The 56,231-nt window shown below is 73.3% G+C and carries 52 protein-coding genes (1 of these 52 running past the window's edge); 33 read left to right on the top strand and 19 right to left on the bottom strand.

The annotated features are described in order from the left end of the window. Positions 1-1,474, bottom strand: the 5' portion of a protein-coding gene (locus ACFYT9_RS31090) for a phosphatidylglycerol lysyltransferase domain-containing protein (protein ID WP_387273105.1). The gene continues 377 nt to the left of window position 1, outside the view; 1,474 of the gene's 1,851 nt are visible here — the first part of the coding sequence; its start codon is at positions 1,472-1,474; its stop codon lies beyond the left edge, outside the window. A 160-nt stretch (positions 1,475-1,634) separates the two neighbouring features. Here ACFYT9_RS31090 and ACFYT9_RS31085 point away from each other — a divergent pair, with 160 nt between their 5' ends. After that, on the top strand, positions 1,635-2,747 hold the full coding sequence (locus ACFYT9_RS31085) for an alpha/beta hydrolase (protein ID WP_387273107.1): 1,113 nt from the start codon (positions 1,635-1,637) through the stop codon (positions 2,745-2,747). Positions 2,748-2,870: 123 nt separating this feature from the next. Here the strand turns inward: ACFYT9_RS31085 and ACFYT9_RS31080 are convergent, their stop codons facing one another. Further along, positions 2,871-3,890 carry an ABC transporter ATP-binding protein gene (locus ACFYT9_RS31080; protein WP_387273109.1) on the bottom strand — a complete coding sequence of 340 codons (1,020 nt, stop codon included), beginning with the start codon at positions 3,888-3,890 and terminating at the stop codon, positions 2,871-2,873. A gap of 161 nt (positions 3,891-4,051) precedes the next feature. Here ACFYT9_RS31080 and ACFYT9_RS31075 point away from each other — a divergent pair, with 161 nt between their 5' ends. From ACFYT9_RS31075 to ACFYT9_RS31055, 5 genes are all read left to right on the top strand, one after another. After that, positions 4,052-4,738, top strand: a complete 687-nt coding sequence (locus ACFYT9_RS31075; RefSeq protein WP_389169090.1) for an ABC transporter permease — start codon at positions 4,052-4,054, stop codon at positions 4,736-4,738. Between the two features lies 1 nt (position 4,739). Then, entirely contained in the window at positions 4,740-5,408 is a 669-nt protein-coding gene (locus ACFYT9_RS31070) for an ABC transporter permease (protein WP_376602292.1), read from the top strand. A gap of 36 nt (positions 5,409-5,444) precedes the next feature. Then, positions 5,445-6,419, top strand: a complete 975-nt coding sequence (locus ACFYT9_RS31065) for an ABC transporter substrate-binding protein (protein WP_389169089.1) — start codon at positions 5,445-5,447, stop codon at positions 6,417-6,419. 130 nt (positions 6,420-6,549) lie between these two features. Then, entirely contained in the window at positions 6,550-7,749 is a 1,200-nt protein-coding gene (locus ACFYT9_RS31060; protein WP_389169087.1) for a hypothetical protein, read from the top strand. Beyond that, positions 7,746-8,246 (top strand): GNAT family N-acetyltransferase, encoded by a 501-nt coding sequence (locus tag ACFYT9_RS31055; protein WP_389169085.1) that lies wholly within the window; start codon positions 7,746-7,748, stop codon positions 8,244-8,246. Before ACFYT9_RS31060 ends, ACFYT9_RS31055 begins: the two co-directional genes overlap by 4 nt. Positions 8,247-8,259: 13 nt before the next feature. On the opposite strand, the gene ACFYT9_RS31050 is transcribed toward ACFYT9_RS31055, so the two are convergent. After that, a complete protein-coding gene (locus ACFYT9_RS31050; RefSeq protein WP_376602296.1) occupies positions 8,260-9,402 on the bottom strand; it encodes an NADH-quinone oxidoreductase subunit D in 1,143 nt (380 codons plus the stop codon). Positions 9,403-9,736: 334 nt separating this feature from the next. Next, positions 9,737-10,738 carry an SAM-dependent methyltransferase gene (locus ACFYT9_RS31045; protein WP_389169083.1) on the bottom strand — a complete coding sequence of 334 codons (1,002 nt, stop codon included), beginning with the start codon at positions 10,736-10,738 and terminating at the stop codon, positions 9,737-9,739. A gap of 96 nt (positions 10,739-10,834) precedes the next feature. On the opposite strand from ACFYT9_RS31045, the gene ACFYT9_RS31040 reads away from it, so the two are divergent. Then, on the top strand, positions 10,835-12,037 hold the full coding sequence (locus ACFYT9_RS31040) for a sensor histidine kinase (protein ID WP_376602298.1): 1,203 nt from the start codon (positions 10,835-10,837) through the stop codon (positions 12,035-12,037). A 37-nt stretch (positions 12,038-12,074) separates the two neighbouring features. Then, positions 12,075-12,752, top strand: a complete 678-nt coding sequence (locus ACFYT9_RS31035) for a response regulator (protein ID WP_376602299.1) — start codon at positions 12,075-12,077, stop codon at positions 12,750-12,752. Between the two features lie 77 nt (positions 12,753-12,829). On the opposite strand, the gene ACFYT9_RS31030 is transcribed toward ACFYT9_RS31035, so the two are convergent. Continuing rightward, a complete protein-coding gene (locus ACFYT9_RS31030; protein WP_387273123.1) occupies positions 12,830-13,930 on the bottom strand; it encodes a DUF5937 family protein in 1,101 nt (366 codons plus the stop codon). Between the two features lie 92 nt (positions 13,931-14,022). Between ACFYT9_RS31030 and ACFYT9_RS31025 the strand changes: the two genes are divergently transcribed. Further along, the gene (locus tag ACFYT9_RS31025; protein WP_389169081.1) at positions 14,023-14,262 is read left to right on the top strand and encodes a hypothetical protein; all 240 of its coding nucleotides are present in this window, start codon (positions 14,023-14,025) and stop codon (positions 14,260-14,262) included. Here the strand turns inward: ACFYT9_RS31025 and ACFYT9_RS31020 are convergent. Beyond that, positions 14,186-15,478 (bottom strand): threonine aldolase family protein, encoded by a 1,293-nt coding sequence (locus ACFYT9_RS31020; RefSeq protein WP_389169080.1) that lies wholly within the window; start codon positions 15,476-15,478, stop codon positions 14,186-14,188. The genes ACFYT9_RS31025 and ACFYT9_RS31020 overlap by 77 nt on opposite strands. Before the next feature lie 136 nt (positions 15,479-15,614). Between ACFYT9_RS31020 and ACFYT9_RS31015 the strand changes: the two genes are divergently transcribed. The 10 genes from ACFYT9_RS31015 to ACFYT9_RS30970 all read left to right on the top strand — a co-directional run bounded on the left by ACFYT9_RS31015 (position 15,615) and on the right by ACFYT9_RS30970 (position 23,708). Further along, complete coding sequence (locus ACFYT9_RS31015) at positions 15,615-16,574, top strand: Rossmann-like and DUF2520 domain-containing protein (RefSeq protein WP_376602041.1); 960 nt, start codon at positions 15,615-15,617, stop codon at positions 16,572-16,574. After that, entirely contained in the window at positions 16,571-17,635 is a 1,065-nt protein-coding gene (gene panC / locus ACFYT9_RS31010; RefSeq protein WP_389169078.1) for a pantoate--beta-alanine ligase, read from the top strand. The genes ACFYT9_RS31015 and panC overlap by 4 nt, the downstream gene beginning before the upstream one ends. Beyond that, on the top strand, positions 17,632-19,323 hold the full coding sequence (locus tag ACFYT9_RS31005; protein ID WP_376602039.1) for an L-aspartate oxidase: 1,692 nt from the start codon (positions 17,632-17,634) through the stop codon (positions 19,321-19,323). Before panC ends, ACFYT9_RS31005 begins: the two co-directional genes overlap by 4 nt. Next, complete coding sequence (gene nadC, locus ACFYT9_RS31000; protein WP_376602038.1) at positions 19,320-20,333, top strand: carboxylating nicotinate-nucleotide diphosphorylase; 1,014 nt, start codon at positions 19,320-19,322, stop codon at positions 20,331-20,333. The genes ACFYT9_RS31005 and nadC overlap by 4 nt, the downstream gene beginning before the upstream one ends. Next, positions 20,333-21,139 (top strand): type III pantothenate kinase, encoded by an 807-nt coding sequence (locus ACFYT9_RS30995; RefSeq protein WP_360602356.1) that lies wholly within the window; start codon positions 20,333-20,335, stop codon positions 21,137-21,139. The genes nadC and ACFYT9_RS30995 overlap by 1 nt, the downstream gene beginning before the upstream one ends. A 165-nt stretch (positions 21,140-21,304) precedes the next feature. Further along, the gene (locus tag ACFYT9_RS30990; RefSeq protein WP_389169166.1) at positions 21,305-21,877 is read left to right on the top strand and encodes a hypothetical protein; all 573 of its coding nucleotides are present in this window, start codon (positions 21,305-21,307) and stop codon (positions 21,875-21,877) included. A 14-nt stretch (positions 21,878-21,891) separates the two neighbouring features. Then, positions 21,892-22,068 (top strand): hypothetical protein, encoded by a 177-nt coding sequence (locus ACFYT9_RS30985; RefSeq protein WP_387279564.1) that lies wholly within the window; start codon positions 21,892-21,894, stop codon positions 22,066-22,068. 123 nt (positions 22,069-22,191) lie between these two features. Continuing rightward, positions 22,192-22,602 (top strand): BlaI/MecI/CopY family transcriptional regulator, encoded by a 411-nt coding sequence (locus tag ACFYT9_RS30980; RefSeq protein WP_387279562.1) that lies wholly within the window; start codon positions 22,192-22,194, stop codon positions 22,600-22,602. 15 nt (positions 22,603-22,617) lie between these two features. Continuing rightward, the gene (locus ACFYT9_RS30975) at positions 22,618-23,127 is read left to right on the top strand and encodes an amino-acid N-acetyltransferase (RefSeq protein WP_387279561.1); all 510 of its coding nucleotides are present in this window, start codon (positions 22,618-22,620) and stop codon (positions 23,125-23,127) included. Positions 23,128-23,372: 245 nt separating this feature from the next. Then, positions 23,373-23,708, top strand: coding sequence for an Lsr2 family protein (locus ACFYT9_RS30970; protein WP_387279559.1), 336 nt, complete (start codon positions 23,373-23,375; stop codon positions 23,706-23,708). Here the strand turns inward: ACFYT9_RS30970 and ACFYT9_RS30965 are convergent. Next, a complete protein-coding gene (locus ACFYT9_RS30965; protein WP_389169074.1) occupies positions 23,687-24,283 on the bottom strand; it encodes an SCO3374 family protein in 597 nt (198 codons plus the stop codon). The two genes, ACFYT9_RS30970 and ACFYT9_RS30965, sit on opposite strands and share 22 nt — an antisense overlap. A gap of 473 nt (positions 24,284-24,756) precedes the next feature. Between ACFYT9_RS30965 and ACFYT9_RS30960 the strand changes: the two genes are divergently transcribed. Beyond that, complete coding sequence (locus tag ACFYT9_RS30960) at positions 24,757-27,276, top strand: ATP-dependent Clp protease ATP-binding subunit (protein ID WP_360318299.1); 2,520 nt, start codon at positions 24,757-24,759, stop codon at positions 27,274-27,276. A gap of 714 nt (positions 27,277-27,990) precedes the next feature. Continuing rightward, complete coding sequence (locus ACFYT9_RS30955) at positions 27,991-28,710, top strand: M23 family metallopeptidase (protein WP_389169072.1); 720 nt, start codon at positions 27,991-27,993, stop codon at positions 28,708-28,710. Positions 28,711-28,718: 8 nt separating this feature from the next. On the opposite strand, the gene ACFYT9_RS30950 is transcribed toward ACFYT9_RS30955, so the two are convergent. Beyond that, on the bottom strand, positions 28,719-29,276 hold the full coding sequence (locus tag ACFYT9_RS30950; protein WP_376605122.1) for a TetR/AcrR family transcriptional regulator: 558 nt from the start codon (positions 29,274-29,276) through the stop codon (positions 28,719-28,721). A 104-nt stretch (positions 29,277-29,380) separates the two neighbouring features. Here ACFYT9_RS30950 and ACFYT9_RS30945 point away from each other — a divergent pair, with 104 nt between their 5' ends. Beyond that, positions 29,381-31,042, top strand: a complete 1,662-nt coding sequence (locus tag ACFYT9_RS30945; protein WP_387279552.1) for an MDR family MFS transporter — start codon at positions 29,381-29,383, stop codon at positions 31,040-31,042. Positions 31,043-31,113: 71 nt separating this feature from the next. On the opposite strand, the gene cseC is transcribed toward ACFYT9_RS30945, so the two are convergent. The 6 genes from cseC to ACFYT9_RS30915 form a co-directional block, all read right to left on the bottom strand. After that, entirely contained in the window at positions 31,114-32,430 is a 1,317-nt protein-coding gene (cseC, locus tag ACFYT9_RS30940; RefSeq protein ID WP_376598691.1) for a two-component system sensor histidine kinase CseC, read from the bottom strand. Positions 32,431-32,433: 3 nt separating this feature from the next. Then, a complete protein-coding gene (gene cseB, locus ACFYT9_RS30935) occupies positions 32,434-33,141 on the bottom strand; it encodes a two-component system response regulator CseB (RefSeq protein ID WP_376598689.1) in 708 nt (235 codons plus the stop codon). Positions 33,142-33,263: 122 nt separating this feature from the next. Then, the gene (locus tag ACFYT9_RS30930) at positions 33,264-33,929 is read right to left on the bottom strand and encodes a hypothetical protein (RefSeq protein ID WP_389169069.1); all 666 of its coding nucleotides are present in this window, start codon (positions 33,927-33,929) and stop codon (positions 33,264-33,266) included. A gap of 212 nt (positions 33,930-34,141) precedes the next feature. After that, positions 34,142-34,738 (bottom strand): SigE family RNA polymerase sigma factor, encoded by a 597-nt coding sequence (locus ACFYT9_RS30925; RefSeq protein ID WP_376598686.1) that lies wholly within the window; start codon positions 34,736-34,738, stop codon positions 34,142-34,144. Between the two features lie 285 nt (positions 34,739-35,023). Then, entirely contained in the window at positions 35,024-36,019 is a 996-nt protein-coding gene (locus ACFYT9_RS30920; protein ID WP_389169067.1) for an A/G-specific adenine glycosylase, read from the bottom strand. A 33-nt stretch (positions 36,020-36,052) separates the two neighbouring features. Then, positions 36,053-36,730, bottom strand: coding sequence for a phosphatase PAP2 family protein (locus tag ACFYT9_RS30915; protein WP_387279451.1), 678 nt, complete (start codon positions 36,728-36,730; stop codon positions 36,053-36,055). 215 nt (positions 36,731-36,945) lie between these two features. Here ACFYT9_RS30915 and ACFYT9_RS30910 point away from each other — a divergent pair, with 215 nt between their 5' ends. After that, positions 36,946-37,836: a hypothetical protein gene (locus tag ACFYT9_RS30910; protein ID WP_389169065.1), complete on the top strand. Its 891-nt coding sequence runs from the start codon at positions 36,946-36,948 to the stop codon at positions 37,834-37,836. A 162-nt stretch (positions 37,837-37,998) separates the two neighbouring features. Here the strand turns inward: ACFYT9_RS30910 and disA are convergent, their stop codons facing one another. Both disA and radA read right to left on the bottom strand, forming a co-directional pair. Next, positions 37,999-39,123, bottom strand: coding sequence for a DNA integrity scanning diadenylate cyclase DisA (gene disA, locus ACFYT9_RS30905; protein ID WP_376598680.1), 1,125 nt, complete (start codon positions 39,121-39,123; stop codon positions 37,999-38,001). A 445-nt stretch (positions 39,124-39,568) separates the two neighbouring features. Continuing rightward, entirely contained in the window at positions 39,569-40,975 is a 1,407-nt protein-coding gene (radA, locus tag ACFYT9_RS30900) for a DNA repair protein RadA (RefSeq protein WP_376598678.1), read from the bottom strand. A gap of 217 nt (positions 40,976-41,192) precedes the next feature. On the opposite strand from radA, the gene ACFYT9_RS30895 reads away from it, so the two are divergent. Further along, positions 41,193-42,974: a hypothetical protein gene (locus ACFYT9_RS30895; RefSeq protein WP_389169063.1), complete on the top strand. Its 1,782-nt coding sequence runs from the start codon at positions 41,193-41,195 to the stop codon at positions 42,972-42,974. Between the two features lie 37 nt (positions 42,975-43,011). Here the strand turns inward: ACFYT9_RS30895 and ACFYT9_RS30890 are convergent, their stop codons facing one another. Beyond that, positions 43,012-43,938 (bottom strand): hypothetical protein, encoded by a 927-nt coding sequence (locus ACFYT9_RS30890; RefSeq protein WP_376598675.1) that lies wholly within the window; start codon positions 43,936-43,938, stop codon positions 43,012-43,014. A gap of 41 nt (positions 43,939-43,979) precedes the next feature. Here ACFYT9_RS30890 and ACFYT9_RS30885 point away from each other — a divergent pair, with 41 nt between their 5' ends. From ACFYT9_RS30885 to ilvD, 4 genes are all read left to right on the top strand, one after another. Continuing rightward, entirely contained in the window at positions 43,980-44,924 is a 945-nt protein-coding gene (locus tag ACFYT9_RS30885; RefSeq protein ID WP_376598673.1) for a Ppx/GppA family phosphatase, read from the top strand. Between the two features lie 296 nt (positions 44,925-45,220). Continuing rightward, positions 45,221-46,045, top strand: a complete 825-nt coding sequence (locus ACFYT9_RS30880; RefSeq protein ID WP_389169061.1) for a sugar phosphate isomerase/epimerase family protein — start codon at positions 45,221-45,223, stop codon at positions 46,043-46,045. Continuing rightward, positions 46,042-46,656 (top strand): TetR family transcriptional regulator, encoded by a 615-nt coding sequence (locus tag ACFYT9_RS30875; RefSeq protein WP_389169059.1) that lies wholly within the window; start codon positions 46,042-46,044, stop codon positions 46,654-46,656. Before ACFYT9_RS30880 ends, ACFYT9_RS30875 begins: the two co-directional genes overlap by 4 nt. A gap of 337 nt (positions 46,657-46,993) precedes the next feature. After that, positions 46,994-48,847 carry a dihydroxy-acid dehydratase gene (gene ilvD / locus ACFYT9_RS30870; RefSeq protein WP_387279441.1) on the top strand — a complete coding sequence of 618 codons (1,854 nt, stop codon included), beginning with the start codon at positions 46,994-46,996 and terminating at the stop codon, positions 48,845-48,847. A 112-nt stretch (positions 48,848-48,959) separates the two neighbouring features. Here the strand turns inward: ilvD and ACFYT9_RS30865 are convergent, their stop codons facing one another. Beyond that, on the bottom strand, positions 48,960-51,191 hold the full coding sequence (locus ACFYT9_RS30865; protein WP_389169057.1) for a PQQ-binding-like beta-propeller repeat protein: 2,232 nt from the start codon (positions 51,189-51,191) through the stop codon (positions 48,960-48,962). Positions 51,192-51,331: 140 nt separating this feature from the next. On the opposite strand from ACFYT9_RS30865, the gene ACFYT9_RS30860 reads away from it, so the two are divergent. The 5 genes from ACFYT9_RS30860 to proC all read left to right on the top strand — a co-directional run bounded on the left by ACFYT9_RS30860 (position 51,332) and on the right by proC (position 54,757). Next, a complete protein-coding gene (locus tag ACFYT9_RS30860; RefSeq protein ID WP_376602991.1) occupies positions 51,332-51,586 on the top strand; it encodes an SH3 domain-containing protein in 255 nt (84 codons plus the stop codon). Positions 51,587-51,635: 49 nt separating this feature from the next. Further along, a complete protein-coding gene (locus ACFYT9_RS30855) occupies positions 51,636-52,142 on the top strand; it encodes a hypothetical protein (protein ID WP_389169055.1) in 507 nt (168 codons plus the stop codon). Between the two features lie 161 nt (positions 52,143-52,303). Beyond that, positions 52,304-53,125, top strand: coding sequence for an ABC transporter ATP-binding protein (locus ACFYT9_RS30850; protein ID WP_389169053.1), 822 nt, complete (start codon positions 52,304-52,306; stop codon positions 53,123-53,125). Beyond that, the gene (locus ACFYT9_RS30845; protein WP_387280433.1) at positions 53,122-53,859 is read left to right on the top strand and encodes an ABC transporter permease; all 738 of its coding nucleotides are present in this window, start codon (positions 53,122-53,124) and stop codon (positions 53,857-53,859) included. Before ACFYT9_RS30850 ends, ACFYT9_RS30845 begins: the two co-directional genes overlap by 4 nt. 88 nt (positions 53,860-53,947) lie before the next feature. After that, entirely contained in the window at positions 53,948-54,757 is an 810-nt protein-coding gene (gene proC, locus ACFYT9_RS30840) for a pyrroline-5-carboxylate reductase (RefSeq protein WP_389169051.1), read from the top strand. A gap of 3 nt (positions 54,758-54,760) precedes the next feature. Here proC and trpS read toward each other — a convergent pair whose 3' ends face one another. Continuing rightward, the gene (gene trpS, locus ACFYT9_RS30835; RefSeq protein WP_389169050.1) at positions 54,761-55,759 is read right to left on the bottom strand and encodes a tryptophan--tRNA ligase; all 999 of its coding nucleotides are present in this window, start codon (positions 55,757-55,759) and stop codon (positions 54,761-54,763) included. Positions 55,760-56,231: the final 472 nt, after the last annotated feature.

The following is a 56,231-nucleotide window of genomic DNA, read 5'->3' as shown; positions in this document are numbered from 1 at the left end:
CGGCCTGGAGGGCGGCGACGATGAGGAGTTCGTTCATGCCGGGGTCGGCGGAGCGGTCGCGGCGCATGAGCTCCAGGGACATGCCGTCGGGGCCCCAGGGCACGAAGTGGATCATGGCTTTGAGGTCGCCGTAGGGGGAGGCGCCGCCGGGGTCGTCCGGGTCGGTGAGGTGGGCGGTCGCTATGACGGCGTCGCCGTCGCCGGGGGCGCCGATGCGGCCGAGGGCCATGGAGAAGCCGCGTTCGGTGTCGGTGCCGCGCCAGTCGGCGGCGGCCCGGCGGACGAGTTCGAGTTCGGCGTCGTCGAGGTCGCGGACCCGGCGCACGCGCGTGGTGTAGCCGTTGCGCTCGATCCGCTTGACCATCTGGCGGACGTTGCGCATGGAGCGCCCGGAGAGGGAGAAGGCGTCGACGTCGATGACGGCCTCGTCCCCGAGTTCGAGGGCGTCGAGGCCGGTCTCGCGGGTCCAGACCTGGCCGCCGGTCTCGGAGCAGCCCATGACGGCGGGGGTCCAGGAGTGGGCGCGGGCCTCGTCCATGAAGCGTTCGATGGCGCCGGGCCAGGCTTCGACGTCGCCGATGGGGTCGCCGCTGGCGAGCATGACGCCGGAGACGACGCGGTAGCAGACGGCGGCCTTGCCGCTGGGGGAGAAGACGACGCCCTTGTCGTGGCGGAGGGCGAAGTGGCCGAGGGAGTCGCGGCCGCCGTGGCGTTCGAGGAGGGCGCGGAGGCGGGTCTCGTCGTCGGCGGTGAGGCGGGCGGCGGGGTGTTCGGGGCGGAGCGCGAGGTAGAGCGTGGTGAGGGCGGTGAGCATGCCGAGGGCGCCCAGGGAGTAGCCGACGGTCCAGTCGACGCCGCGGGTGTAGGCGACGGGGCCTTCGACGCCGAAGAGTCCGAGGAGGACGTGTTCGAGCCGGTCGGTGAGGCTGGGGTCGCCGACGACGCGGCGGGGGTGGGCGCTGACGACGACGAGGCCGAGGGCGAGCGAGCCGGCGCCCATGACGACGAAGTTGGCGAGGGCGCGCCAGCGGCTGCGGGGGTCGGGGAGGGCGGCGAACTGGTCGCGGTGGCGCAGCAGCAGGGCGAGGAGGGCGAGCGAGAGCAGCGAGCCGAGGATCGAGTGGCGCCAGACGAACTGGGCGGCGGCGCCGAGGGGGAGGAGCAGGACGACGGCCCGCCAGGCGCGGCGCTTGTGGCGCTTGAGGCCGTGGGCGAGGAGGAGCAGGAGGACGCCGGCGCTGAGCGAGACGGCGGCGGAGAGCGGGCCGAGGGTGCCGGGGAGGACCTCCGCGAGGGCGTGGACCCGGCTGGCGCGGAAGCGGGGGAAGACCCCGGCCGCGATGTCGAGGAGTCCGATGAGGGTGCAGGCCGTACCGACGAGGGCGGGGACCTTCTCGGGGGCCGGGCCGCTGAGAATTCGGCGGACCCGAGCCGGAACCGATGATGTTTTGTCCCCATCTACCGTGACAGACATCGCTTCCCGCGCTCCCCGTGCGTTCGTGGTCGTTTTCGGCCCCGTTCGGGGCTCCCCTTAGGACGGGGCTGTACGCGGGCGGGTTCATCCGGTCACAGGAAATTCTCAGGAAGTCGTCGGGACGTCCGGGAAGTCGTACGCAGGAAGGTTCGGACGTCTCATGGGTCTCACCAGCGGCAATGCCCTCGTCACGGCGGTGGCGGTGGCCGTCGCGCTCTTCTCGGTCACGGTGGTGCTGTGGCCCCGGCTGGCCCGGCGGGGGTGGCGGCCGGTCTTCGCCAGGGTGGGGCTGCTGCTGGCGACGCAGCTGGCGCTGTTCGCGGCGGTGGGGCTCGCGGCGAACCGTTCCTTCCTCTTCTACGGTTCCTGGGCGGACCTGTTCGGCCAGGAGCAGGAGATGGGGGTGGTCGTCGACCACGGCGCCGGCTCCGAGGACGTGCGGGTGGTGGGGACGCGGGCCCTGGACGTGCCGGGTGGAGCGCGGCCGTCCGTCGGCGGGCAGATCCAGGAGGTGGTGGTCCGCGGGGACCGGTCGGGGATCACCTCGCCGGCCTTCGTCTACCTGCCGCCGGAGTACTTCCAGGAGCGGTACGCGAAGCAGTCGTTCCCGGCGGCGGTGGTGCTGACGGGGTATCCGGGCACCGCGGAGAACCTGATCAAGGGGCTGAATTACCCGCGGACGGCGTACCTCCAGGCGAAGGAGGGGCGGATGCAGCCGATGGTCCTGGTGATGCTGCGGCCGACCGTGGCGCCGCCGCGGGACACCGAGTGCGTGGACGTGCCGGGCGGTCCGCGCACGGAGACCTTCTTCGCCGAGGATCTGCCGAGGGCCGTGTCGGGGTCGTACCGGGTGGGGACGAAGCCGCGGAACTGGGGGTTCATGGGGAACTCGACGGGTGGGTACTGCGCGCTGAAGATCGCGCTGAACCATCCGGACCGGTTCGTGGCGGGGGCGGGCTTCTCCGCGTACTACAAGGCGGCGGAGGACGTGACGACGGGTGACCTCTTCCACGGCGACCAGGCGCTGCGGCAGCGGGCCGACCTGCTGTGGAGCCTGGACCACCGGCCGCAGCCGAAGTCGTCGTTCCTGGTGACGACGTCGAAGTCCGGCGAGGGCAACCGGAAGGGGACCGAGGAGTTCGTCCGGAAGGTGAAGAGCCCGGCGCGGGTCTCCTCGATCACGCTGGAGAGCGGCGGGCACAACTTCACCACCTGGAACCGGGAGATCCCGCCCGGCCTGGTGTGGATGAGCGGGAAGCTCCGGGCGGACTAGGCGACGTCTTCCGGGCAGGCCGGGCTGCCGGGCAGGCCTGGCGGGGAGGTCTGCCCCGGCCTGACCTGCGGCCCGGTCGGGTCGGTCGGCCCTGGTCAGTCCGGTCGGGTCGGTCGGCCCCGGTCAGCCCGCGCGGCGCAGGGCCCGGTGCACCCCGGCGGGGGTGAGGGTGCCGAGCGGCCGGCCGTCGGCGCCGGTGACGGTGAGATGCCCGGAGTCGTCCTGGAGGAGCAGCGCGAGCGCGTCCTTGAGGGTTCCGCCGAGGGGTACGGAGCGGGGTGCGTGGCCCGCTTCGGCACGCGCGCGCGTGGCGGGCGTCCCGTCGGGGCCGGCGGGCGTGGCGGGCGTCCCGTCGGAGCCGGCGGGCAGCGGGTCCAGGTCTTCCGCCGTGACGGGGGTGACCGCCAGCCGCTTGAGGGCGCGGTCGCCTCCGACGAAGTCGGCCACGTACGGGGTGGCGGGGGAGGCGAGCACGGTGGCCGGGGTGTCGAACTGCTCGATGCGGCCCTGCCCGTAGACGGCCATGCGGTCGCCCATCCGGACGGCCTCCTCGATGTCGTGGGTGACGAGGAGGACAGTCTTGCGGACGGTGGCCTGGAGGGCGAGGAACTCGTTCTGGAGCCGTTCGCGGACGACCGGGTCGACGGCGCCGAAGGGCTCGTCCATGAGGAGGACCGGCGGGTCGGCGGCGAGCGCGCGGGCCACGCCGACGCGCTGACGCTGGCCGCCGGAGAGCTGCGCGGGGTAGCGGGGGCCGTGCACGGCGGGGTCGAGGCCGACGAGTTCGAGGAGTTCGGCGGCACGCGCGCGTGCCGCCGCCTTCTTCCAGCCGAGCAGGGCGGGGACGGTGGCGGTGTTGTCGAGGACCGTGCGGTGCGGGAAGAGCCCGACCTGCTGGATGACGTAGCCGATCTTGCGGCGCAGGGCGACCGGGTCCACCCCGGCGATGTCCCGGCCGTCGACGAGGACGCGCCCCGCGGTCGGCTCGACCAGCCGGTTCACCATCATCATCGTGGTCGTCTTGCCGCAGCCCGAGGGGCCGACGAGCGTGACGAGCTCGCCCTCGGCGACCTCGAAGGAGAGGTCGTCGACCGCCGTGGTGCCGTCCGGATAGCGCTTGGTCACCTGTTCGAACCGGATCATGTGCCCATTCTGGCCCCTCGTCATCGGGCATGTGTGAAGGCGGTGTTGCGGCGACGTGGCGGATCGGCGGCACGGGCTCCGGATCGGCCGGATTGTCGGTGGCGGCGGTTAGGGTCGTCCAGACACACGTTCTAGTGACGGCGACCTGGGGGGAGGTCCGGATGAGCTCGTCGAACTGCCTGGTCGCCAACGACTGGATCTGCGCGGAGTATCTGCGCACCCGTCGCGAGGAGCTGACCGACGCCCTGGTCCAGCACATCGGCATCACCGCCGCCTCGGTGGTGATCGCCCTGCTGGTCGCCGTGCCGCTGGCCCTCCTCGTGCGGGCCCGGCCCCGGCTGGCCACTCCGGTCCTCGGGCTGACCACCCTGCTCTACACGGTGCCGTCGCTCGCCATGTTCTCGCTGCTGCTCCCCGTCTTCGGGCTCTCCTCCGCGCTCGTCGTCACCGGCCTGGTGCTGTACGCGCTGACGATCCTGGTGCGCAACACCCTGGCCGGCCTCGAAGCCGTCCCGGCGGAGACCCGGGAGGCCGCCCGCGGACTCGGCTTCGGCCCCTGGCGGCTGCTCTGGCAGGTCGAACTGCCCCTCGCGCTGCCGGTCCTGATGGCCGGTGTCCGGATGGCCACCGTCTCCACGATCGCGCTCACCACCATCGGCTCGGTCGTCGGCCGCGGCGGCCTCGGCAATCTCATCGAGGACGCCCTGCCGACCTTCTTCAAGGCGCAGGTGCTTGCCGCCTCCGTGCTGTGCGTGCTGCTCGCCGTCGTCGCCGACCTGCTCCTCCTGGGTGCCCAGCGGCTGCTCACGCCCTGGTCCCGGGACCGAAGCGCGCTGGGAGGCGGGTGAGGTGGGGATCGTGACGGACGCGTGGGCCTGGCTCACCACCGGTGCGCACTGGAGCGGCGAGGAGGGCATCGCCGCGCGCCTCGCCGAGCACGCGTACGTGAGCGTGCTGGCGCTGCTGATCGCCGGCGCGGTCGCGCTGCCGCTCGGGCTCTGGCTCGGCCACGTCGGCCGCGGCGGCGCGCTGGCGGTCAACGTGTCGAACGTGGGGCGGGCGGTCCCGGTCTTCGCCGTCCTCGCCCTCTTCATGGTCTCCCCGCTGCGGAACGCGGGCTATGTGCCGACCGTCTCGGCCCTGGTCCTCTTCGCGATCCCGCCGCTGCTGACCAACGCCTACGTGGGCGTGCGCGAGGTGGACCGGGCGGCGGTCCGCGCGGCCCGGGGCATGGGCATGACGGGCGGCCAGGTCTTCCGCCGGGTCGAGCTGCCGCTGGCCGCCCCGGTCGTGATGACCGGGGTCCGCTCCGCCGCCGTGCAGGTGGTCGCCACGGCGACCATCGCCGCCATGGTCGGCCAGGGCGGGCTCGGCCGGATCATCACGGCCGGCTTCGCGCTCTACGACACCGCCCAGGTGGTCGCGGGCGCCGTCCTGGTGGCCCTGCTCGCGCTCGTGGTCGAGGGCCTGCTGATCGGCCTGGACCGGCTCCTCGTCCCCCGGCCGCCCCGGACTTGACGTATCAGGACACCGAGAGAGCGAAGGACTGAATCCGTGAACAGGATCTCGCGCGCCACCGGCGCGCTGCTGGGTGCCGCCGCGCTGGCCGTCTCGCTCGCCGCGTGCGGCGGCGACAGCCTGGAGCAGGGCAAGGAGAAGTCGTCCGGGGGCTCCGGCGGCGACAAGGGCTCGCTGGTCGTCGGCGCGGCCGCCTTCACCGAGTCGAAGGTGCTCGCCGAGCTGTACGCGCAGCTGCTGCGCGACGAGGGGTACGCGGTCTCGATCACCACCGTGAAGAACCGGGAGCTGTACGAGCCCGCCCTGGAGAAGGGCGAGATCGACGTCGTACCGGAATACGCGGCGACGCTCGCGGAATTCCTCAACGCGAAGGTCAACGGTCCGAAGGCGCCCGAGGAGAAGCCGGTCGCCTCCGGTGACGCGAAGGCCACCGTGGACGCGCTGCGGAAGCTCGCGGAACCGCGCGGGCTGAAGGTCCTGGACGCCGGGGAGGCCGTCGACCAGAACGCCTTCGCGGTGTCGAAGGAATTCGCCGAGAAGAACAAGCTGAAGACCCTTTCCGATCTCGGTGCGGCGAAGCTGAAGGTGAAGATCGCGGCGGGCGACGAATGCGCGGTCCGCCCCTTCTGCGCCCCCGGTCTGAAGAAGACCTACGGCATCGACGTGACGGGCGTCGACCCGAAGGGCGTCGGCACCCCGCAGGCCAAGCAGGCCGTCAAGGACGGCGTGGACCAGCTGGTCCTGACCACCACCACGGACGCCACCGTGGACAGCTTCGGCCTGGTCTTCCTGGAGGACGACAAGCAGCTGCAGAACGCCGACAACGTGCTGCCGGTGGTGAACGCGAAGGAGGCCGGGGCTCCCGAGGTGACCGCCGCGCTCGACAAGATCACCAAGGTGCTCACCACAGCGGATCTCGCCGAACTCAACCGCAAGGTCGACGCCGAGCGGGCGAAGCCCGAGGACGTGGCCGCCGCCTATCTGAAGGAGAAGGAGCTGGTCGGCAAGTAGGCGCCGAAGAGGGGATGTCGGCCCGAAGCGGAAGCGGAACGCTCCCTCTCCGATTCCGTCGGCGAGAAGTGGCCAAGAGATTACCGGGCCGACCCCCCACACCACGCCTACGCACGGTAAATTTCAGGCCATGCCACGTGGACGCCACCGCCATTCCCCGCCTCTGCACAAGCTGATGCCGCCCTCCGCGGTCGCCGGCGCCGCGGCCGTGTGCGCCGCGGCGGCCTGGATCCCCGGGGAACTCGTGGTCGTGCGGCTGCTGGCCGTCGCGGCGGCGGCCGCCGCCGTCACCGGTGCCGTCCTCATGCGCGGCTGGGACCGCAGCGCCGGCCGCCAGGTCGCCGAGCTGACCCGCGCCCGCACCGCCGACCAGTGGAAGGCCGACGAGCGCCTCGCCGAACTGGAAGCGGATCTGGAGGAGTCCCGCGCCCTGCGCATCCGCCTCGACGCCAAGCTCCGCGCCAAGCGCGTCGAACTGGCCGGACTGCGCGGCGAGCACGCCGACCTGCTGCGCCGCTACGCGACCGCCGAGACCGAGCGCGCCAGCGCCCTGGAGGGCCGCCGCGTCCTGGCCCAGGCGAGCGCCGAGGCCCCCAAGGAGCTGCCCGCCGGAGGCTCCACGCCGACCCCGGAGGCGTACCGCCGCGCCGCCCAGGCCCTGCGCGACCTGTCCCGCAACGCCGCGGCGCAGCAGGCCCGCCGCACCGCCGAGGCGGCCCGCGCCCGCGACCTCGCCGAGCGCGCCGCCGAGACGGACGAGCCGCGCGGCCGGCACGCCGCCGAGCAGCACACCCGCCCGGCCGCCCAGGACGACCGGGCCGCCGAGGTCACGGAGGACGCCCCGGCGGGACCGGCCGCCCTCGCCCCCGCGGCCACCGCGAAGGCGCTGCCCCCGGCGGCCCCGGCCCAGGACCGCACCCCGGCCGTCCCGGCGGCCAGCGCGATCGTCCCGTACGCGGCCCGCCGGCCCGTCCAGCGCACCGAGGGCGGCTTCGACTTCTTCGGTACGCAGAAGGCGGCGGCGATCGAGGCCGTCCAGGACACCGACCTCGCCGACGTGGTGGGTGAGGAGGTCCTGGAGGAGGCCCGCGCGGCCGCCGGCCTCCCGGACCGCGGCCCCGCCCTCACCCCGGTCCCGGCCGCGGCCGCCACCGGGCGGCGCGAGGAGCCCGCGGTCGCGGAGCCCGGCACCGAGCAGCCGGCCGGCGACGAGCCGGTCGTCGTCCGGCCCTCCGCCACCGGTCCGATCGGCCAGGTCATCGACCTGACCGCACACGACGAGACCGAGCAGCTCGACCTCGCCGAACTGCGCGGCGCCGTCAACCAGTGACCCACCGCCCCGGCCTCCTCCTCCCGGAGGAGGCCCCGGCCCGCCGCGACGAGCTGATCGCCCTGTGCGCCCAGGCGTTCGCCGGAGCCCCCTGGCACGAACCGCCGCTCGGCGCCGTCCGGACCGTGGACCGGCTCTGCGACTCCGCCGCCCGGCGCCCCGACTTCCGGGCGGTGACGGCCCTCGGCCCCGACGGCGAACTCCTCGGCCTCGCCGCGGGCTGGACCGACACCGCCCTCTCCGGAGCGGAACCCGCCTTCGAGCTCGCCGAACTCCTCGTCGCCCCCGCCCACCAGGGCCGCGGCATCGGCCGTGCCCTCCACGACGCCCTGCTGGCCGTCGCCGGGGCGGGCCCCGCGCTCCTCATGACCCTCGACGTCCCGGAGCTGACGGAGCGGTACGCGCGCTGGGGCTGGACGGTCGTCGACCGCCGCCGCCCCGAGCGCGAGGAACGCGACTACGTGGTGATGCGCCTGGCCCGGTCGGACCGGGCCTGAACGGCCCCGGCCGTCACTTGTCGATGTCGCCGACGACGAAGAAGAACGACCCCAGGATCGCGACCATGTCCGCGACCAGCGTCCCCGGCAGCAGCTCCACCAGCGCCTGGATGTTGTTGTACGAGGCCGAGCGCAGCTTCAGCCGGTACGGGGTCTTCTCGCCCTTCGACACCAGGTAGTAGCCGTTGAGCCCGAGCGGGTTCTCCGTCCAGGTGTACGTGTGCCCCTCCGGCGCCTTCAGGACCTTCGGCAGCCGCTGGTTGACCGGCCCGCCCGGCAGCCCGGCCAGCCGGTCCAGGCAGGCGTCCGCCAGCTCCAGGGAGTTGTGCGTCTGCTCCAGCAGGCACTCGAAGCGGGCCAGGCAGTCGCCCTCCTCACGGACCACCACCCGCAGGGTGTCCTGGAGCTCCCCGTAGGCCAGGTACGGCTCGTCCCGCCGCAGGTCGAAGTCGACGCCCGAGGCCCGGGCGATCGGCCCCGACACCCCGAAGGCGTGCACCGTCTCCGGGGCCAGCACGCCGACCCCGCGGGTGCGGGCGCGGAAGATCTCGTTGCCGAGGACCAGCCGGTCGTACACGTCCATCCGCGACCGCACGTCCGCGACCGCCTGCCGGGCCCGGCCGAGCCAGCCCGCCGGCAGGTCCTCCTTGAGGCCGCCGACCCGGTTGAACATGTAGTGCATCCGGCCGCCGGAGACCTCCTCCATCACCGTCTGGAGCTCCTCGCGCTCCCGGAAGGCGTGGAAGACCGGCGTGATCCCGCCCAGCTCCAGCGGGTACGAGCCCAGGAACATCAGGTGGTTGAGCACCCGGTTCAGCTCCGCGAGGAGCGTGCGCAGCCACACCGCCCGCTCCGGCACCTCCATGCCGAGCATCCGCTCGACGCCCATCACCACACCGAGCTCGTTGGAGAAGGCGGACAGCCAGTCGTGCCGGTTCGCCAGCATGACGATCTGGCGGTAGTCACGCGCCTCGAAGAGCTTCTCGGCGCCCCGGTGCATATAGCCCACGACCGGCTCCGCGTGCCGGATCACCTCGCCGTCGAGCACGAGCCGCAGCCGGAGCACGCCGTGCGTGGAGGGGTGCTGCGGGCCGATGTTCAGCACCATGTCGGTGCTCTCCGCCGCGCCGCCGATGCCGACCGTGGTCTCCGTCATGCCGGACAGTATCCCCCGCCGGGCACCCCTCCCACGGGCCAGGCCCCGGCCTGTGGACAACCAGCCCGCACGCCTTCGGCCTGTGGACGACCGGCCCCACGCCTCCCGCCAGTGGACGACCGGCCCCCACGCCGCCCGCCTGTGGACGACCGGCCCGCACGACCTCGGCCGGCGGACGACCGGCCCCCACGGCCCCCGCCCGTCCACAGACCGGCCAGCACGCCCCCGCCCGTCCACAGACCGGCCAGCACGCCCCCGGCCTGTGGACGACACCCGACCTCACCGCCACCGGCCACAGCCCCCCCGGCCGGCCACGGAGCCGGCGCTGAAGCCCTCAGACCCGCTGGCTCAGCCACAGGAAGTCGCCCAGGCCGCCGCGCGCGGTCAGCTCCGCCGCCTCCCCTGCGGCGGAGAGCGCCCGCACGTACGCCACCGGGTCGGTCGAGGCCAGCTCCAGCGGCGGCCGGCCGCCGGAGACCCCGAGCCGGCGCAGCGCCTCCCGCTGGGTCGTCAGTTCCGCCGCCACGCGCGCGTGGACCGCCGCCGCGCACGCGTCCATGGCCACATGGGCGGTGAGGTCGCCGCTGCCGTCCGGGACCGGCGCGACCTCGCGGCCCGCCCGGAAGCCGGTCAGCGTCCCGAAGGGCGGCCGGGAGCCCCGTACGTGCCCGTAGTCCACCGCCACCGCCGCGCCCGCCGCCAGCGAACCGACCGCCGCCGCCCACGCCTCGTCCCGGGGCCGGCCGATCTCGGCCCGCTCGCCGGGACCGGACAGCGGCCACCACCGGGTCAGCCACTCCGCGTCCGGGCCCTCGACCGGGGCGCCCAGCCGCTCCGTACCGTCGCCGCGCACCTCCACGTACCGGACCGTGCCGTCCTCGGCCGCCTCGGCGACGTCCACCGGCACGTTGTCCAGCCACTCGTTCGCGAAGAGGAGCCCGCGCACCCCCTCCGGCGGCCGCCCGGTCCACTCCACCCGGGGGTCGAGCCCGTCGGGACGGGCCGCCCGCTCCACCGCGTACGCCCGTACCCGCAGCCCCGCCGGGACCGCCGCCAGCACCCCGGTCACCAGCTCGCCCCGGCCCGCGCCCATGTCCACCAGGGCGATCTCGTCGGTGGCCAGGTCCTCCGCCGTGGCGACGAGCAGCCGGGCGACCGCCGCCGCGAAGAGCGGCGAGGCGTGCACCGAGGTGCGGAAGTGGCCCGCGGGGCCCTCCGGGCGAAGGAAGAAACCCCCGGGTCCGTACAGCGCCCGCTCCGCGGCTTCCCGCCAGCCCCGCCACTCCCGCCCGTCGCCCGCCGGCGGTTCCGTCCCGTCCGTCACGTCATCCGTCACGGGCCCCAGTCTCCACCCCCGGTCGTACGGGTCCCGCCGCAAGGATCGACCGCACGGTTGATCCCCCGCCCGCACCCGTTCCCTACTCTGGGTTACGTGCAGCGCCTCTACGACTTCATCCGCAGCCACCCGACGGGCGTCGACGTCTTCTGGGCCGTCGTCCTCCTCGGGATGTCCGTGCTGTGGATCGGGTCGGTGTCCCCGCCCGTCGGCCACCCCGTCGCCTCCGGGGCGGTCGCCGTGCTCTACTCCCTGGTCGTCGCCCTGCGGCGGCGGGCGCCGGAGCGGATGCTGGTGCTCACCGTCGCCCTCGGCCTCGTCCAGCTGGTCCTCGACATCGACCCCTTCGTGGCGAACTTCGCCATGCTCGTCATGATCTTCACCGTCGCCGCCCACGACGGCCCCCGGTGGGCCTCCCGGCTCGCCCTCGCCGGCGGGATCGCCGCCGCCCCGGTCTCCCAGCTGAGATGGCCGCTGGAGGGCGACGTCTCGGTGCCGGGACAGGTCTTCTTCACGGTGATCATGGCCGTGCCGTTCGCCCTCGCCTGGGTCCTCGGCGACTCGCTCCGCACCCGCCGCGCCTACTTCGCCCAGCTGGAGGAGAAGGCCGCCCGGCTGGAGCGGGAGCGGGAGGCGCAGGCCAAGGTCGCGGTCGCCGCCGAGCGGGCCCGGATCGCCCGCGAGCTCCACGACGTCGTCGCGCACAACGTCTCGGTGATGGTGGTGCAGGCCGACGGCGCCGCCTACGTCATGGACTCCTCCCCGGAGACCGCCAAGCAGGCCCTGGAGACCATCTCCACCACCGGCCGGCAGGCGCTCGCCGAGATGCGCCGGCTGCTCGGCATCCTGCGCACCGGTGAGCACAAGGAGGCCGGGGAGTACGTGCCCCAGCCCGACGTGGAGCAGATCGAGGAGCTGGTCGAGCAGGTCAGGGGCGCCGGTCTCACGGTCGACCTCACCGTCGAGGGCACCCCGCGCGAGCTGCCCACCGGCGTCGGCCTGACCGCCTACCGGATCGTCCAGGAAGCCCTCACCAACACCCGCAAGCACGGCGGCCCCGAGGCCGGCGCCCGTGTCCGGCTCGTCTACTTCGACGACGGCCTCGGCCTGCTCGTCGAGGACGACGGCCGGGGAGCCCCCCAGGAGATGTACGAGGACGGCGGCGCCGACGGGCGCGGCCACGGCCTCATCGGCATGCGGGAGCGGGTCGGCATGGTGGGCGGCACCCTGGACGCGGGACCCCGCCCGGGCGGCGGTTTCCGGATCAGCGCGCTGCTTCCGCTCAAGCCAGCACACTGAGAACCCGAGCTTCGTCCCCACTCACCGAAGGAACCGCATGTCCATCCGCGTGATGCTCGTCGACGACCAGGTGCTCCTCCGCACCGGTTTCCGCATGGTGCTGGCCGCCCAGCCGGACATGGAGGTCGTGGCGGAGGCGGGCGACGGGGCGGAGGCCCTGGAGGTGCTGCGGGCCACCCGGGTCGACGTGGTCCTCATGGACGTGCGGATGCCGCGCCTCGACGGCGTGGAGGCGACCCGCAGGATCTGCGCCGAGCCCGACGCCCCGAAGGTGCTCATCCTGACCACCTTCGACCTGGACGAGTACGCGTTCTCCGGCCTGAAGGCGGGCGCGAGCGGCTTCATGCTGAAGGACGTGCCGCCGGCCGAACTGCTCGGGGCGATCCGCTCCGTGCACAGCGGCGACGCCGTCGTCGCCCCCTCGACCACCCGCCGCCTCCTGGACCGCTTCTCCCCGATGCTGCCGGCCTCCGGCCGCGAGCCCGAGCACCGCGAGGTGGAGAAGCTGACCGACCGCGAGCGCGAGGTCATGCTCCTGGTCGCCCAGGGTCTCTCCAACGGCGAGATCGCCGCCCGTCTGGTCCTCTCCGAGGCGACGGTCAAGACCCACGTGGGCCGCATCCTCACCAAGCTGGGCCTCCGCGACCGCGTCCAGGTCGTCGTCCTCGCGTACGAGACGGGCCTGGTCCGCGCGGGCGGCGGCGCCAAGGGCTGACGGCCGGGCCGCCGCGGCGCCCGCCGCGGGAGTCGCCGCGGCCCGGTGCGGGAACGGCTTCGGGAGCTCCCCCCGGCTCAGCGCAGCACCGACTCCAGGAAGTCGCTGCCCAGGCGGGCGACGACCGAGAAGTCGAGCTGGTGGAGGACGTAACGGCCCCGGCGGCGGGTGGTGAGGAGCCCGGCCTTCCGGAGCACCGCCAGATGCCGGGAGACCTCCGGCGCGGTGATTCCGTACGTGTCGGCCAGCTCGCTCGTCGAGTACGGGCCGCGCGCCAGGCTGCGGCACATCCGCATCCGCACCGGGTGGGCGAGCGCGTCGAGGCGGAGCCGCACCGTCTCGACCGACTCCAGGCCGCCGACCTCGCGGCTCGCCGCCGGGTACATGATCACCGGCTGCCAGCCCGGCGCGTACAGCGCCATCAGATGCGGCCGGCCGAAGACGCTCGGCACCAGCGTCACGGCTCCGGCCCGGGCGTCCGCCCGGGCCTCCATCAGCTTGTCGACCACGATCCGGGCGCTCTCGCCGTCCTCCTCCAGGCTCAGCGCCGGCGAGGCGTCCGCGAGGGCCTCGGCAAGACCCTTGCGGCGCATCAGCTCCGTCTTGTGGCGGGCGTCGGCGGCCAGCTGCACCCGGATCCGCCGCCATGCCTCGGCGAAGAACGCCTCGTCGCAGTCCTCCAGCAGACGCCGGATCCACGCGCGCGTGGCGGTCGGCGCGGCGAGCATCCGCTCCACGAACGCCGCCTGCAGCGGACCGCGCGCGGCGGCCAGGTCCAGCGCCCGGCGCGCGGACCGCTCGTCGACCAGCGGCGACGGGATGCCGCCGCGGGCGTAGAGCGGGCTGCACGAGATCTCCAGGGCGGCGCCGACGAACTTCTCGTCGTCCAGCCGGTCCAGGTCGTCGAGCTCCTCGGCCAGCGTCTCCCGGGGCTGCGCGGGCAGCAGGAAGTCCGAGCGGGTCGACCGCCACATGAAGTCGGCCTCCAGGAGCCGGTCGGCGAGGCCGGGCTCCAGGGCGGCGGTGGTCGCCGTCGCCCACGCGTGGTGGCCGGGGTGGTGGCCCGGCTCCGCCAGGACGTGGACGGCGTTGCCGAGCTCGGCCAGCGGAGAGGGGCAGAAGACGATCCGCTCGGGCGGCACTCCGGTGATGTCGATGGTCACGCTCACGCCCCCCATCCTGCGGGACGCACCGGGCGGTCCGTCGCTCCGATTGACGAGGGCCGTCAATCGGAGCGCGCGGCGGCGGCCGGCGGACCCAGGGTGAGCCCATGGACGCGCTGCAACAGCACCTCTTCGACAGCTACCGGGCCGCGCGGCGGGGCGAGCCCGCGCCGCCCGCGCCCGGCACCCACGACCTGGCCGTGCTGCGCGAGCTGCGCGACCACCGCCGCTTCGCGCGCGTGGTGGCCGGCCGACCGGCCACCGGCCGGCTCACCGCGGCCCTGCGCCGGCTGGTGCGGGGCCGCGGTCGGCGACGAGCGCCAGGAAGTCCCGTACGGCCGTCCTGACGTCCTCCGCCGTCCACTCCAGCCCGTCCGAGGCCACCGTCACCTCGGTGACGGCGGTGCCCGGCGGGCCGGCCGCGCCCGGGGTGAACCACCGGCGGAAGAGACAGGTCCCGGTCCGCTCGGTCTGGGCGAGGGCGGCCGCCGTGAGGACGTCCGGCTCGTACGGGAGCCACACCTGGAACTGGTGGGTGTGCGGCACCTCCGGGTGGATCCGGAACCAGCCCGGGCCGCCCGGCGCCGCGAGCTCCTCGCGCAGGACGTCGGCCACCACGCGCGCGTGGGCCACGTACGACGGCAGCCGCGGCAGCTCGGTGTCCAGGCCGCGCAGCGCCGCGAGCGCCACCGGGTACTGCTGGAAGACCCGGCCCCCGTACCGGTGGAGCCAGACCCGCGCCTCCGCCACCAGGTCCTCCGGTCCGGCGAGCGCCGCCCCGGACATCCCTTCGAGGGACTTGTAGAAGGAGACGTACACGCTGTCCGCGAGCCCGGCGATCTCCGCGAGCGGACGGCCGAAACGCGTCGGGCACTCCCACAGCCGGGCACCGTCGAAGTGGACCACCGCGTCCCGCTCCCGGGCCGCGTCGACCGTCGCGGTCAGCTCCTCCCAGGTCGGCAGCACGAAGCCCGCGTCCCGCAGCGGCAGCTCCAGCATCAGCGTCCCGAAGGGCTCCGGGTGGTCCCGCACCTCCTCGGCCGTCGGCAGCCGGGGCGCGTCCGTCGGGTGCACCGTCCGCAGCCCCGACACCGCCGCCAGGGCCCCGCCCTCGTGGACCTCGGGGTGGGCCAGCGGGTGGAGCGCGACGACCGGGCTCCCGGTCCGCCCGGCCCAGCACCGCAGCGCCACCTGCTGGGCCATCGTGCCGGTCGGGAAGAAGACGGCCGCGGGCATGCCCAGCTCCGCCGCGATCCGCTCCTCCAGGACCTCCACCAGCCCGTCGCCGTACACGTCGAGGGCCGCGTCGGCGAGCCCCGCGGCGTCCGCCCAGTCGGCCAGCGCGCGCAGCCGGCCGCCGACCGTGCCCTCCACGGAGGGGCGCCACAGCGAACGCGCGGCCCCGCCCCACACCTGGGCCCGGTACCGCCGCGCCGCACCCTCGTCGGGCGCCTCCCCGACGGCATCGCCCGCCGTCCCGCCGGCGGCTTCGCCCCTCGTCTCCACGGCGGTCCCGCCGGTCACCTCACCGGGCGTCTCCGGTGGCAGCTCATCCACATCCATGGGCAGATCATCACACCGTCGCCCACGCCCCCGCTCACGACTTTCGGGCGACCGGGGGAGGGACGAAACGCTGGCGTAGCATGACCAGAAATCGTCCGGTACCCGCCGAGGACTGGAACGGAAGGCCGTACCCACCGTGAACGCACCAGCAGCGCCAGAGCCCAGGGCCGAGGACCGACCCGCCCGGCTCACCGTAGGAGTCGTCGGCGCCGGCCGCGTCGGCCCCGCCCTCGCCGCCTCCCTCCAGCTCGCCGGGCACCGCCCGGTCGCCGTCTCCGCGGTCTCCGACGCCTCCCGGCGCCGGGCCGCCGAGCTGCTGCCGGACGTGCCCGTGGTGGAGCCCGCGCGCGTGCTCGCCCTCGCCGACCTCGTCCTGCTCACCGTCCCGGACGACGCCCTGCCGGGCCTCGTCGAGGGACTCGCGGGCACCGGCGCCGTCCGGCCCGGGCAGCTGATCGTCCACACCTCCGGGCGGTACGGCGCCCGCGTCCTGGACCCGGCCCGCCGCGCGGGCGCCCTCCCGCTCGCCCTGCACCCGGCGATGACCTTCACCGGCACCGCCGTCGACGTGCAGCGGCTGGCCGGCTGCTCCTTCGGGGTGACCGCGCCGGAGGAGCTGCGGCTCGCCGCCGAGGCGCTGGTCATCGAGATGGGCGGGGAGCCCGAGTGGATCGCCGAGGAGGCCCGGCCGCTGTACCACGCGGCCCTCGCCCTCGGCGCGAACCACCTGGTCACCCTGGTGGCCCAGTCGATGGAGCTGCTCCGCACGGCCGGCGTCGCCGCCCCCGACCGGATGCTCGGCCCCCTCCTCGGCGCCGCCCTCGACAACGCGCTGCGGTCCGGCGACGCCGCCCTGACCGGCCCCGTCGCCCGCGGCGACGCCGGCACGGTCGCCGCGCACGTGGCCGAACTCCGCAAGCACGCGCCCGGCACCGTCTCCGGCTACCTCGCGATGGCCCGTACGACGGCCGACCGGGCGCTGGCGCACGGCCTGCTCAAGCCGGAGCTGGCCCAGGACCTGCTGGGCGTCCTCGCCGCCGACCCGGCCCCCGACACGACGGGCCCCGCCGACGGGCCGCGAGGAGACGACCGATGAGCCTGTTCGACCGGAACGGCCCCGGACGCCGCGGGCCGGCGGAGCTGGTCCCCACGGTCGACGACCTGGAGTACGTGCGCGCCCACTTCGGCAAGCCGGGGCGCAACGCCGTCGTCATGACCATGGGCGCCCTCCACGAGGGCCACGCCACCCTGATCCGGGCCGCCCGCGAACGCGTCGGCAAGGACGGCTTCGTCGTCGTCACCGTCTTCGTCAACCCGCTCCAGTTCGGCGCGGGCGAGGACCTCGACCGCTACCCGCGCACCCTCGACGCCGACCTGGAGCTGGCCTCCGCCAACGGCGCGAATGCCGTCTTCGCCCCCTCCGCGGACGAGGTCTACCCGGGCGGGCAGCCCCAGGTCCGGATCACCGCGGGCCCCATGGGCGACCTCCTGGAGGGCGCCTCCCGGCCCGGACACTTCGACGGCGTCCTCACCGTCGTCGCCAAGCTGCTCCACCTCACCCAGCCCGACCTGGCCTTCTTCGGGGAGAAGGACGCCCAGCAGCTGGCCGTCATCCGCCGCATGGCGCGCGACCTGAACTTCCCGGTCGAGATCGTCGGCGTGCCGACCGTCCGCGAGACCGACGGCCTCGCCCTGTCGAGCCGCAACCGCTACCTGTCGGCCCGTGAACGGCAGACCGCCCTCGCCCTGTCCCGGGCCCTGTTCGCCGCCCGCGACCGGCTCGCCGCCCAGGAGGCCCTGCACGCGCGTGCCGCCGCCCTGCCCGGCGCCCAGGGGCGGGCCGAGACCCGCGCGGAGGCGCTCTCCCGGCTCGGCGAGGCCCGGGCCGCCGCCGACGCGCACGCGGTCGCGCAGGCATCCGACGGCGGCGGCGCCGAGGCCGTACGGGCCGCCGCGCGGACGGTCCTGGACGTGGCCGCCAAGGCCGAGCCGCCACTGGTCCTCGACTACCTGGCCCTGATCGACCCGGCCGACTTCACCGAGGTCGAGGACACCCACCGGGGCGACGCGATCCTCGCGCTCGCCGCGCGCGTGGGCACCACCCGACTCATCGACAACATCCCGCTGACCTTCGGAGCCCAGGGAGCCGCCACGTGACCGGAATACGGCTGCACGCCCCCGAGCCGGGCTGGGCCATCGACGCCGACGTCGTCGTGGTCGGCTCCGGCGTCGCCGGACTGACGGCCGCCCTGCGCTGCACGGCCGCCGGGCTCCGTACCGTCGTCGTCACCAAGGCCAACCTGGACGACGGCTCGACCCGCTGGGCCCAGGGCGGCATCGCCGCCGCGCTCGGCGAGGGCGACACCCCCGGCCAGCACCTGGACGACACCCTCGTCGCCGGCGCCGGGCTCTGCGACGAGCCGGCCGTCCGCCTCCTCGTCACCGAGGGCCCGGACGCCGTCCGCCGGCTGATGGCCACCGGCGCCGACTTCGACCGCACCGACGACGGCGAGATCGCCCTCACCCGCGAGGGCGGCCACCACCGCCGCCGGATCGCCCACGCGGGCGGCGACGCCACCGGCGCGGAGATCTCCCGCGCCCTGGTCGAGGCCATCCGCGCGCAGGGGGTCCGCACCATCGAGCACGCGCTCGTCCTCGACCTCCTCAAGGACGACGAGGGCCGCACCGCCGGCGTCACCCTCCACGTCATGGGCGAGGGCCAGCACGACGGCGTCGGCGCTGTCCGCGCCCCCGCCGTGGTCCTGGCCACCGGCGGCATGGGGCAGGTCTACTCGGCCACCACCAACCCGTCCGTCTCCACCGGCGACGGTGTCGCCCTCGCGCTGCGGGCCGGCGCCGAGGTCTCCGACCTGGAGTTCGTCCAGTTCCACCCGACCGTGCTCTTCCTCGGCGCCGGCGCCGAGGGCCAGCAGCCGCTGGTCTCCGAGGCGGTACGAGGCGAGGGCGCCCACCTGGTCGACGCCGACGGCGTCCGCTTCATGCTCGGGCAGCACGAGCTGGCCGAGCTGGCGCCCCGGGACATCGTCGCCAAGGCGATCACCCGCCGCATGCAGGAGCAGGGCGCCGAGCACATGTACCTCGACGCCCGGCACTTCGGCGCCGAGATGTGGGAGCAGCGCTTCCCGACGATCCTGGCCGCCTGCCGGGCGCACGGCATCGACCCGGTCACCGACCCGATCCCGGTCGCCCCGGCCGCCCACTACGCCTCCGGCGGCATCCGCACCGACCTGCTCGGCCGCACCACCGTCCCCGGCCTGTACGCGTGCGGGGAGGTCGCCTGCACGGGCGTGCACGGCGCCAACCGGCTCGCCTCGAACTCGCTCCTGGAGGGCCTGGTCTTCGCCGAGCGGATCGCCGAGGACATCGCCGAGCACGGCCCGCACCGCGAGGGCGTGGTCCGGACCGAGCCCGCCGCGACGGTGCTGACGCTGCTCGCCCCCGAGGTCCGCCGGGAGATCCAGCGGATCATGACCCGGGACGCGGGCGTGCTGCGCTCGGCCGCCTCCCTGACCGCCGCCGCCGACGCCCTGGAAGCGCTCCGGCAGGACGCCGAGGAGGAGCGCAAGGCCGCCGAGCCGGGCGTCGACTCCTGGGAGACCACCAACCTGCTCTGCGTGGCCCGGGTCCTCGCCGCCGCCGCCCTGGCGCGCGAGGAGACCCGTGGCTGCCACTGGCGCGAGGACCGCCCGGACCGGGACGACGAGCGGTGGCGCCGCCATCTGGTCGTCCGCCTCACGCCCGACCGCCGCCCGGTGGTGCGCACCACCGCGACCGCGGACTTTCCGCCCGTAACCCCCGAAGCCCCCAGGGAGCCGCAGCCGTGAGCACGCCCGAGGAAGCCCGTCCCGAGCCCGTGGACGTCCCTCTCATCCAGATCAGCTCGTACGAGGAGACCGGCGGCTGCGGCGACGGCTGCGGCTGCGGCGGCGAGGAGGAGTACGAGTGCGGGCTCGACCCCGCGCTCGCCCAGCTGCTCGCCGACGCCGGCCTCGACCCCGTCCAGGTCGAGGACATCGCCCACCTGGCGATCGCCGAGGACCTCGACGGCGGCGTGGACGTGACGACCGTCGCGACCGTCCCCGAGGACGCCGTGGCGACCGCCGACTTCGTGGCCCGGGAGGCCGGCGTCGTCGCCGGTCTGCGGGTGGCCGAGGCGGTCCTGTCGATCGTCTGCACCGAGGAGTTCGAGGTCGAGCGGCACCGCGAGGACGGCGAGCGCGTCGAGCCCGGCGACCTGCTGCTGAGCGTCACCGCCCGCACCCGCGACCTGCTGACCGGCGAGCGCAGCGCGCTGAACATCCTGTGCCGCCTCTCCGGCATCGCCACCGCCACGCGCGCGTGGGCGGACGCCCTGGAGGGCACGAAGGCCAAGGTCCGCGACACCCGCAAGACGACGCCGGGCCTGCGCGCCCTGGAGAAGTACGCCGTCCGCTGCGGCGGCGGCGTCAACCACCGGATGTCGCTCTCGGACGCGGCCCTGGTGAAGGACAACCACGTGGTCGCGGCCGGCGGCGTCGCCGAGGCGTTCAAGGCCGTGCGGGAGGCGTTCCCGGAGGTGCCGATCGAGGTCGAGGTCGACACCATGCACCAGGTCCGCGAGGTGCTGGACGCGGGCGCCGACCTGATCCTGCTGGACAACTTCACCCCGGACGAGACCGAGGAGGCCGTGGCCCTGGTCGGCGGCCGCGCGGTCCTGGAGTCCTCCGGCCGGCTGACCCTGGAGAACGCCGCCGCCTACGCGTCGACCGGCGTCGACTACCTGGCGGTCGGCGGCCTCACGCACTCCTCCCCGATCCTCGACATCGGCCTGGACCTGCGCGAGGTGCGCGGCTGATGCTGCTCACCATCGACGTCGGCAACACGCACACGGTCCTCGGGCTCTTCGACGGCGAGGAGATCGTCGAGCACTGGCGGATCTCCACGGATCCCAGCCGGACCGCCGACGAGATGGCGGTCCTGCTCCAGGGCCTGATGGGGATGCACCCGCTGCTCGGCGCGGAGCTGAGCGACGGCATCGAGGGGATCGCGATCTGCGCGACGGTCCCCTCGGTGCTGCACGAGCTGCGCGAGGTGACCCGCCGCTACTACGGCGACGTGCCGGCGGTCCTCGTGGAGCCCGGTGTGAAGACGGGCGTCCCGATCCTCACCGACAACCCGAAGGAGGTCGGCGCGGACCGCATCATCAACGCGGTCGCCGCCGTCGAGCTCTACGGCGGCCCGGCGATCGTGGTCGACTTCGGCACGGCGACCACGTACGACGCGGTCACCGCGCGCGGGGAGTACGCGGGCGGCGCGATCGCCCCCGGCATCGAGATCTCGGTCGAGGCGCTCGGCGTGAAGGGCGCGATGCTCCGCAAGATCGAGCTGGTCCGGCCGCGCGGGGTGATCGGCAAGAACACCGTCGAGGCGATGCAGTCCGGCATCGTCTTCGGTTACGCGGGCCAGGTGGACGGCGTCGTCGCCCGGATGAAGCGCGAGCTGGTCGGCCCGAAGGGCGACCCCTCGGCCGTCACGGTGATCGCCACCGGAGGTCTGGCGCCGATGGTCCTGCGGGACTCGGCGGAGATCGACCGGCACGAACCGTGGCTGACGCTGATCGGCCTGCGTCTGGTCTACGAGCGGAACGTCTCCCGCATGTGACCGCGCGGGCGCACGCCCCCCGTGAGCCGCCCCACGCGCGCGTGGGGCGGGAACCCGCAGGTGGAGGGGGTCCGGCGCCGACGCGCCGGATGATCGCTAAGAGAAAATTGTCCGATTAGCGCGTATCGTCGGCCCATGCCCACGCCATACGGATCCCGCGGCGGCATGGCGTTCAGCGCGGACGAGCTGCGTGTGCTCCGACGCGCCCTCGCCAACGCCCTCCACCCCGCCCCCCTTCCGGACGAGGACGTCCGGAACGCCCTCCGCCTGGCGCGTTCCGTGGACGAGGCCGTGCGCGAGGCCGGCCGGCTGCGCGCCTTCCTCCTCGACGACCTCGCCCGCTACCGCGAGGCCCTCCCCGGCTCCCTCGCCGGCTATCTGGACCTCCTGGGGGACGCCCTGGCCGACGGGTACGACCCGCAGGCCGACGACCTCGCCGCCCTGCGCACGCTGCGCGACCACCCGGCCGCGGACCGCCTGCTCACCCGCTGCCAGATCCTCGCCGAGCGTTCCGTACGGGCGCGCCTCGCCCGCGTCTCGCAGGCCACCGCGAGCGCCCCCGCCGCCTCCCGGGCCCGGCTGCTCGCCCTCCCCGGCGGCCGCGCGGCCGAGGAGCCCCGGCCCAAGCCGCCCACCCCTGCTCCCGCCGAGCGCCCGGTGCCCAAGCCCTCCGAGGTCTTCCCGCCGCGCCGCCGGCCCGTGCCGCCGCCCCCGCCCGAGGAGCGGGTCGCGGGCTAGCTACTCTGGTCGCCATGGACTACGTATCCGCGCTTTTGCCCCCCGTCGTGATGGCTGCGTTCTTCATCGCCCTCATCGTCGTGATCGTCAAGTCCCAGGGCGGCCCGAACAAGGCCAAGGAGGACGCGGCGGTCGACGCCGCGCTCGCCCGCGCGGAGGCCGCCCGCCAGCCGGACGCCTCCGACGCGTAGTACCCGGGGAACCCCACAGGGGCGTCCGACCGAAACACGGTCGAGCGCCCCTTTTGTCTTGTTCTGGACGCGCTTCATGGTCCAATAACCGCTATTCCCGTTACCTCCCACTACTGTGAGCCTGTGCCCCGCCCCTTGGGAGAACTCGAAGACGCCGTCATGACGCGCATCTGGCAATGGAACCGCCCGGTGACCGTCCGGGAAGTCCTGGAAGACCTCCAGCAGGAACGCTCCATCGCCTACACCACCGTCATGACCGTCCTGGACAATCTCCATCAGAAGGGCTGGGTGCGCAGGGAAGTCGAAGGCCGCGCCTATCGATATACGGCGGTCTCCACCCGCGCCGCCTACTCGGCCGCACTGATGAACGAAGCCTGGGCGCAGAGCGACAACCCCGCGGCCGCCCTGGTCGCCTTCTTCGGGATGATGTCCCCGGAACAGCGGGAGGCTCTGAACGACGCCATCCGCATCGTCCAGCGGGACAACCCGATGGCTCCGCCCGTGGAGGGCGGGGGAGAACCGACGGCTTCGTAGCGGTACCGTCCCCCCATGTCGAAAGCCGTCACCGTTCGCCGCGCCCGCACCTCCGACGTCGCCGCCGTGCGACGCCTGGTCGATCCCTACGCGCGCCGCGGCATCCTCCTCGACAAGGCCACGGTGACGCTTTACGAGGACATCCAGGAGTTCTGGGTCGCGGAACGCGACGAGGACGCCGAGGTCGTCGGAGTCGGCGCTCTGCACGTCATGTGGGAAGACCTCGCGGAAGTCCGCACACTCGCCGTCGATCCCGGGTTCAAGGGCGCCGGCGTCGGACATCTGCTGCTCAACCAGTTGTTGCAGACCGCACGCTGGCTCGGTGTGCGCAGGGTTTTCTGCCTCACCTTCGAAGTCGAGTTCTTCGCGAAGCACGGCTTCGTCGAGATCGGTGAGACCCCGGTCGACGGAGATGTCTACAGCGAGCTCCTCCGTTCCTATGACGAGGGTGTCGCCGAGTTCCTCGGTCTCGAACGAGTGAAGCCGAACACCTTGGGCAACAGCCGGATGCTTCTGCACCTGTGACCGGAAGCCCGGCGGAACCCGACGGGAAGCCGGACTGAACGCCGGACGGAACCCGGCCGGAACGCCGGACTGAACACCGGGTGGAAGCCGGACGGAAGCCGGACTGAACGCCGGGCGGAACCCTATGTCCGAATCGCGCACGTTTCCCGCGTTGCCGGGGTTCTGAACCTCTGCCAGGGGTTTGTGTTTTTCCGGGAAAAGCGGTTTCCTTTCCGCGTACTGCATTTTCGATGAAAGGAAATCCGGTGGCACAGAAGGTTCAGGTCCTTCTTGTCGACGACCTCGACGGTGTCGAGGCGGACGAGACCGTGACGTTCGCGCTGGACGGCAAGACTTACGAGATCGACCTCACCACCGCCAACGCGGAAAAGCTCCGTGGCCTGCTCGAGCCGTACACCACGAACGGGCGTCGCACCGGTGGACGCACCGCCGCGGGCCGCGGCAAGGGGCGCCCCGCCGCCTCCGGCAGCCAGGACACGGCGAAGATCCGCGCCTGGGCCAAGGAGAACGGCTACGAGGTCAACGACCGCGGCCGCGTCCCGGCGCACGTCAAGACGGCCTACGAGGACGCGAACCGCTGAGGCGTCCCCCGCAGGGCCGCGGGTCCGCCGGCCCGGGCGCTCAGCAGCCGCAGCCGGTGGCACTCCACCGCGGCCGCGGCGACCAGGCGCGTCAGACACGGGGCCCCCGCACGGCCCCACGGCCCGGACCTCGTCGCCGGCAGCGAGGACTCCACCTCGCGCCCCGGCCCGGGAGCCCGCAGCCACACGGCGGCGCCCGGCGCGCCGGAGCCCCCCCGCCCCGGAGGCGGGGGAGCGGTCATCCGGCCGTCGGCGCCCAGCGCCACGAGATCCAGCGAGATCCCGCCCCACTCCAGCCACTCCAGCAGGCCGGGAAGCTCCTCGGCGCTCCCCGCGGCCACCAGGAGCCGCATCCGGCGCCCCAGTAGCGCCACCGGCCCCGTCGCGGCGCCCACCCGGCGCAGCACCGCGCGGCCGGCCGTCGCGGGCAGCTCCAGGACGTCGAAGCGGAGCCCCGTCACCAGCTGCACCGGCGGGCCCGGCACCGTCGCCCAGCCGAGCTCCCGCTCGTACCAGAGCGAGAGCGCCCGTCCGCCGTCGAGCGGCGAGCGGGGAAGCGGGACGGTGAGGGCCATGCCCGGGGAACTCCCGGGAAGCCGGGGAGGTTACGGCCCCGGGCGCCACAGGTGACGTAACGTTCCGGTCCGGGGACCCGAGGTGTCCGGTAATGAGACGTACGAGTGCATTCGACGGCGCCACCTTGTTCGCTGGTAGCGGAGGGACCCCGGGTGCGCCGCATGGAGTGTCGGACCCTACGGGTAAGACATTCCTAGTGGAGAGGGGTGACTCCGCGGGTCGGGCCGTCTCACGTTCGCCATCGGCGTACTCAAGGCGTGGGTAACTGCTTGGCCTGCGGGAACATCGTCTCGCACCATCGAGTTGGAGCATTTGTCGGCTGTTCGGCAGTGGGCTACCCCAAGGACAAGGGGGTGATCCGGACGGATGTCGGCAGTTGGAATGAGCGGTCCCCGCTTGCGGGACTAAGCTGCGGAAGGACAGGGAGGGGATCGACCCCTAACTGACTGACCGCTCTGAGGAGCGATTAACGATGTTCGAGAGGTTCACCGACCGCGCGCGGCGGGTTGTCGTCCTGGCTCAGGAAGAAGCCCGGATGCTCAACCACAACTACATCGGCACCGAGCACATCCTTCTGGGCCTTATCCACGAGGGTGAGGGTGTCGCCGCTAAGGCCCTGGAGAGCCTCGGGATTTCGCTCGAGGCGGTCCGCCAGCAGGTGGAGGAGATCATCGGTCAGGGCCAGCAGGCCCCGTCCGGCCACATCCCCTTCACCCCTCGTGCCAAGAAGGTCCTGGAGCTCTCGCTCCGCGAGGCCCTCCAGCTCGGCCACAACTACATCGGCACCGAGCACATCCTGCTCGGCCTGATCCGCGAGGGCGAGGGCGTCGCCGCCCAGGTCCTCGTGAAGCTGGGCGCCGACCTCAACCGGGTGCGGCAGCAGGTCATCCAGCTGCTCTCCGGCTACCAGGGCAAGGAAGCCGCCACCGCAGGCGGTCCTGCCGAGGGCACCCCCTCGACGTCCCTGGTCCTCGACCAGTTCGGCCGCAACCTCACCCAGGCGGCCCGCGAGTCCAAGCTCGACCCGGTCATCGGGCGCGAGAAGGAGATCGAGCGGGTCATGCAGGTGCTGTCCCGCCGCACCAAGAACAACCCGGTCCTCATCGGCGAGCCCGGCGTCGGCAAGACCGCCGTCGTCGAGGGCCTGGCGCAGGCCATCGTCAAGGGCGAGGTGCCCGAGACCCTCAAGGACAAGCACCTCTACACCCTGGACCTCGGCGCGCTGGTCGCCGGCTCCCGCTACCGCGGTGACTTCGAGGAGCGCCTGAAGAAGGTCCTCAAGGAGATCCGCACCCGCGGCGACATCATCCTGTTCATCGACGAGCTCCACACCCTCGTGGGTGCGGGTGCCGCCGAGGGCGCGATCGACGCCGCCAGCATCCTCAAGCCGATGCTGGCCCGCGGTGAGCTCCAGACCATCGGTGCCACCACGCTCGACGAGTACCGCAAGTACCTGGAGAAGGACGCCGCCCTCGAGCGCCGCTTCCAGCCCATCCAGGTCGCCGAGCCGTCGCTGCCGCACACCATCGAGATCCTCAAGGGTCTCCGCGACCGGTACGAGGCGCACCACCGCGTCTCCATCACCGACGAGGCCCTCGTCCAGGCCGCGACGCTGGCCGACCGGTACATCTCGGACCGCTTCCTCCCGGACAAGGCGATCGACCTGATCGACGAGGCCGGCTCCCGGATGCGCATCCGCCGGATGACCGCGCCGCCGGACCTCCGCGAGTTCGACGAGAAGATCGCCGGCGTCCGCCGCGACAAGGAGTCCGCGATCGACTCGCAGGACTTCGAGAAGGCCGCGTCCCTGCGCGACAAGGAGAAGCAGCTCCTCGCCGCGAAGGCCAAGCGGGAGAAGGAGTGGAAGGCCGGCGACATGGACGTCGTCGCCGAGGTCGACGGCGAGCTGATCGCCGAGGTCCTCGCGACCGCCACCGGCATCCCGGTCTTCAAGCTGACCGAGGAGGAGTCCTCGCGTCTGCTCCGTATGGAGGACGAGCTCCACAAGCGCGTCATCGGCCAGAAGGACGCCGTCATCGGCCTCTCGCGCGCCATCCGGCGTACGCGTGCCGGCCTGAAGGACCCGAAGCGTCCCGGCGGCTCGTTCATCTTCGCCGGTCCGTCCGGTGTCGGTAAGACCGAGCTTTCCAAGGCGCTCGCCGAATTCCTCTTCGGCGACGAGGACGCGATGATCTCCCTCGACATGTCGGAGTTCAGCGAGAAGCACACGGTTTCCCGCCTCTTCGGTTCGCCGCCCGGATACGTCGGCTACGAAGAGGGCGGTCAGCTCACCGAGAAGGTGCGCCGCAAGCCGTTCTCCGTCGTCCTCTTCGACGAGGTCGAGAAGGCCCACCCCGATATCTTCAATTCCCTGCTCCAGATCCTGGAGGACGGTCGCCTGACCGACTCCCAGGGCCGGGTCGTGGACTTCAAGAACACGGTCATCATCATGACGACCAACCTCGGGACCAGGGACATCTCGAAGGGCTTCAACCTGGGCTTCGCCGCCCAGGGCGACACGAAGTCCAACTACGAGCGGATGAAGGCGAAGGTCAGCGAGGAGCTGAAGCAGCACTTCCGCCCCGAGTTCCTCAACCGTGTCGACGACGTCATCGTCTTCCCGCAGCTGACCCAGGACGACATCCTCCAGATCGTCGACCTGATGATCGGCCGCGTGGACGAGCGCCTGAAGGACCGGGACATGGGCATCGAGCTCTCCCAGTCCGCCAAGGAACTCCTGGCGAAGAAGGGCTACGACCCGGTCCTGGGTGCCCGCCCGCTCCGCCGGACGATCCAGCGCGAGATCGAGGACACCCTGTCCGAGAAGATCCTCTTCGGCGACCTCCGCCCCGGCCACATCGTGGTCGTGGACACGGAGGGCGAGGGCGAGGAGCGCAAGTTCACCTTCCGCGGCGAGGAGAAGGCGGCCCTGCCGGACGCCCCGCCGGTCGCGGCGGGCGAGACGGGCCCGAACCTGTCCAAGGACGCGTAAGGGCGGCAGCGCCTCAAGGGGCGGCCCCGGAACCACACGGTTCCGGGGCCGCCCCTTTTCGGTGTGCCTGAGGACCGGTGGCGTGCCCGCAGCGGCTTCCTGGCGCCTTCTGGCGGCGTACAGGCGGGCTCGGGCGGCGTACGGGCGGGCTCGGGTGGGTTCGGGTGGGCTTCGCGGGCCGCCTCCGGGCTCGGGCGGCTTGCGGGTGGGCTCCGTCCGGCTTCAGCGGGGGCTCCGTCCGGCTTCCGAGGGGGTCTCCTGGGGCCGCTCCCACCTGCTTCGGACGGCCCGGCGAGGGCTCGGGTTGCGTGACCCAGGTCCCAATGGCAGGGACCGCGCGGTGACAAGCGGCACAGGGGGATCAAGGGGTACTAGACGGGGTCGTAGTTCTTATATCGGTCAAAGCGGGATGTTCGGCGGTCAACCACCAGGACGAAGGTCCCGAGCGGGTCGAATAGGGCGCCAAGCGGCGTTTCTGGCCCTTCCGGGCCCCGTCGACATGCGGTTAAACCCAGAAACTTGGGCCGTTATGTCCGATTTCGGGGGTGGCGTCCGGTGGTGTCAAGAGCCGTATTCCTGCGGAGATCGCTACGACCTCGTGTCGTAGATGGGGTGTTTTGGGATGACCTGGGTGGCGGGTTACCAAGGAACGGCCAGCCCGGCGCAACGCACCGATCGCGTCGGGTCCCGTACTGCCCGGAGGTCTTCCCCCGTATGTCGAAGCGCGTCATGAACCCCACCGTCCGAGTCACCGCCGTCGCCCTTGCCACCGCCGGTCTGGGAGCGTCGCTGGTGGCCGGCGCCGGGTCCGCCTTCGCCGCCGAGAGCAAGGCCGCCCCGCTCGCCGGTACCGCGGCCGCCGCCGTCGAGGCGCAGGCCGAGACCCAGGCCAAGGTCGCCGCCCAGGTGAAGGCCGCTCAGGCCAAGGCCGCCCAGGCGAAGGCCGTGAAGGCCGCGCAGGTGAAGGCCGCGGCCAAGAAGGCCGCCGCCAAGCCGGTCGCCGCGAAGAAGGCCAAGGCGTGGGTCAAGCCGGTCACCTCGTACACCCTCTCCGCCAGCTACAACCAGGGCGGGGCCATGTGGGCCCACAAGCACTCCGGTCAGGACTTCGCCGTCCCGGTCGGCACCCCGGTCAAGGCCGCCGGCGCCGGCACCGTCGTGAAGGCCGGCCCGAACGGCGGCGGCGACGGCCCCGCGTACGGCAACGCCATCGTCGTGAAGCACGCCAACGGCACGTACTCCCAGTACGCCCACCTGTCGAAGATCCAGGTCCACGTCGGCCAGAAGGTCGGCGCCGGCCAGAAGATCGCGCTGTCGGGCAACACCGGAAACTCCTCCGGCCCGCACCTGCACTTCGAGATCCGTACGACCCCGAACTACGGCTCCGCCGTCAACCCGGCCGCGTTCCTGCGGACCCACGGCGTGTCCATCTGATCCACCCGCTAGCCGGCCCCGTGGGCCCGGTTCAGCAGATCGAGGGCGACCTCGAGGACGGCTTCGTGCTTCTCCTCGGGGTCGCCCTCGACGTTCTGCATGAAGAACGTGCCCGCGTGCAGGGTGAAGATCGCGCTCACGCAGCGGACCTGGTCCACCGTCGCGAAATCCGGCTCCTGGATCAGGCCGGTGAGCGTGATCATGCGCTCCTTGAAGGTGAGGCCGACGCTCAGCTCGCGGACCGTCGCCTGGTTCTCCTGCATGAAGCGGAAGAGCGGCGCGGCGGCGCGCAGCGCCACCTGGTAGCGGCGCAGCACCTCCTGCCGGGTCTCCAGGGTCCGGGGCTGGGCCTGGGCCCACTCGATCAGCTCGTCCATCGGCCGCGTGAGGTCCTCGAAGATCCCGACGAGGATGTCCTCCTTGGTCTTGAAGTGGTAGTAGAGCGCCGCCTTGGTGACGTCGAGGCGTTCCGCGATCTCCCGGAGCGAGGTCTTCTCGTACCCCTGCTCGGCGAAGAGATCGAGAGCCACATCCTGGATGCGCTGGCGGGTGTTGCCTCGGGCCACGGCTGTTCACTCCCACTTTCCACAAAACTTACTTGACGACCGGCAAGTGACGGGCCTACCGTCCCCAGTGTAGTAACTAGCCGGGCGGCAAGTAAGGTACGGTCATGACGGACACCGCGGCACCATCGAAGCAGGCGGAGGAGGGACAGGAGTCTCCGCGCAGCGTGCGCGTCGTCCTCCTCGCCCTCATGATCGCGATGCTCCTCGCGATGCTGGACAACATGATCATCGGCACCGCGATGCCGACGATCGTCGGCGAGCTCGGCGGGCTGGAGCACCTCTCCTGGGTCGTCACCGCCTATACCCTCGCCACCGCCGCCTCCACCCCCATCTGGGGCAAGCTCGGCGACATGTACGGCCGCAAGGGCGTCTTCCTCACCTCGATCGTCATCTTCCTGATCGGCTCCGCGCTCAGCGGCATGGCCCAGGACATGGGCCAGCTCATCGGCTTCCGCACCGTCCAGGGCCTCGGCGCCGGCGGCCTCATGGTCGGTGTGATGGCGATCATCGGCGACCTGATCCCGCCCCGGGAGCGGGGCAGGTACCAGGGCATGATGGCCGGCGTGATGGCCCTCGCCATGATCGGCGGCCCGCTGGTCGGCGGCACCATCACCGACCACTGGGGCTGGCGCTGGTCCTTCTACATCAACCTGCCGCTGGGCGCCGTCGCCCTCGCCATGGTCACCGCCGTCCTCCACCTGCCGAAGAAGCGGCGGGCGGCCGGCACCCGGATCGACTTCCTCGGCGCCGCGCTGCTGACCGTCGGCATCACCGCGATCGTCCTCGTCACCACCTGGGGCGGGACCGAGTACGCCTGGGGCTCGGCCACCATCGTCGGCCTCGCGGTCGGCGGAGCCGCCGCCCTCGCCGCCTTCCTGTACGTGGAGACCCGCGCGAGCGACCCGATCATGCCGCTGCACATCTTCCGCAGCCGCAACTTCACGCTCATGTCGCTGATCGGCTTCATCACCGGATTCGTCATGTTCGGCGCGGTCCTCTACCTGCCGATCTTCCAGCAGTCCGTGCAGGGCGCCTCGGCCACCAACTCCGGCCTGCTGCTCCTGCCGATGCTGCTGTCGATGATGGTCGTCTCGCTCGTCGTCGGCCGCTTCACCACCAGCACCGGCAAGTACAAGGTCTTCCCCATCGCGGGCGGCGCCCTGATGATCGCCGGCCTGTTCCTGCTCTCCACGATGGATACCGGCACGACCCGTCTGGTCTCCGGGGTCTACATGGCCCTGCTCGGCGCCGGCATGGGCTTCCTCATGCAGATCACCATGCTCGTCGCGCAGAACAGCGTCGAGATGAAGGACATGGGAGTGGCCTCCAGTTCCACCACCCTCTTCCGCACGCTCGGCTCCTCCTTCGGCGTCGCCATCATGGGCGCCCTCTTCACCAGCCGCGTCCAGGACGAGATGGCCGCCAACGGCGGCTCCGCCCTGACCGAGCGGACCGCCCAGCTCGACGCCGCGAGCCTGGCCAAGCTGCCGGAGGCGCTGCGCGAGGCGTACCAGCAGGCGGTCGCCGTCGGCACCCACTCCGCCTTCCTCGTCGGCTCGGCGGTCGCGGTCCTCGGCTTCGTCCTCGCCTTCTTCGTCAAGGAGGTGGCGCTCCGTGGCGCCGGCCCCGAGCCGGCCGGGAAGCAGGACGGCCAGGATGGCCAGGACGGTCAGGACGAACATGGCAGCGGCCGGGACGCCCTGGGCGGCCGGGACGGGAAGCCTGCCGCGGGCGACGGCCCGGCGAAGGTCGCCGAGACGGTCTGAGACCACCGGCACACGCGCGTGGGGCCCGGTTTCCAGGAAACCGGGCCCCACGCGCGTACGTGCCTCCGGGCCTACTCCGGCAGACGCAGGATCGGGAAGCTCCCCGTGTTCGTCGGCGCGTGGTCCGGCAGCCACAGCACCGCGACCGCACCCCCGACGCCCTCGGGCGCACCCTCGGAGGCCACGTTCCGGAAGGTCAGGCGGGCGCCGAGGACCCGTGCCTGACCGGCCGCGATCGTCAGGCCCAGGCCGTGGCCCTGACCCGCGCGGTCGCTCGTGCCGGTACGGAAGCGGCTCGGGCCCTCGTGGAGCAGTGCCTCCGGGAAGCCGGGGCCGTGGTCCCGCACCCGTACCACCCGGCCCTCGACGGTGACCTCCACCGGGCCCTTGCCGTGCTTGGCCGCGTTGGCCAGCAGATTGCCGAGGATCCGCTCCAGCCGGCGCGGATCGGTCGACACCCAGGACTCGTGCACCACCCGGATCTCCGCGTCCGGGAACATCGCCCGCACCCGGCGCTCCACGAACTCGCCGAGCGCGATCTCCTGGAGCTCCGCCCGCTCCGAGGCCCCGTCGAGCCGGGCCACCTCCAGGACGTCCTCGACCAGCGTCCGCATCGCCTGCGCCCGGTCCCGCACCAGCTCGGTGGGGCGCCCGGGCGGCAGCAGCTCGGCCGCCGTGAGCAGCCCGGTCACCGGGGTGCGCAGCTCGTGCGCGATGTCCGCGGTGACCCGCCGCTCGGCCTCGATCCGCTCGTGGAGGGCGTCGGTCAGCGCGTCGATCGCCCGCGCCAGGTCGTCGGTCTCGTCCCGTACGACCCCGCCGACGGCGTCCCTGACCCGCACGTCGCCGTTGCCCTGGGCGACCCGTCCGGCCGCCGCCGCGGCCTTCCTCAGCCTCCGGGAGAGCTGTCCGCCGACGAGGATGCCGAGCGCGCAGCCGCCGAACACCACGGAGACCGAGCCGATGACCAGGGCCCGGTCGAGGTCCTTCATGATCGTGGCGCTGCGGTCGGCGAAGGGGATGTGCAGCGAGAGCACGTCGCCGTTGGCCAGCGGCACCGCCGCCCACACGTCCGGCGGCCCGCCGTGCCGGTGCTCCTGCACGTACGTGCCCCGCCGCTGGTCGCGCATCAGCTGGTCGAGCTGGTCCGGCAGCGCCGGGTCGTTGAGCTTGGCGCCGAAGCGCGGTTCCTTCGGCTTGGAGGTCTCGTACAGGCGCTGGGCGAAGAGCAGCCGCTCCATCTGGACCTCGCGCGCGTTGTCGAGCATCGAGATGCGCGCGGCGTTGTGCACGACCACACTGAGCGTGACCGCGATGAGCGCGCCGACCGCCGCGATGGCCAGGGCGATCTTCCAGCGGACGCCGGTGCGGAGCGGGAGCGCTCTCACCGATCAGCCCCTGAGCTTGTAGCCGAAGCCGCGGACCGTCTCGATCCGGTCCTGGCCGATCTTGGCCCGCAGCCGCTGCACGTGCACGTCGACGACGCGGGTGTCGCCGCCCCAGCCGTAGTCCCAGACCCGCTCCAGGAGCTTGTCGCGGGAGAGCACCGTGTTGGGCGCGGACGAGAACTCCAGCAGCAGCCGCATCTCGGTCGGCGTCAGTGCCACCGGCTCGCCGCTCCGGCGCACCTCCATGCCCTCGGTGTCGACCTCCAGGTCCCCGTCGCCGAAGACGAGCGGCCCGTCCACGGCCCCCTGCTCCGCGTCGCCGCCCGCCCCGTTCCCGGCCGCGTGGCCGAAACGGCGCAGCACCGCCCGGATCCGGGCCATGAGCACGGCGCCGTCGAAGGGCTTGGTCACGTAGTCGTCCGCTCCGGCCTCCAGGCCGAGGACGACGTCGATCGAGTCGGCCCGCGCCGACAGCATGATCACCGGAACGGTCGACTCGTCACGGATGCGGCGGCAGAGGCTGACCCCGTCCATGCCGGGCAGCATCACGTCGAGCAGCGCGATGTCCGGGCGGTGCGCGCGGAAGGCGTCGAGGCCGGAGAGGCCGTCGGGCATCGCGGTGACGCGGAAGCCGTCCCGCTCCAGGGCGAGCTGGGTGGCCTCACGGATGACGTCGTCGTCCTCGACGAACAGGACATGGGTCTCGGCCATCGTGCGGGGGTCCTTCGATCGGTGTGCGTGTCGGGGCGGGACGGACGGGACGGACGGAGCGGGGGACGTGGTGCGGCGGGCGGGCGGCCGGCGCGGCGGGGTTGCGGACCGCGCCGGGGCGTTCAGCCGGCGGCGGACGGCTCCGGCACGGGCTGCGACGGCTCGATGGCGCCGTCACCCTCGCCGACGGCCCGGCTGTAGTCGTTGTGCACCCAGTCGTGCTGGGTGAACCGGTTCCCCGACCAGCGGTACGTGATCACGTCCTCGCCCGACGGGTACGCGACCGGGTCGTCCTCCGCGTACACCTGCTTCGTCACGATCAGATCGCCGCGGTCGATGGTGCCGTAGACCGCCGCGTCCTCGGCCGTGAAGACGTTCTCGTACCCGTCCGCGGTGGCCGTGCCCGCCGTGGCGTTCCCCCCGGGCTGCTTGCGGTAGACGTACGTACCGATGCCGACCGCGTCCCCGCAGGTCATCACATTGACGACGACGTCGGGCGCGGTGCCGTTGGTGAGGTTTCCGTACGAGGTGTCCACCGGGTACGCGTCGGCCACGCACGGCTTCAGGTCGGCCTTCACCCTGGCGCCGATCTTCGGATCGCCCTTGAGCAGCGCGATCGGATCCACTCGCTCGGCCGCCTCCGCCGAGCCGGAGCCCGAGGCCGTGGAGGGCGGCGTGGGGGCCGCGGCGGCCGTCGCGTCGGCGCGGGCCGCGCCCTCGTCGCGCGAACCCGTCCCGCCCGTGGAGCACGCGGCCACGAACAGGCCGAGGGCGGCGAGTCCGGCCATCGCCGTGACACCCGCCGCCTTGGTACCTACCGCCCGGGGCATCCCGCCCCGCGCATCCGAACCTTCGCCCCCGCTCCTGGATCCGTTCCCGGCTGCGTTTCCGGATCCGTTCCTGGCTCCGTTCCTGGCTCCGGCGGAGCCAGACGTGAACCCGGACGTGAACCCGGTCCCGGCTCGGCCGTCGGTTCTTCCGTCGTCGACTTCGCCGTCGTCTAGGCCGCGCACCGCTGGTGCCCTCCCTCGTCACCTCGCACGGCCGCCGCAGCCGACCGCTGTCCTCCGGTCCGCTCCACGGGCCGCCCCAGGGCGAGGGCGTTCAGATCGCGGCTCTCCAGCTCCTGGCGGAGCCGGGCGAGCGCGCGGTGGAGCGTCGACTTCACGGTACCGGTCGACATACCCAGCGCCGCCGCCGTCTCCTCCGTGCTCATCTGCTCCCAGTGCCGCAGCACGACGACACTGCGCTGCTTGGGCGCCAGCACCCTCAGGATGTCCATGAGCAGGGCCCGGTCGGCGTGCTGCTCGGTCGGGTCCTCCACGCTCGCGTCCGGAAGCTGCTCGGTGGGCACCTCCTCAAGACGGCGTGCCCGCCACCACTCCGTCCGCGTGTTGATCATGACCCGCCGCAGATACGCGTCCGCCAGCGACTTGTCCGCGATCCCGTCCCAGCGGCCGTACGTACGGACCAGAGCGGTCTGCAGCAGGTCCTGCGCGTCGACCGGGTCCGGGACGAGACGGCGGGCGCTGCGCAGCAGCGCGTCCTGCCGTGTGCGGACGTACTCCTCGAAGTCGAGCACCTCGCCCTGGCTCATCCCAGCCGCCTCCACATCCCCGTGACCTGCTTGTTCTCCGTGTCGATGACGACGCTACGGAGCGGTTGTCACGGGGGTGTGCGGGGCAGCCGTCGGTGGACGCACGGCTACCCATCGGTTGTGTAACAGCCGGATCCTGGATCCACCATCCAGGATCTTGGATCCAGGCGGTCGGATCCAGGCGGTCGGATCCAACATCCCGGATCCAACATCTCGGATCCACCGTCCGGGATCTTGGATCCGATGTCCAAGATCCCGGATATCGGATCCAAGATCCCGTCGGCCTCAGGTCAGCGGCAGCCTGTACCGACCGCCGTCCAGCGGCTCCACCAGCCCGTCCGAGACCAACCCGTCCAGGGCTCGGCCGCGCTGGATCGGCTCGTCCCAGACGGCGTCGAGGGCGGACTGGGGGACGGGGCCGGGGGAGTCGCGGAGGACGGCGAGGAGCCGGCCGCGGACCTGACGGTCGGTGCCGGCGTAGGTCTGGCCGCGGCGAGGCGGGCCGTCGTGAGCGGGCTTGCCGGAGTTCAGCCAGGCGCAGCGGTCGGAGATGGGGCAGCGCCCGCAGTCCTCGTTCTTCGCGGTGCAGACCAGGGCGCCGAGCTCCATGGAGGCGGCGGCCCAGCGGGCCGCGGTGTCCTCGTCCTCGGGGAGCAGGGCACGGGCGAGGCGCCGCTCGGCGGCGGTGGTGGCGTTCGGCGGGTACTGGACGCCGCCGGCGGCGCGGGCGAAGACCCGGCGCACGTTGGTGTCGAGGACGGCGTGCCGCTGCCCGTAGGCGAAGGAGGCGACGGCGGCCGCGGTGTACTCGCCGATGCCGGGGAGGGCGAGGAGCTGTCCGTGGTCGTTCGGTACGTCGCCCCGGTGTCGGTCCCTTATCGCCACGGCCGCCGCGTGCAGGCGCAGGGCCCGGCGCGGGTAGCCGAGCCGGCCCCAGGCGCGGACGGCCTCACCGGGCGGCTCGGCGGCCAGGTCGGCCGGGCGCGGCCAGCGCGCCAGCCACTGCTCGTACACGGGGAGCACCCGGACGACGGGGGTCTGCTGGAGCATGAACTCGCTGACCATGACGCCCCAGGCACCGGCTTCGGGGCGGCGCCAGGGCAGGTCGCGGGCGTGCCGGTCGAACCAGGCGAGGACCGGCCCGTGCAGCTCCGCCGGAGCGACGGCGGTCGGAGCCGCACCGGTGGGGACGGACGCCGCACCGGTGGGGACGGACGCCGTTCCGGCGCGGTCGGGCCGGGAGGCGGCGGACAGGGAGGCGGGGGCATCGATGGAAGTCATGGCACCCCCGATCCTGGCACGTCCGGGGAGCGATCAGCGCGCGCCGTGGCGCGCCCGCGAACGGCGCTCGGGGCGCGCGGAGGCGTGCGCGGGGGTCGCGGGCCCCCGCCCCGCGCACCACACGACCGCCGCGCTCCGGCTGGAGCGGGCCGTTTCGACCAGTGCCGTCATCGGCCGGCGGGCGGCGTACATGAAGAGGAAGGCGACGAGGCCGCCCAGGAGCAGGCCCGCGGTGACGTCGTGCGGGTAGTGGACACCGACGAAGACGCGGGAGAAGGCCATGAGGATCGCCATGGGCGCGGTCAGCCAGATCATCCCGCGCCAGGAGAGGGCGAGGGCGATGGCGGCGGCACCGGCGATGGCGGAGTGGTTGCTGGGGAAGGACCAGTCGCCGTAGGCGGGGCAGTCGATGAGCGCGGCGGGTGCCCCGGCGACGGCCCGGCACGGGCGTTCCTCGTCGATCAGCGACTTCAGGCCCTCGCTCACCACGTACCCGAAGGCGGTGGCGAGCGGGGCGAGGAGCGCGAGCGTCATCGCCTGGCTCGATCCGGTCCGCGAGCGCCACCACCCGGCCAGGAACAGCGCGCCGAAGAGCAGCAGTCCGAGCTCGGTCCAGACCTCGGCGAGCCACTGGAACCAGTGCGGTGTGGAGTGCGCGAAGTCGAGGACGTCGAGGTAGAGACGATCGGAGAGGTCGAGGAGGTTGTCCATGGTGCATGACGCTAACCGGAATTTCGGGTGTCGCGCCCCGGGCCAAGGAAGGATCCGACCCCTGACGAAAGTGGGGGATGGGGAGAGGGAGGGGTGTTTTCCCGCCATCCCGGCGAGAGTTCCCGTGGCCGGAGGATGTGATCATCGGCAAAACTTGGGCTCTGGAGCGGCGGGTGGGGCGGGAGTTGGGCCGGATCTCTCGTAAGGTTCGGGGCGTGGGATCTTTGCGCAATCCGGTCGGGCCGCTTCCCTCCACCATCTACTGGCGACGGAGGGCGGCCGCACTGTGTCTCATCGCACTTCTCGCCCTGCTGACCGTATGGGCCGTCACCTCCGGTGACGGAGGCGGGAAGAAGGCGAACGACGCCGCCAACGGTTCGGCCCCCGCGCCCTCCATCACCCCGGGACCCGCCGGGACGGGACCGGCCATCAGCCAACAGCCGGGCGGGCGCGACGAGTCGGGAGACTCCGGCGACGCGGGCGAGTCCGGCTCGGGCGGCGGTTCCGGCTCGGGCTCCGGCTCAGGTTCCGGCTCGGGCGGGGGATCCGACACCGGTTCCGGTACGGACGCGGGCGCGGGCTCCGGAGACGGTTCCGCTTCGGCCGGTTCCGATACGCCGGGCAAGAACGGCGACACCGACGGCGCGGGCGGCGACGGCGGGGCCGGCACCGGCGCGGGCCAGCAGCTCCCGGCCGGCTCCCAGCTTCCGAACTGCCCGGCGGGGACTCTGGAGTTGACGCTGCGCAGCGCCAAGCTCACCTACGAGCCCGGAGAGAAGCCCCGCTTCCACCTGGTCGTCGAGAACACCTCGGGCTCCGACTGCAAGGCCGACCTCGGCCCCCGTACCGCCGTGCTGAAGATCAGCGACGCGCAGAACGACCGGCTGTGGGCCTCCGACGACTGCCCGAGCCCCGGGGACCCGGTGCTGCTGAAGGTTCCCGCGCGCTCCACGGTCACCCACACCGTGGAGTGGGACCTGAGCCGCAGCGCCCCGCGGTGCGCCACGGCTCCCGCGGGCGAGGCCGGTCCGGGCAACTACCTGGTCGAGGCGACCGTGCCCGGCGAGAAGGCGGTCGCGGCACCGTTCGCCCTCGCCAAGGACTGACGGACCCCGGGACCGGGTCCAAGGACTGACGGATCCCGGGACCGGGCTTTCCCGGGCGCTCGCCCCGGAAGGCCGGGCCCCCGGTCTGTCCCGGCTCAGCCGTACCGCCCCGGCCGTACAGCTCAGACGTACCGTCCCAGCCACACCGCCAGCCGCGCCGGCTCAGACGTACCGCTCCAGGATCGACGACTCCGCCAGCCGCGACAGCCCCTCGCGGACGCTGCGCGCCCGCGCCTCGCCGACGCCGTCCACGGTCTGGAGGTCGTCCACGCTCGCCGCGAGCAGCTTCTGCAGCCCGCCGAAGTGCTCCACCAGACGCTCGATGATCGCGCCGGGCAGCCGCGGCACCTTGGCGAGAAGCCGGTAGCCGCGCGGCGAGACCGCCGAGTCGAGGGTCTCGGGCGAGCCGCTGTAGCCGAGGGCCCGCGCGACGACGGGCAGTTCCAGGAGCTCGGTGTGGGTGAGCGCGTCCAGCTCGGTCAGCGCCTCCGCGACCGTGCGGGAACGCTTCGCCGTGGGCTCCGGCACGTAGTCCCGGATCACCAGTTCGCGCTCCGGCTCCACGCCCGCGATCAGCTCGTCGAGCTGGAGCGAGAGCAGGCGGCCGTCGGTGCCGAGCTCGACCACGTACTCCGCGATCTCGGTGGCGATCCGGCGGACCATCTCCAGGCGCTGGGCGACGGCGGTGACGTCCCGGACGGTCACCAGGTCCTCGATCTCCAGGGCGGAGAGGGTGCCGGCCACCTCGTCGAGGCGGAGCTTGTACCGCTCCAGCGTCGCGAGCGCCTGGTTGGCCCGGGACAGAATGGCCGCCGACTCCTCCAGGACCCGCCGCTCGCCGTTCACGTACAGCGCGATCAGCCGCATCGACTGCGACACGGAGACGACGGGGAAGTTGCACTGCTTGGAGACCCGGTCGGCGGTGCGGTGGCGGGTGCCGGTCTCCTCGGTCGGGATGGAGGCGTCCGGGACCAGCTGCACACCGGCCCGGTGGATCTTGGTGATGTCCTTGTCGAGGACGATCGCCCCGTCGAGCTTGCACAGCTCGCGGAGGCGGGTGGCGGCGAACTCGACGTCGATCACGAAGCCGCCGGTGCACATCGAGTCGACCGTCTTGTCCATGCCGAGGACGATCAGGCCACCGGTGTTCCCGCGGAGGATCCGCTCCAGGCCGTCGCGCAGGGCGGTGCCGGGCGCGACGGCGCTCAGGGCCGCGCGCATGAGCGCTTCGTTGCCGGAGCCCGCGCCGGACTTTCCGGGAGCTGCTGCCCCGTCCTTGGCTGCCACTGCACTCCTCCGGCTCGTACGGATGGGCGAGACCAGGGCAAAGTCTAGCGACACCACCCCGCCGCCCTGGGCCGCACGCCGGTCCAGGGCGCTCCGGACGGGCGCCCGCCGGGGCGGCCCGGTCGCGATCCGCCCTACCCGTTCGGCCGTGCGCCTACCCCTCCGCGCCCCGCCGGAGTACCCCGACAGGGGATCGGGGCCGGCCCGCGTCGCCCGAACCCGGGCAGGTCGAGGCCGTCGAGCAGGCCGTCGAGCAGGCCGTCGATCGGCCCGCCGGGCAGGCCGCCGGGCCAGCCGCCAGGCAGGGTGCGGCAGGTCCGGTCCCCGCCGTCGGCTCTCCACCGCTCCCACCGGCCGGCTCTCCGCTTCCCCGGCTGCCGGCTCTCCGCCGCCCCCGTCGCCCGGCTCTCCGCCGCCCCGCAGACGGCTCTCCGCCCGCCCGCCGTCAGCCCGCCGTCTCCTCCGTCTTCCGGGCCGCGCGGCGGCTCTGCGGCAGCACCCGCAGCGCGTCCCCCATGTCCGCGACCTCTGTCACCTTCATGCCCGGCGGCACCTTCCCCGGATCCCCGGGGACCAGGGCGTGGGTGAAGCCCAACCGGTGCGCCTCGGCGAGGCGGCGCTGTACGCCGGTGACCCGCCGCACCTCGCCGGCGAGGCCGACCTCGCCGATCGCCACGAGGTTCTTCGGCAGCGGGGTGTCGCTCGCGGCGGAGGCCAGCGCCAGCGCGATGGCCAGGTCGGCGGCCGGCTCGGAGAGCTTCACGCCGCCCACCGTGGCGCTGTAGATGTCCCGCTTGCCCAGGGCGCTGATCCGGCCCCGCTGCTCCAGGACGGCCAGCATCATCGAGACCCGGGAGGTCTCCAGGCCGGAGGTGGTCCGGCGCGGGGACGGGATCTGGGAGTCCACGGTCAGCGCCTGCACCTCGGCGACCAGCGGCCGGCGGCCCTCCAGGGTGACCGTGAGGCAGGTGCCCGGCACGGCCACGTCCCGGCGGGTCAGGAACAGCCCCGAGGGGTCGGCGAGCCCGGTGATCCCCTCGTCGTGCAGCTCGAAGCAGCCCACCTCGTCCGTCGCCCCGTACCGGTTCTTCACGCCCCGGACCAGGCGCAGGCGCGCGTGCCGATCGCCCTCGAAGTGCAGCACGACGTCCACCAGGTGCTCCAGGAGCCGGGGACCGGCGATCGCCCCGTCCTTCGTGACGTGGCCGACGAGCAGCGTGGACATCCCGCGGTCCTTGGAGGCCCGGATCAGCGCGCCCGCGACCTCGCGGACCTGCGCCATGCCACCGGGGGCGCCGTCGATCTCCGGCGAGGCGACCGTCTGCACCGAGTCCAGGATCAGCAGGGAGGGCTTCACCTCGTCCAGGTGGCCGAGGACCGCCGACAGGTCGGTCTCGGCGGCCAGATAGAGGTGGTCGCTGAGCGCGTTGATCCGGTCCGCGCGGAGCCGGACCTGGCTGGCGGACTCCTCGCCCGTCACGTACAGCGTGCGGTGCGCGTCGCTCGCCGCCTTCGCCGCCACGTCGAGCAGCAGGGTCGACTTGCCGACGCCGGGCTCGCCCGCGAGCAGCACGACCGCGCCGGGCACCAGGCCACCGCCGAGGACCCGGTCCAGCTCGTCGACACCGGTCGAGCGGGCGGTCGCCTGCCGGCCGTCGACCTGGCCGATGGGGAGCGCGGCCGTGGAGACCCGGCCGGCGGCGGTGGTCCGGACGGCGGGCGTGCCGTACTCCTCGACCGTCCCCCACGCCTGGCATTCGGGGCAGCGGCCGAGCCATTTGGCCGTCTGCCAGCCGCACTCGGTGCAGCGGTAGGACGGACGGTCCTTGGCGGATTTCGTACGGGCAGCCATGCCCCACACCGTAGCCGTCGCCACCGACAGCGGACCGCCGCCCGCCCCCGGCCTGTGGACGGACCCTTCACGACCTGTGGACAGTCCGCCCCCAGCCCGCCGCCTCGGCAGCGGAACACCCCGCTCGTGTCCCCTTTCGAGTGATGGGTTCACCCGTAAGGCTGAGAAGAGCGGATCCGGTATGAAGAGTGCCCCCTTGCGCGCCTACGGTCGCCCAGTGACGAGCAGCAGGCTGGACTCCTCCCGCACCCCGGGCGCCCACCGGGCGCGCCGCGGCCCGCAGCAGGGACCGCGCACGCTCGGCCAGCGTCCCCCCGCCCGCTACGAGGCCGCCCTCGACGGGCTCTTCACGTACTGCCTCTCGGTCCTCTGCGACCACGACACGGCGACCGCCGTCCTGGGTGACGTCCTCGCCGCCGCCGAGCGCCATCACGGCCGCTGTCCGTCCGACGAGGAGGGCCGCACGGCCTGGCTGTACGCGCTCGCCCGCTGGGCCTGCCTGCGCAGCCTGGGCGAGCAGCGCCGCCGGCGCCAGGGCGCGCACACCGGCCGCCCCGCCGTCACCCCGCCCGGGCCGCCGCCGGTCTCCGCCGAGACGGCCGACCGCCGCCGGGCCGAGCTGGCCACCCTCGCCTGGCCGGAGGCCGCCGGCACCACGCCCGAGCAGCGCGAGGCCCTCGAACTGGCCGTCCGGCACGGTCTGAGCCCGCGCCAGGTCGCCGCCGTCCTCGCCCTCGACCCACAGGCCGCCCGCGAGCTGCTCGCCACCGCCGGCTGCGAGGTGGAGCGCACCAGGGCCGCGCTCTCCGTCGTCTCGACCGGCAGCTGCCCCACGGTCGCCCAGCTCCTCACCGGCGACCGGCAGCTGATCCTCTCGGCCGCCCTGCGTGCCGAACTCGTCCGGCACGTGGACGACTGCCCGGTCTGCCGGCGCACCGCCGAGCGGGTCGGCGCGACCGCCCCCTGGCCCGGCGGCGGGCCGCGCGCCGTCCAGGACCGGCTGCCGCTCGTCGAGGCGCCCAGAGCCGCCGCGTACATGGCGATGCGGCACGTCCCACGCGCGCGTGCGGGCGCTCCGCGGTTCGCCCCGACCGGCTTCCCGATCGACCCGAAGGACCTCGTCGCCCGCCGGGACCGGATGCGGGCCCGCGCGGTCACCACCACCGTGGTCGCGGCCGTCGTCGCCGCACCGGTCCTCGCCCTGTGGACCTCCTACCGGGGCGTCCCCGTCGCCGCGGAGGCCGGCCGGGACGGCTCCCGGGTCAGCGCGGGCGAGCGGGGGGACGCGGACGCCGACGACCGGGCGTACGACCAGTACGAGAACGCCGGCAACGCCCGTACGACCCCCGACTCGCGCTCCACCCAGGGGAGCCGCACCCCCGACGTCTCCGTCGAGGTCGTCACCCCCGCCCGCCCCGCGGGCCCCACCGCCCCCGCGCGGCCCGGGGACCCGGTGCCGGGCTGGATCGGCGTCACCGCGCGCTGCCTCGGCGACGTCACCCTGATCACCCTCACCGGGGAGGGCGGCACCCCGGTCGACTGGTCGCTGTGGACGGACGCGCCCTGGCTGTACGTGAACCGGGCCTCCGGCACCCTGGGCCCGGGCGAGACCGCGACCGTCGCCGTCCGCGTCGACCGCGCCCGTGAACCGCGCGGTCCCTGGAGCGCCCGGATCGGCGTCGACCCCACGGGGGCGGTGCTGCGGATCAACGGCCAGGGGCCCGTCGCCCCCATCGACGACCGGGTGATCCCGCCCCCGCCGGTCACCACCGAGCCCACCACCCCGCCGACCTCGCCACCGCCCACCGGCGGACCGGTCGACCCGCCGACCCTGCCTCCGGAGCCCACCGAGCCCACGGAGCCGACGACCCCGCCTCCGACGACGGATCCGCCCACCACCCCGCCGCCGACGACGGAGCCCACGACCCCGCCCCCGACGACCGAGCCGACAACACCCCCGCCGACCACGGACGAACCGACCCCGGAACCGGCCTCCTGAAATCCCGGAACCAGGAGGCTCCTCCTGAAAGGAGGAGCTACGGCTTCGGGTCGGCCGGGTGCGGCGCCACCATCGGCAGCGTCGAGGCGAGCCGCGCCTCGCAGAGCCCGACCAGCACGTCGTACGCGTCCTTGCCCATCATCTCGATCAGCTCGGGCCGGTACGAGACGTAGACCGGCTCACCGCCGCCGTGGGCCGAGGTCGCCGAGGTGCACCACCAGTGCAGGTCGTGACCGCCGGGGCCCCAGCCCCGCCGGTCGTACTCGCCGATGGAGACCTGGAGCACGCGCGTGTCGTCGGGCCGGTCGATCCAGTCGTACGTCCGGCGCACCGGAAGCTGCCAGCACACGTCCGGCTTGGTCTCCAGCGGCTCCCGGCCCTCCTTGAGGGCCAGGATGTGCAGCGAGCAGCCGGCGCCGCCCGCGAAGCCCGGCCGGTTCTGGAAGATGCACGAGCCCTTCCAGCGGCGGGTCTGCCGGTCGCCGTCCTCGTCGACCTGCGTCCACCCCGTCTCACTGCCCACGTCGTGGAACTGCCACAGCTCCGGCGTCAGCTTCGCCACGTGCTCCGCCACCCGCTTCTCGTCGTCCTCGTCGGAGAAGTGGGCGCCCAGCGTGCAGCAGCCGTCCGCCGCCCGGCCCGCCTGGATGCCCTGGCAGCCACTGCCGAAGACACAGGTCCAGCGCGAGGTCAGCCAGGTCAGGTCGCAGCGGAAGACCTGCTCCTCGTCGGCCGGATCCGCGAACTCCACCCACGCGCGCGGGAAGTCGAGCCCCTGCTCGTCCGGCTCCGCGCCCTTGCGCTGCTTCGTCACACCCTTGACGGGCGGCTTCGCGCCCTCCACATGGTGGGCGTACTTCACGTCGCGAACGTCCCGCGCGTCGATCGCGGCCTCGTCGCGCACGGCACCGTCGCCGGCGGCGGCACTGTCTTTGCCCGGCTTCGCCTTTTTCGTCTTTGGCACAACGCCAAGCGTATGCGGGCGGGCGCAGTAGCGTTTCCGCCATGAGACTCGGAGTCCTCGACGTCGGTTCGAACACTGTGCACCTGCTCGTGGTGGACGCCCACCCGGGCGCCCGCCCGCTGCCCGCCCACTCCCACAAGGCGGAGCTGCGGCTCGCCGAACTCCTCGATCCGCGCGGCGCCATCGCGCCCGGCGGCGTCGAGCGGCTCATCGGGACCGTCCGGGACGCGCTCCACGCGGCGGAGGACAAGGGCTGCGAGGAGGTCCTGCCGTTCGCGACCTCCGCCGTCCGCGAGGCGACCAACGCCGACGAGGTCCTCGCCCGGGTCAAGGGCGAGACCGGGGTGGACCTCCAGGTCCTCACCGGCGAGGAGGAGGCCCGGCTCACCTTCCTCGCCGCCCGCCGCTGGTTCGGCTGGTCCGCCGGCAAGCTCCTCCTCCTCGACATCGGCGGCGGCTCCCTGGAGGTCGCCTACGGCATCGACGAGGACCCCGACACGGCCGTCTCCCTGCCGCTCGGCGCGGGCCGGCTCACCGCAGGCTGGCTGCCCGGCGACCCGCCCGACACCGAGGACGTCAAGGCGCTGCGCCGCCATGTGCGCGCGCAGATCGCCCGGACGGTCGGCGAGTTCAGCCGCTTCGGCAAGCCCGACCACGTCGTCGCCACCTCCAAGACCTTCAAGCAGCTCGCCAGGATCGCCGGCGCGCCCGGCTCCGGCGAGGGCCTCTACGTGGAGCGGCTGCTGACCCGCGCCTCGCTGGAGGAGTGGGTGCCGAGGCTGTCAGCGATGACCGGCGGCGAGCGCGCCGCCCTGCCCGGCGTCTCCGAGGGCCGCGCCGCCCAGCTCCTGGCCGGCGCCCTGGTCGCGGAGGGCGCGATGGACCTGCTCGGCGTGGAGGAGCTGGAGATCTGCCCCTGGGCCCTGCGCGAGGGCGTCATCCTGCGCCGCCTCGACCACCTCCCCGAGGTGCTGGCCGGTCTGTGACGGCCGCACGCGCCCGCGTGGCGCCCGAAAACGCCTGAGCCGGACGCGTCGAGCCCGGCTGCGGGACCTGTGCCGGGAGCCGCACGATTCCCCGCTGCGAGTCCTGCGCCCGGGCCGTACGAGCCCCGCCCGCGGTCGTACGAGCCCGGCGCCGGACGCGTACGAGCCCCGCTGGGAGCCCTGTGCCGATCAGTACAGGCCCCCGCCCGCGGTCGTACGAGCCCCGCACCGGAGGCGTGCGGAGGGTGACCGGAACCACCCTCCCGCGCCCAGGTGCGCCCCGTACCCTGTCTGTCGTGGCAGAACCAGCGGTGCGCATCCCGGATGCGAAGGTCGCCCTGTCGACGGCCTCGGTCTATCCGGAGTCGACGGCGACGGCCTTCGAGGTCGCCGCGCGCCTCGGGTACGACGGCGTCGAGGTCATGGTGTGGACCGACCCGGTCAGCCAGGACATCGAGGCCCTGCGCAGGCTCTCCGACCACCACCGGGTGCCGATCCTCGCCGTCCACGCCCCCTGCCTCCTCATCACCCAGCGCGTCTGGTCCACCGATCCCTGGGTCAAGCTCCAGCGTGCCCAGGCGGCCGCGGAGAAGCTCGGCGCGTCCACGGTCGTCGTCCACCCGCCGTTCCGCTGGCAGCGCCAGTACGCCCGCGACTTCGTGACCGGAATCTGGCGGATGGCCGACGAGACCGACGTCCGCTTCGCCGTCGAGAACATGTACCCGTGGCGGTACAAGGACCGCGAGATGCTCGCGTACGCCCCCGAGTGGGACGTCACCAAAGACGACTACCGGCACTTCACCCTCGACCTCTCGCACACGGCCACCGCCCGCACCGACACCCTCGCGATGATCGACCGCATGGGCGACCGCCTCGGCCACCTCCACCTCGCCGACGGGCGCGGCTCCGCCAAGGACGAACACCTGGTGCCGGGCCGCGGCACCCAGCCCTGCGCCGAAATCCTGGAGCGGCTCGCCGTGACCGGCTTCGACGGGCACGTCGTCATCGAGGTCAACACCCGGCGCGCGATGTCCGCCGCCGAACGGGAGGCCGATCTCGCCGAGGCGCTCGCCTTCACCCGGCTCCACCTCGCCTCGGCGACCCGGGGCACGCGCACGTGAGCGAGCCGTCCCCCCGCCGCCGCGGCCGGCCCGCGCGCGCGGCCGCCGACGACAGCGGCCCCGGCGCCCGCGAGCGCATCCTGGCCGCGGCCCGGGCGCAGTTCGCCGACCACGGCTACGACAAGACCTCGGTCCGCGGCATCGCCAAGGCGGCCGGGGTCGACCCGGCGCTGGTGCACCACTACTTCGGGACCAAGGACGAGGTCTTCGCCGCGGCGATCGAGGTCTCCTTCGAGCCCGCGCTCGTCGTCCCGGCCATCATCGACGGCCCCCGGGAGGAGGTCGGCGAGCGGCTGGCCCGCTTCTTCATCGGGGTCTGGGAGAACCCGGCGACCCGCGCCCCGCTGCTCGCCGTGATCCGCTCGGCGGTCACCCACGAGGCGGCGGCGAAGGTCCTGCGGAGCTTCGTGCTGCGCCGGCTCCTGGAGCGGGTCGCCGCGGACCTGGCCGTACCGGAGCCGAAGTTCCGTGCCGAGCTGGCGGCCTCGCAGATGATCGGGATCGTGATCCTGCGCTACGTGATCCAGGTCGAGCCGCTGGCCTCGGCGGAACCGGAGCAGATCGTGGCCGAGGTGGCCCCGACACTCCAGCGCTACCTGACCGAAGCCTGACGGACCCTGGCGGGCCCTCACCGATCCCCATCACCCCCGTCCAGAGCCCGATCCCCATCGCCCCTCCCGAGCCCGACCCTCGACCGATCCCCGCCCCCGTCCAGAGCCCGATCCCCGACCGATCCCCGCTCCCCGTCCCGAGCCCAACCCCTGACCGATCCCCGACCGATCCCCCCACCCGCCCCGAGCCCGATCCCCGACCGCCCCCTGACCCGTCCCCGTCCGTCCCCCTGACCGATCCCTGAACATCGGTCCCGCATTCCGGACGGGCTGTCCAGATCTTGGAGCGTCGGCGTACGCTCGAATCAAGCACACCCATCACGAGGAGCGAGCGACGATGCCCGAGCTGAGGTCCCGCACAGTCACCCACGGCCGCAACATGGCGGGCGCCCGCGCCCTTATGCGCGCCTCCGGTGTACCGGGCGCGGACATCGGGCGGAAGCCGATCATCGCCGTGGCGAACTCGTTCACCGAGTTCGTCCCCGGCCACACCCACCTCCAGCCGGTCGGCCGGATCGTCTCGGAGGCCATCACCGCCGCCGGCGGCATCGCCCGCGAGTTCAACACGATCGCCGTCGACGACGGCATCGCCATGGGCCACGGCGGCATGCTCTACAGCCTGCCCTCCCGCGACCTGATCGCGGACAGCGTCGAGTACATGGTCGAGGCCCACTGCGCCGACGCCCTGATCTGCATCTCCAACTGCGACAAGATCACCCCCGGCATGCTGAACGCCGCGCTGCGCCTCAACATCCCGACGGTCTTCGTCTCCGGCGGCCCGATGGAGTCCGGCCGCGCCACGCTCGTCGACGGCACCGTCCGCACGCTCGACCTGGTCGACGCGATCTCCGACGCCGTGAACGACAAGATCTCCGACGAGGACATCCTCCGCATCGAGGAGAACGCCTGTCCGACCTGCGGCTCGTGTTCCGGCATGTTCACCGCCAACTCGATGAACTGCCTGACCGAGGCCATCGGCCTCTCCCTCCCGGGCAACGGCTCGATGCTCGCCACCCACACCGGCCGCCGCGCCCTCTACGAGAACGCGGCCCGCACGGTCGTCGAGATCACCCGCCGGTACTACGACGAGGACGACGCCTCCGTCCTGCCGCGCTCCATCGCCACCCGCGCGGCCTTCGAGAACGCCATGGCGCTGGACATCGCCATGGGCGGCTCGACCAACACGATCCTGCACCTGCTCGCCGCCGCCCAGGAGGCCGAGCTCGACTACGGCCTGTCCGACATGGACGAGGTCTCCCGCCGCGTCCCCTGCCTGGCCAAGGTCGCACCGAACGTCGCCCCGCGCGGCACCTACTACATGGAGGACGTGCACCGGGCCGGCGGCATCCCCGCCATCCTCGGCGAGCTGTACCGCGCCGGGCTGCTCAACGAGGACGTCCACTCCGTCCACTCCCGCTCCGTCAAGGAGTGGCTGGACGCCTGGGACGTGCGCGGCGGCTCGCCCACCGACGAGGCCGTCGAGCTGTTCCACGCGGCTCCCGGCTGTGTCCGCTCCGCGCAGGCGTTCTCGCAGTCCGAGCGCTGGGAGACCCTCGACCTGGACGCGGCCGGCGGCTGCATCCGCGACGCGGCCCACGCCTACTCCAAGGACGGCGGCCTCGCCGTCCTGCGCGGCAACATCGCCGTCGACGGCTGCGTGGTGAAGACCGCCGGCGTCGACGAGTCGATCTGGACCTTCGAGGGCCCGGCCGTCGTCTGCGAGTCGCAGGAGGAGGCCGTCGAGAAGATCCTCAACAAGCAGGTCAAGGACGGCGACGTGGTCGTCATCCGGTACGAGGGCCCCAAGGGCGGCCCGGGCATGCAGGAGATGCTCTACCCGACCTCCTTCCTGAAGGGCCGGGGCCTGGGCAAGACCTGCGCCCTGGTGACCGACGGCCGCTTCTCCGGCGGCACCTCCGGCCTCTCCATCGGCCACGCCTCCCCGGAGGCGGCCTCGGGCGGCACCATCGCCCTCGTCGAGGACGGCGACCGGATCCGCATCGACATCCCGGGCCGGTCGATCGACCTCCTCGTCGACGACGAGACCCTCGCCGCCCGCCGCGAGGCGCTCGGCGGCGTCTACGCGCCGAAGAACCGCGAGCGCAAGGTGTCGGCCGCCCTGCGCGCGTACGCGGCGATGGCGACCAGCGCCGACAAGGGCGCGGTCCGCGACGTGTCGAAGCTCGGCTGACACCGGGCCTCACCCACGCGCGTGGGGAGCGGATCGAAGGACCCGCTCCCCACGCGCGTACACCGGGCCGCACGGGACGCGGGGCTGCGTCAGCCCCGCGGACCGCGCACGGCTACCAGGTCTCCGCCACGCGCGCGTCCACCGCGAAGACCGAGCCGTCCGGGGCCGTGCCGAACACCCGGTCCCCGGCGACGAGCGGCGCCGGCACCTGCGTCGCGTACCCGAGCCGCCCGTTCCGCAGCCGCGGCCGGGTCTGTCCGACGACCGCCCCGCGCGCGGTGTCCACGGCGAACAGCCGCCCGTCCGCCCCGGAGAGGTAGAGCCGGTCGTCCGGGCCGAGGACCGGCTCGGAGACGTTCGACGCCCCCGTCTCCAGCTCCCACAGCCGGCCGCCCTTCTCGACCGCCGTGTCCAGGGCGAGCAGCCGCCCGTCCAGGGAGAGCAGGTACACGACCGCGCCCCGCACGGCGACACCGCTGAGCTGGATCCGCTCCTGCGTCTCGACCCGCCGCTCCGCCCCCTTGTCCGGCCCGCTCCCCGGATCGCCCGGGTCGCCCGGCGCGAGCAGCACCAGCGCGTCGACCAGGGAGCCCTGGTAGCGCGAGGCCAGGACCAGCGTCCCGTCCCCGGTGCGCCCCACCGGCGCGGCGTCCCCGGTCACCACCCGGCTCCACACGATCTCGCCCGTCGCCGGCCGCACGGCCGCGATCCGGCTGCTCCGCCCGTCCGCCGCCGTCTCGGAGACGCTGAGCAGCCCGGTCGGGGCGTCGTACGTGCCGAGGACCGGCGCGTCGAACCCGGCCAGGCGGTGCGCCCACCGCTCGGCGCCCGTCCGCGCGTCGACGGCCCGCAGCGCGCCGCGCCCGTCGGAGAGCACGACCACGGGGCCCGCCGGACGGTACGTCTCGGGCACGTCCGAGTCCGCCGCCCAGCCCGGCTTTCCGTCCGCGGCGCCGTACGCGCGCAGGGGGCCGGTCTTCGGGGCGGCGCCGACCAGCGGAGCCGTCCCGCCGGCGAGCGGCACCGGCGGGTCCGGCGGCTCGGGGGCGACCGGGCCGGTCCGCTTCCACAGGACCTCGCCGGTCCGAGGGTCGAGGCGGGCGAGCGCCACGCCCCGGGCCGCGCAGTACAGGGAGCCCGTCTCGTGGACGCACGCGGGCGCGGCGGAGGCGCCGTACTCCTGGAGCGGGGTGTGCCAGCCGTCGAAGGCGGTCGCCACCTCGGCGGGGTGGGCGGGCCCCTCGGCCACGGGCCGCGCCGGCGGGCGCAGCGCCGCGTACACCCCGGCGCCGGCGAGGACCAGCACGACCGCCGCGGAGACCGTCAGGCGTGGCGCGAGCCGGTGGCGCCGACGGCGCGCGGGCGGCGCGGCCACGGCGGCCCGGGTGGTGGTGTCGCCGCCGCCGAGGCCGTCGGTACGGGCTCCGGCGGAGCCGCCGGTACGCCCGTCCGGAGCGAACGGGTCCGGGGGCAGCACGGGCCGCCGCCGCTGGGACGGTATGAACGCCTCCGCCTCGTACGAGGGAGGCAGCAGGGCCGCCATGATCTCGGCGGGGGTGGGCCGGTCGGCCGGCTCCTTCGCGAGGCAGCGCGCGACCAGCGGCGCGAGCTCGGCGGGCACCCCGGCGAGGTCCGGCTCGTCGTGGACGACCTGGTAGGCCACGACGTACGGGCTGTCCGAGTCGAAGGGGCCGTGCCCGGTCGCCGCGTGCACCAGGACCGAGCCGAGCGCGAAGACGTCGGCGGACGGCCCGACCTCGCGCGGCCGCTGGAACTGCTCGGGCGCCATGAAGGGCGGCGAGCCGATCAGCTTCCCGGTCTCGGTGTGCAGATCGCTGTCGACGGGCCGGGAGATCCCGAAGTCGATGACCTTGGGGCCGGAGTCGGTGAGGAGCACATTGCTCGGCTTGAGGTCCCGGTGCACCACGCCGGCGCGGTGGATGTCGCGCAGCGCCTCGGCGAGACCCGCGGTCAGCCGGCGCAGCTCGGCGGGGGACAGCGGGCCGCGCTGGCGGACCTGGTCGGCGAGGGTGGGGCCGGGGACGTAGAGGGTGGCCATCCAGGGGCGCTCGGCGGCCGGGTCCGCGTCCACGACGGGGGCGGTGAAGGCGCCGCTGACCCGGCGGGCGGCGGCCACCTCCTGCCGGAACCGGGCCCGGAAGTCGGGATCCTCCGCGTAGCGCGCGTGCACCACCTTCACGGCGAGCCGCAGCCCCGAGGGCGAGGAGGCCAGGTGGACGACGCCCATGCCGCCCGCGCCGAGCACCGCCTGGAGCCGGTACTCCCCGGCGTACTCGGGCCCCTCGGCGCCCCTGTCGGCGTCGGTGCTGCTCAACGGCGGCATCTCCCACCCCCGTGTGGTTCCGCGTCCGTCCACGCGCGCGTGCGCGACGCGACGGAGCCTAGTCGATGGGCTCCGCGATGTCGGAGGAGCTTGCTAGCCTGCGCGCGTCGCACAGAGAGTGAAGCCAGGGGGAGAACATCATGGCGGTGAAGTACTACCCGGTCGCACCGGGCTACCGGGTCAACGTCCGCTCCGGTCCGAGCACGCAGCACCCGGTGGTCCGGGTGCTCTCCGAGGGCGTGACCGTCCCGATCCACTGCCAGAAGCCGGGCGAGTGGGTCTCCGGACCGTACGGCACCACCCGCATCTGGGACAGCATCGCGCCGGGGCAGTACGTCTCCGACGCCTACGTCAGGACCGGCAGCGACAGCTACGTCGCGCCGCGCTGCGCCTGAGGACCTTCGCCTCGACGCTCCGGGCACCGCACCGGGGATAATCGACCTCGTGAGCGAGGACAAGCAGACCCCCGGAACCGGCACGAGCGGACCCCAGCCCGAGGAGATCCGTTTCTTCGGGACGACCTGGGTCGACCACAGCGCCCACTACGGACTGCGGCGCGCCGGCCTCGCCGTCGGCGCGCTCGCCGCGGCGGTCGCCGGCGCCTTCGTCCTGCGCTTCGCCTACCAGGGACTCCAGGTCGCCGCCGTCGGCGGCATCGTGAACACCCTGGTCATCCTGATGTTCGCGATCTGCTCGGCCATCGCCTTCACCAAGACCTGGGAGGGCTTCGGCCGCCGGCCCGCCGACCAGGCCCGCGAGGACTCCCTCAAGAGCCTCAAGGCCATCGGCTTCATCGGAGTCCTCCTCGCCTACGCCCTCCGCTGTCTCATGGAGGCCCCCGGCGAGAAGCTCCGCCGGGCCGAGTACGAGACCGCCCGCACCCGCTACGAGAAGCGACGCGGCACCCGCACCGGCAACCCGGCCGCCCGCAAGAAGCCCAAGAGGACCTGAACCCGCCCCGGAACCCGGCCCGGAAGCCCGGCCCACCGAGGCCCACCCAGCGAGGCCCGGTTCACCGAGCCCGGGCGAGAACCCCCGGCGCCCGCCCATCAGAGCCCCGAAGCCCCCGCGGTCCTTGACGCGGGGGCTTCTCCGTCCCCACTATTCATCACATGATGAATTATGCCTCCGGGGAGCCCGCCGAACCCGTCGAACCCGAACCCCCCGACCCGGCCCCCGCGATCACCGCTCACACCCTCACCGCCGTACGCGGCGACCGCACCGTCCTGCGCGCCCTCGGCTTCACCGTCCCCACCGGCCGCGTCACCGGCCTCCTCGGCCCCTCCGGCTGCGGCAAGACCACCCTCATGCGAGCCATCGTCGGCACCCAGGCCAAGGTCACCGGCACCCTCACCGTCCTCGGCAGCCCCGCCGGCCACCCCGACCTCCGCCCCCGCATCGGCTACGTCACCCAGGCCCCCTCCGTCTACGACGACCTCACCGTCCGGCAGAACCTCGACTACTTCGCCGCCGTCCTCCTCCCCGGCCGCGCCCATCGCCCCGCCCGCCGCACCGCCGTCGACCAGGCCCTCGCCGACGTCGACCTCACCGGCCACGCCGACGCCCTCGCCGGACGCCTCTCCGGCGGCCAGCGCAGCCGCGTCTCCCTCGCCGTCGCCCTCCTCGGCACCCCCGACCTGCTCGTCCTCGACGAACCCACCGTCGGCCTCGACCCCGTCCTCCGCCGCGACCTCTGGGACCTCTTCCACCGCCTCGCCGCCGACCGGGGCACCACCCTCCTCGTCTCCTCCCACGTCATGGACGAGGCCGAGCGCTGCCACCGGCTCCTGCTCATGCGCGAAGGCGCGATCCTCGCCGAAGGCACCCCCGACACCCTCCGCCGGCAGAGCGGCACCCCCACCGTCGAAGCGGCCTTCCTGCACCTGGTCGACGCCGCCGCGGCCCGCGCCGCACACGAGGAGACCCGCCCATGACCACCGCACGCACCCTCGCCACCGCCGCCCGTGTGCTGCGCCAGCTCCGCCACGACCCCCGCTCCATCGCGCTGATGCTCCTCGTCCCCTGCGCGATGCTCTTCCTGCTGCGCTACGTCTTCGACGGCAGCCCCGGCACCTTCGACACCATCGGCGCCTCGCTGCTCGGCATCTTCCCCCTCATCACCATGTTCCTGGTGACCTCCATCGCCACCCTGCGCGAACGCACCTCCGGCACCCTCGAACGCCTCCTCGCCATGCCCCTCGGCAAGGCCGACCTCATCGCCGGCTACGCCCTCGCCTTCGGTCTCGTCGCCGTCGTCCAGTCCGTCCTCGCCACCGGCCTCGCCGTCGGACTCCTCGGCCTCGACGTCGTCGGCTCCCCCTGGCTCCTCCTCCTGGTCGCCCTCCTCGACGCCCTCCTCGGCACCGCCCTCGGCCTCTTCGTCTCCGCCTTCGCCGCCTCCGAGTTCCAGGCCGTCCAGTTCATGCCGGCCGTGATCTTCCCCCAGCTCCTCCTCTGCGGCCTCTTCACTCCGCGCGACAAGATGGCCCCCGCCCTCGAAGCGATCTCCAACGTCCTCCCCATGTCGTACGCCGTCGACGGCATGAACGAGGTCCTCCGCCACCCCGACATCACCAGCGCCTTCGTCCGCGACGCCCTCGTCGTGGCGGGCTGCGCCGTCCTCGTCCTCGCCCTCGGCGCCGCCACCCTCCGCCGTCGCACCGCGTGACCGGCACTCGGACACCCCGCGCACCCGCCTGCCCGCCGGTGCGAGGATGACGGCACGTACCCCCCCCTCCGGCGAGGTGAACAGAGCCATGACCCAGACCGTCGCAGTCCTCGGCACCGGCAAGATCGGTGAAGCCCTCCTCAGCGGCATGATCCGAGCCGGCTGGCGCCCCGCGCACCTGCTCGTCACCACCCGCCGCGCCGAACGAGCCGCCGAGCTCCGCGACCGCTACGGCGTCGAGACCGTCACCAACGCCGAGGCCGCCAAGCGCGCCGACACCCTGATCCTGGCGGTCAAGCCCCAGGACATGGGCCGCCTCCTCGACGAGCTCGGCCCCCACATCACCACCGACCGCCTCGTGATCAGCGCCGCGGCCGGCATCCCCACCTCCTTCATCGAGGAGCGCCTCGCCGCCGGCACCCCCGTCGTCCGCGTCATGCCCAACACCCCCGTCCTCGTCGACGAGGGCATGTCCGTGATCTCCGGCGGCAGCCACGCCACCTCCGCGCACCTCGCCCACACCGAGGAGATCTTCGGCGGCGTCGGCAAGACCCTCCGCGTCCCCGAGTCCCAGCAGGACGCGGCCACCGCCCTCTCCGGCTCCGGCCCCGCGTACTTCTACTTCCTGGTCGAGGCCATGACCGACGCCGGCATCCTCCTGGGCCTGCCCCGCGCCCAGGCCCACGACCTCATCGTCCAGGCCGCCATCGGCGCCGCCGTCATGCTCCGCGACAGCGGCGAGCACCCCGTGAAGCTCCGCGAGGCCGTCACCTCCCCCGCCGGCACCACCATCAGCGCCATCCGCGAGCTGGAGAACCACGGAGTCCGCGCCGCCCTCATCGCCGCCCTGGAGGCGGCCCGCGACCGCAGCCGCGAACTCGCCTCCGGGAACGGCTGACCGTCACGCGGCGGGCAACAGCCCGATCGCCCGGTAGGCCCGGTCCACCAGTGGCCGGGCCGTCCCCCGGGCCCGCTCCGCCCCCTTCCGCAGCACCGCGTCCACGTACCCCGGATCCGCCGCGAGCTCGGCATGCCGCTCCCGCACCGGCCGGAGCAGCTCGACGACGGCGTCCGCCGTGTCCTTCTTCAATGCTCCGTACGACTCGTATACACCGGCCAGCTCCTCCGGGTTCCCGCCCGTGGCCGCCGCCATCAGATCGAGCAGATTTGCGAGACCCGGCTTGACGTCCCGGTCGTAGACGACCTCCCGCCCGCTGTCCGTCACGGCCCGCACGACCTTCCGCCGCACGGTGTCCGCCTCGTCCAGCAGGTAGACGATCCCGGCCCCGTTCTCATGCGACTTCCCCATCTTCGAACGGGGGTCCTGGAGGTCCATCACCCGCGCCGCCACGGCCGGCCGGGTCGCCCTCGGCACGGTGAACGTGTGCCCGTACCGCTGGTTGAACCGCACCGCGAGGTCCCGTGTCAGCTCCACGTGCTGCGTCTGGTCCTCGCCCACCGGCACCTCGTCGGCCCCGTGGGCCAGGATGTCCGCGGCCATCAGCACGGGATAGGTGAGCAGCGACAGCCGCACGCTCTGCCCGGAGCCCCGCGCCCGCACGCTCTTCTCCTTGTACTGGATCATCCGCCGCAGCTCGCCGTCGGTGGCCGTGCACTCCAGGAGGTACGACAGCCGGGCGTGCTCGTCCACGTGGCTCTGCACGAACAAGGTGCAGAGTTCCGGATCCAGCCCCGACGCCAGCAGCAGCGTCGCCGCCTGCCGGCTGAGCCTGCGCACCCGCGAGGGATCGTGCTCCACGGTCAGCGCGTGCAGATCCACCACGCTGAACAGCGCCTCGCCCCGATGCTGGTCCACCTCGACCCACCGTCGTACGGCCCCGAGGTAGTTGCCCAGCGTCAGATGCCCGGTCGGCTTGATCCCGCTGAAGATCCTCGTCATCGCGTTCCGCTTCCTCTCCGTCCTGCGCCGGCCCGACGGCCCGGCTCCCGGAGGGGGATACGCGAACGGCCGCCGAGGCGGCGGCCGTGTGCATGCGTCAGTACGGGCCGCCGTCAGGCGGCCCACCACTGGGTGGTGTGCGCACGCGTAGTCATACGGCGAGCGTACGCCCTAGGCCGAGGGTTGACACGGGATTGACCGGTCCGTAGTGTTCTCCGAGTTGTCCGACGTGAGCACCGACCCCGGTCGGCCCCGGACAGCGATTCCGCAAGAACCACCGAGCCTGACGGCTGCGATTCGTCGCGCCGTTCTGCTTTCCGTTCGCATTTGCGGAATGAGGAATCCACGTTCGAAGTTCGGACGAGGGCCCCCGATTCGCTTCGGGGCCGGGGAATCCGCTAAAGTCTCACTCGTCGGAACGGCCCAACAGCCGGAAAGACGAATCCCGCTGACTGGGAATCAGACGCCGAAA

The sequence above is a fragment of the Streptomyces sp. NPDC004435 genome, assembly GCF_042873895.1.
In the GTDB taxonomy this organism is placed as follows: Bacteria; Actinomycetota; Actinomycetes; order Streptomycetales; family Streptomycetaceae; genus Streptomyces.
Note: the sequence above shows the minus strand (reverse complement) of the source record. Positions and strands in the feature narration are given on the sequence as shown.

What these genes read in the sequence shown, in the direction of transcription:
- ACFYT9_RS30930 (WP_389169069.1), bottom strand. Translation starts at nt 33,929, where the DNA reads ATGGCCGGACTCGCCGCCCTCGGCCTGTTCGTGGCCGCGTGCTCCACG.
- ACFYT9_RS30925 (WP_376598686.1), bottom strand. Translation starts at nt 34,738, where the DNA reads ATGAGCCAGGGCGAGGTGCTCGACTTCGAGGAGTACGTCCGCACACGG.
- cseB (WP_376598689.1), bottom strand. Translation starts at nt 33,141, where the DNA reads ATGGCCGAGACCCATGTCCTGTTCGTCGAGGACGACGACGTCATCCGT.
- ACFYT9_RS30885 (WP_376598673.1), top strand. Translation starts at nt 43,980, where the DNA reads ATGAGACTCGGAGTCCTCGACGTCGGTTCGAACACTGTGCACCTGCTC.
- radA (WP_376598678.1), bottom strand. Translation starts at nt 40,975, where the DNA reads ATGGCTGCCCGTACGAAATCCGCCAAGGACCGTCCGTCCTACCGCTGC.
- ACFYT9_RS31075 (WP_389169090.1), top strand. Translation starts at nt 4,052, where the DNA reads ATGAGCTCGTCGAACTGCCTGGTCGCCAACGACTGGATCTGCGCGGAG.
- ACFYT9_RS30990 (WP_389169166.1), top strand. Translation starts at nt 21,305, where the DNA reads ATGGCGTTCAGCGCGGACGAGCTGCGTGTGCTCCGACGCGCCCTCGCC.
- ACFYT9_RS31085 (WP_387273107.1), top strand. Translation starts at nt 1,635, where the DNA reads ATGGGTCTCACCAGCGGCAATGCCCTCGTCACGGCGGTGGCGGTGGCC.
- ACFYT9_RS30985 (WP_387279564.1), top strand. Translation starts at nt 21,892, where the DNA reads ATGGACTACGTATCCGCGCTTTTGCCCCCCGTCGTGATGGCTGCGTTC.
- proC (WP_389169051.1), top strand. Translation starts at nt 53,948, where the DNA reads ATGACCCAGACCGTCGCAGTCCTCGGCACCGGCAAGATCGGTGAAGCC.
- ilvD (WP_387279441.1), top strand. Translation starts at nt 46,994, where the DNA reads ATGCCCGAGCTGAGGTCCCGCACAGTCACCCACGGCCGCAACATGGCG.
- ACFYT9_RS30995 (WP_360602356.1), top strand. Translation starts at nt 20,333, where the DNA reads ATGCTGCTCACCATCGACGTCGGCAACACGCACACGGTCCTCGGGCTC.
- ACFYT9_RS30865 (WP_389169057.1), bottom strand. Translation starts at nt 51,191, where the DNA reads ATGCCGCCGTTGAGCAGCACCGACGCCGACAGGGGCGCCGAGGGGCCC.
- ACFYT9_RS30960 (WP_360318299.1), top strand. Translation starts at nt 24,757, where the DNA reads ATGTTCGAGAGGTTCACCGACCGCGCGCGGCGGGTTGTCGTCCTGGCT.
- ACFYT9_RS30860 (WP_376602991.1), top strand. Translation starts at nt 51,332, where the DNA reads ATGGCGGTGAAGTACTACCCGGTCGCACCGGGCTACCGGGTCAACGTC.
- ACFYT9_RS30915 (WP_387279451.1), bottom strand. Translation starts at nt 36,730, where the DNA reads ATGGACAACCTCCTCGACCTCTCCGATCGTCTCTACCTCGACGTCCTC.
- ACFYT9_RS31025 (WP_389169081.1), top strand. Translation starts at nt 14,023, where the DNA reads ATGGACGCGCTGCAACAGCACCTCTTCGACAGCTACCGGGCCGCGCGG.
- ACFYT9_RS30965 (WP_389169074.1), bottom strand. Translation starts at nt 24,283, where the DNA reads ATGGCCCTCACCGTCCCGCTTCCCCGCTCGCCGCTCGACGGCGGACGG.
- ACFYT9_RS30955 (WP_389169072.1), top strand. Translation starts at nt 27,991, where the DNA reads ATGTCGAAGCGCGTCATGAACCCCACCGTCCGAGTCACCGCCGTCGCC.
- ACFYT9_RS30850 (WP_389169053.1), top strand. Translation starts at nt 52,304, where the DNA reads ATGATGAATTATGCCTCCGGGGAGCCCGCCGAACCCGTCGAACCCGAA.
- panC (WP_389169078.1), top strand. Translation starts at nt 16,571, where the DNA reads ATGAGCCTGTTCGACCGGAACGGCCCCGGACGCCGCGGGCCGGCGGAG.
- ACFYT9_RS31060 (WP_389169087.1), top strand. Translation starts at nt 6,550, where the DNA reads ATGCCACGTGGACGCCACCGCCATTCCCCGCCTCTGCACAAGCTGATG.
- ACFYT9_RS31050 (WP_376602296.1), bottom strand. Translation starts at nt 9,402, where the DNA reads ATGACGGAGACCACGGTCGGCATCGGCGGCGCGGCGGAGAGCACCGAC.
- trpS (WP_389169050.1), bottom strand. Translation starts at nt 55,759, where the DNA reads ATGACGAGGATCTTCAGCGGGATCAAGCCGACCGGGCATCTGACGCTG.
- ACFYT9_RS30845 (WP_387280433.1), top strand. Translation starts at nt 53,122, where the DNA reads ATGACCACCGCACGCACCCTCGCCACCGCCGCCCGTGTGCTGCGCCAG.
- ACFYT9_RS31035 (WP_376602299.1), top strand. Translation starts at nt 12,075, where the DNA reads ATGTCCATCCGCGTGATGCTCGTCGACGACCAGGTGCTCCTCCGCACC.
- ACFYT9_RS30920 (WP_389169067.1), bottom strand. Translation starts at nt 36,019, where the DNA reads ATGACTTCCATCGATGCCCCCGCCTCCCTGTCCGCCGCCTCCCGGCCC.
- ACFYT9_RS31030 (WP_387273123.1), bottom strand. Translation starts at nt 13,930, where the DNA reads ATGGGGGGCGTGAGCGTGACCATCGACATCACCGGAGTGCCGCCCGAG.
- ACFYT9_RS31020 (WP_389169080.1), bottom strand. Translation starts at nt 15,478, where the DNA reads ATGGATGTGGATGAGCTGCCACCGGAGACGCCCGGTGAGGTGACCGGC.
- ACFYT9_RS30975 (WP_387279561.1), top strand. Translation starts at nt 22,618, where the DNA reads ATGTCGAAAGCCGTCACCGTTCGCCGCGCCCGCACCTCCGACGTCGCC.
- ACFYT9_RS31080 (WP_387273109.1), bottom strand. Translation starts at nt 3,890, where the DNA reads ATGATCCGGTTCGAACAGGTGACCAAGCGCTATCCGGACGGCACCACG.
- ACFYT9_RS30945 (WP_387279552.1), top strand. Translation starts at nt 29,381, where the DNA reads ATGACGGACACCGCGGCACCATCGAAGCAGGCGGAGGAGGGACAGGAG.